Origin of the sequence: Aeromonas sp. S18(2024) (assembly GCF_041402525.1) — a bacterium.
GTDB lineage: Bacteria > Pseudomonadota > Gammaproteobacteria > Enterobacterales > Aeromonadaceae > Aeromonas > Aeromonas enteropelogenes.
Genome location: NZ_JBGLQV010000001.1, coordinates 402162 through 459832 on the forward strand (window position 1 = coordinate 402162; position 57671 = coordinate 459832).

At 57.5% G+C, this 57671-nt stretch carries 48 protein-coding genes (2 of these 48 cut by a window edge); 23 read left to right on the top strand and 25 right to left on the bottom strand.

Translation table 11 applies throughout. The annotated features are described in order from the left end of the window. Positions 1 to 599, top strand: partial view of a siderophore ferric iron reductase gene (locus ACB034_RS01770; RefSeq protein WP_371171920.1) — the 3' portion only. 214 nt of this gene lie to the left of the window's left edge; 599 of the gene's 813 nt are visible here — the last part of the coding sequence; its start codon lies off the left edge, out of view; it ends in the stop codon at positions 597 to 599. A 79-nt stretch (positions 600 to 678) separates the two neighbouring features. Here the strand turns inward: ACB034_RS01770 and ACB034_RS01775 are convergent, their stop codons facing one another. Beyond that, complete coding sequence (locus ACB034_RS01775) at positions 679 to 1593, bottom strand: LysR substrate-binding domain-containing protein (protein WP_371171921.1); 915 nt, start codon at positions 1591 to 1593, stop codon at positions 679 to 681. A gap of 184 nt (positions 1594 to 1777) precedes the next feature. Here ACB034_RS01775 and metE point away from each other — a divergent pair, with 184 nt between their 5' ends. Further along, a complete protein-coding gene (gene metE / locus ACB034_RS01780; protein ID WP_371171922.1) occupies positions 1778 to 4063 on the top strand; it encodes a 5-methyltetrahydropteroyltriglutamate--homocysteine S-methyltransferase in 2286 nt (761 codons plus the stop codon). A 133-nt stretch (positions 4064 to 4196) separates the two neighbouring features. Here metE and ACB034_RS01785 read toward each other — a convergent pair whose 3' ends face one another. Beyond that, positions 4197 to 5114 (bottom strand): LysR substrate-binding domain-containing protein, encoded by a 918-nt coding sequence (locus ACB034_RS01785; RefSeq protein ID WP_371171923.1) that lies wholly within the window; start codon positions 5112 to 5114, stop codon positions 4197 to 4199. 156 nt (positions 5115 to 5270) lie between these two features. On the opposite strand from ACB034_RS01785, the gene ACB034_RS01790 reads away from it, so the two are divergent. The 4 genes from ACB034_RS01790 to pflB all read left to right on the top strand — a co-directional run bounded on the left by ACB034_RS01790 (position 5271) and on the right by pflB (position 12222). Then, positions 5271 to 6704 (top strand): glycoside hydrolase family 1 protein, encoded by a 1434-nt coding sequence (locus tag ACB034_RS01790; protein ID WP_371171924.1) that lies wholly within the window; start codon positions 5271 to 5273, stop codon positions 6702 to 6704. 198 nt (positions 6705 to 6902) lie between these two features. Beyond that, complete coding sequence (ycaO, locus tag ACB034_RS01795; RefSeq protein ID WP_371171925.1) at positions 6903 to 8663, top strand: 30S ribosomal protein S12 methylthiotransferase accessory factor YcaO; 1761 nt, start codon at positions 6903 to 6905, stop codon at positions 8661 to 8663. 381 nt (positions 8664 to 9044) lie between these two features. After that, the gene (gene focA / locus ACB034_RS01800; protein ID WP_042028928.1) at positions 9045 to 9893 is read left to right on the top strand and encodes a formate transporter FocA; all 849 of its coding nucleotides are present in this window, start codon (positions 9045 to 9047) and stop codon (positions 9891 to 9893) included. Between the two features lie 46 nt (positions 9894 to 9939). Continuing rightward, entirely contained in the window at positions 9940 to 12222 is a 2283-nt protein-coding gene (gene pflB / locus ACB034_RS01805; protein WP_042028926.1) for a formate C-acetyltransferase, read from the top strand. Between the two features lie 293 nt (positions 12223 to 12515). Here the strand turns inward: pflB and ACB034_RS01810 are convergent, their stop codons facing one another. Both ACB034_RS01810 and ACB034_RS01815 read right to left on the bottom strand, forming a co-directional pair. Then, positions 12516 to 12950, bottom strand: coding sequence for a YcgN family cysteine cluster protein (locus ACB034_RS01810; protein WP_026456126.1), 435 nt, complete (start codon positions 12948 to 12950; stop codon positions 12516 to 12518). A 239-nt stretch (positions 12951 to 13189) separates the two neighbouring features. Further along, a complete protein-coding gene (locus tag ACB034_RS01815; protein ID WP_338610093.1) occupies positions 13190 to 13675 on the bottom strand; it encodes a cell division inhibitor in 486 nt (161 codons plus the stop codon). A gap of 230 nt (positions 13676 to 13905) precedes the next feature. Between ACB034_RS01815 and ACB034_RS01820 the strand changes: the two genes are divergently transcribed. Next, entirely contained in the window at positions 13906 to 14103 is a 198-nt protein-coding gene (locus ACB034_RS01820; RefSeq protein ID WP_026456128.1) for a DUF4250 domain-containing protein, read from the top strand. Between the two features lie 372 nt (positions 14104 to 14475). Further along, entirely contained in the window at positions 14476 to 16950 is a 2475-nt protein-coding gene (locus ACB034_RS01825; protein ID WP_371171926.1) for a glycogen/starch/alpha-glucan phosphorylase, read from the top strand. Positions 16951 to 17341: 391 nt separating this feature from the next. Here ACB034_RS01825 and ACB034_RS01830 read toward each other — a convergent pair whose 3' ends face one another. After that, entirely contained in the window at positions 17342 to 18727 is a 1386-nt protein-coding gene (locus tag ACB034_RS01830) for a DASS family sodium-coupled anion symporter (protein WP_338610088.1), read from the bottom strand. 160 nt (positions 18728 to 18887) lie between these two features. Continuing rightward, complete coding sequence (gene trxC / locus ACB034_RS01835) at positions 18888 to 19322, bottom strand: thioredoxin TrxC (RefSeq protein ID WP_026456130.1); 435 nt, start codon at positions 19320 to 19322, stop codon at positions 18888 to 18890. 149 nt (positions 19323 to 19471) lie between these two features. Here trxC and ACB034_RS01840 point away from each other — a divergent pair, with 149 nt between their 5' ends. The 3 genes from ACB034_RS01840 to ACB034_RS01850 all read left to right on the top strand — a co-directional run bounded on the left by ACB034_RS01840 (position 19472) and on the right by ACB034_RS01850 (position 25999). After that, positions 19472 to 22285, top strand: a complete 2814-nt coding sequence (locus tag ACB034_RS01840; protein ID WP_342012484.1) for a response regulator — start codon at positions 19472 to 19474, stop codon at positions 22283 to 22285. Positions 22286 to 22434: 149 nt separating this feature from the next. After that, the gene (locus ACB034_RS01845; RefSeq protein ID WP_371171927.1) at positions 22435 to 24171 is read left to right on the top strand and encodes an ABC transporter transmembrane domain-containing protein; all 1737 of its coding nucleotides are present in this window, start codon (positions 22435 to 22437) and stop codon (positions 24169 to 24171) included. Between the two features lie 76 nt (positions 24172 to 24247). Next, complete coding sequence (locus tag ACB034_RS01850) at positions 24248 to 25999, top strand: ABC transporter transmembrane domain-containing protein (protein WP_371171928.1); 1752 nt, start codon at positions 24248 to 24250, stop codon at positions 25997 to 25999. A 74-nt stretch (positions 26000 to 26073) separates the two neighbouring features. On the opposite strand, the gene ACB034_RS01855 is transcribed toward ACB034_RS01850, so the two are convergent. From ACB034_RS01855 to ACB034_RS01865, 3 genes are read right to left on the bottom strand one after another with little or no spacing between them, the layout of a single operon-like run. Beyond that, positions 26074 to 27552 (bottom strand): efflux transporter outer membrane subunit, encoded by a 1479-nt coding sequence (locus ACB034_RS01855; RefSeq protein ID WP_371171929.1) that lies wholly within the window; start codon positions 27550 to 27552, stop codon positions 26074 to 26076. After that, positions 27545 to 30631 (bottom strand): efflux RND transporter permease subunit, encoded by a 3087-nt coding sequence (locus ACB034_RS01860; protein ID WP_371171930.1) that lies wholly within the window; start codon positions 30629 to 30631, stop codon positions 27545 to 27547. Before ACB034_RS01860 ends, ACB034_RS01855 begins: the two co-directional genes overlap by 8 nt. Beyond that, positions 30628 to 31722: an efflux RND transporter periplasmic adaptor subunit gene (locus tag ACB034_RS01865; RefSeq protein ID WP_371171931.1), complete on the bottom strand. Its 1095-nt coding sequence runs from the start codon at positions 31720 to 31722 to the stop codon at positions 30628 to 30630. The genes ACB034_RS01860 and ACB034_RS01865 overlap by 4 nt, the downstream gene beginning before the upstream one ends. Before the next feature lie 163 nt (positions 31723 to 31885). Here ACB034_RS01865 and ACB034_RS01870 point away from each other — a divergent pair, with 163 nt between their 5' ends. Together ACB034_RS01870 and ACB034_RS01875 are read left to right on the top strand one after the other, a co-directional pair. Beyond that, on the top strand, positions 31886 to 32812 hold the full coding sequence (locus tag ACB034_RS01870; protein WP_201939890.1) for a LysR family transcriptional regulator: 927 nt from the start codon (positions 31886 to 31888) through the stop codon (positions 32810 to 32812). A gap of 81 nt (positions 32813 to 32893) precedes the next feature. Next, complete coding sequence (locus tag ACB034_RS01875; protein ID WP_185378247.1) at positions 32894 to 33367, top strand: DUF4442 domain-containing protein; 474 nt, start codon at positions 32894 to 32896, stop codon at positions 33365 to 33367. A gap of 39 nt (positions 33368 to 33406) precedes the next feature. Here ACB034_RS01875 and ybcJ read toward each other — a convergent pair whose 3' ends face one another. Beyond that, a complete protein-coding gene (ybcJ, locus tag ACB034_RS01880; protein WP_223377935.1) occupies positions 33407 to 33640 on the bottom strand; it encodes a ribosome-associated protein YbcJ in 234 nt (77 codons plus the stop codon). Positions 33641 to 33880: 240 nt separating this feature from the next. Here ybcJ and ACB034_RS01885 point away from each other — a divergent pair, with 240 nt between their 5' ends. The 3 genes from ACB034_RS01885 to pdxY all read left to right on the top strand — a co-directional run bounded on the left by ACB034_RS01885 (position 33881) and on the right by pdxY (position 36482). Beyond that, positions 33881 to 34447 carry a VC2662 family protein gene (locus ACB034_RS01885; RefSeq protein WP_216992481.1) on the top strand — a complete coding sequence of 189 codons (567 nt, stop codon included), beginning with the start codon at positions 33881 to 33883 and terminating at the stop codon, positions 34445 to 34447. Between the two features lie 80 nt (positions 34448 to 34527). Further along, positions 34528 to 35289, top strand: coding sequence for a DUF429 domain-containing protein (locus ACB034_RS01890; protein WP_371171932.1), 762 nt, complete (start codon positions 34528 to 34530; stop codon positions 35287 to 35289). 329 nt (positions 35290 to 35618) lie between these two features. Further along, positions 35619 to 36482 (top strand): pyridoxal kinase PdxY, encoded by an 864-nt coding sequence (gene pdxY, locus ACB034_RS01895; RefSeq protein WP_371171933.1) that lies wholly within the window; start codon positions 35619 to 35621, stop codon positions 36480 to 36482. A 227-nt stretch (positions 36483 to 36709) separates the two neighbouring features. On the opposite strand, the gene ACB034_RS01900 is transcribed toward pdxY, so the two are convergent. The 12 genes from ACB034_RS01900 to cyaB form a co-directional block, all read right to left on the bottom strand. Continuing rightward, positions 36710 to 37717 carry an OmpG porin family protein gene (locus tag ACB034_RS01900; RefSeq protein ID WP_371171934.1) on the bottom strand — a complete coding sequence of 336 codons (1008 nt, stop codon included), beginning with the start codon at positions 37715 to 37717 and terminating at the stop codon, positions 36710 to 36712. 156 nt (positions 37718 to 37873) lie between these two features. Continuing rightward, the gene (locus ACB034_RS01905; RefSeq protein ID WP_371171935.1) at positions 37874 to 39004 is read right to left on the bottom strand and encodes an ABC transporter ATP-binding protein; all 1131 of its coding nucleotides are present in this window, start codon (positions 39002 to 39004) and stop codon (positions 37874 to 37876) included. Between the two features lie 40 nt (positions 39005 to 39044). After that, positions 39045 to 39707 (bottom strand): beta-phosphoglucomutase, encoded by a 663-nt coding sequence (gene pgmB, locus ACB034_RS01910; protein ID WP_371171936.1) that lies wholly within the window; start codon positions 39705 to 39707, stop codon positions 39045 to 39047. Beyond that, the gene (locus ACB034_RS01915) at positions 39700 to 42030 is read right to left on the bottom strand and encodes a glycoside hydrolase family 65 protein (protein ID WP_371171937.1); all 2331 of its coding nucleotides are present in this window, start codon (positions 42028 to 42030) and stop codon (positions 39700 to 39702) included. Before ACB034_RS01915 ends, pgmB begins: the two co-directional genes overlap by 8 nt. A 17-nt stretch (positions 42031 to 42047) precedes the next feature. After that, complete coding sequence (locus ACB034_RS01920; protein ID WP_371171938.1) at positions 42048 to 43463, bottom strand: carbohydrate ABC transporter permease; 1416 nt, start codon at positions 43461 to 43463, stop codon at positions 42048 to 42050. Then, entirely contained in the window at positions 43456 to 44559 is a 1104-nt protein-coding gene (locus tag ACB034_RS01925; protein WP_371171939.1) for a carbohydrate ABC transporter permease, read from the bottom strand. Before ACB034_RS01925 ends, ACB034_RS01920 begins: the two co-directional genes overlap by 8 nt. After that, a complete protein-coding gene (locus ACB034_RS01930; RefSeq protein ID WP_371171940.1) occupies positions 44556 to 45806 on the bottom strand; it encodes an extracellular solute-binding protein in 1251 nt (416 codons plus the stop codon). The genes ACB034_RS01925 and ACB034_RS01930 overlap by 4 nt, the downstream gene beginning before the upstream one ends. A gap of 432 nt (positions 45807 to 46238) precedes the next feature. Further along, complete coding sequence (locus ACB034_RS01935; protein ID WP_371171941.1) at positions 46239 to 47213, bottom strand: LacI family DNA-binding transcriptional regulator; 975 nt, start codon at positions 47211 to 47213, stop codon at positions 46239 to 46241. Positions 47214 to 47251: 38 nt separating this feature from the next. After that, on the bottom strand, positions 47252 to 47428 hold the full coding sequence (locus tag ACB034_RS01940) for a hypothetical protein (protein ID WP_342018289.1): 177 nt from the start codon (positions 47426 to 47428) through the stop codon (positions 47252 to 47254). Positions 47429 to 47472: 44 nt separating this feature from the next. Continuing rightward, positions 47473 to 47979 (bottom strand): N-acetyltransferase family protein, encoded by a 507-nt coding sequence (locus ACB034_RS01945; protein ID WP_371171942.1) that lies wholly within the window; start codon positions 47977 to 47979, stop codon positions 47473 to 47475. Positions 47980 to 48139: 160 nt separating this feature from the next. Next, complete coding sequence (locus ACB034_RS01950; RefSeq protein ID WP_371171944.1) at positions 48140 to 48532, bottom strand: NUDIX domain-containing protein; 393 nt, start codon at positions 48530 to 48532, stop codon at positions 48140 to 48142. Then, positions 48529 to 49101 (bottom strand): class IV adenylate cyclase, encoded by a 573-nt coding sequence (cyaB, locus tag ACB034_RS01955; RefSeq protein WP_371171945.1) that lies wholly within the window; start codon positions 49099 to 49101, stop codon positions 48529 to 48531. Before cyaB ends, ACB034_RS01950 begins: the two co-directional genes overlap by 4 nt. A gap of 351 nt (positions 49102 to 49452) precedes the next feature. On the opposite strand from cyaB, the gene ACB034_RS01960 reads away from it, so the two are divergent. Both ACB034_RS01960 and ACB034_RS01965 read left to right on the top strand, forming a co-directional pair. Continuing rightward, positions 49453 to 50298 (top strand): DUF5718 family protein, encoded by an 846-nt coding sequence (locus ACB034_RS01960; RefSeq protein ID WP_371171946.1) that lies wholly within the window; start codon positions 49453 to 49455, stop codon positions 50296 to 50298. 100 nt (positions 50299 to 50398) lie between these two features. Next, positions 50399 to 50872 carry a GNAT family N-acetyltransferase gene (locus tag ACB034_RS01965; RefSeq protein WP_371171947.1) on the top strand — a complete coding sequence of 158 codons (474 nt, stop codon included), beginning with the start codon at positions 50399 to 50401 and terminating at the stop codon, positions 50870 to 50872. A gap of 93 nt (positions 50873 to 50965) precedes the next feature. Here ACB034_RS01965 and ACB034_RS01970 read toward each other — a convergent pair whose 3' ends face one another. From ACB034_RS01970 to ACB034_RS01980, 3 genes are all read right to left on the bottom strand, one after another. Beyond that, positions 50966 to 51292 carry a DUF4377 domain-containing protein gene (locus tag ACB034_RS01970; RefSeq protein ID WP_371171948.1) on the bottom strand — a complete coding sequence of 109 codons (327 nt, stop codon included), beginning with the start codon at positions 51290 to 51292 and terminating at the stop codon, positions 50966 to 50968. A gap of 92 nt (positions 51293 to 51384) precedes the next feature. Then, on the bottom strand, positions 51385 to 52671 hold the full coding sequence (locus ACB034_RS01975) for a citrate synthase (protein WP_026456527.1): 1287 nt from the start codon (positions 52669 to 52671) through the stop codon (positions 51385 to 51387). A 153-nt stretch (positions 52672 to 52824) separates the two neighbouring features. Then, entirely contained in the window at positions 52825 to 53040 is a 216-nt protein-coding gene (locus ACB034_RS01980) for a hypothetical protein (protein WP_124240398.1), read from the bottom strand. 64 nt (positions 53041 to 53104) lie between these two features. On the opposite strand from ACB034_RS01980, the gene sdhC reads away from it, so the two are divergent. From sdhC to sucA, 5 genes are all read left to right on the top strand, one after another. Next, positions 53105 to 53482 carry a succinate dehydrogenase cytochrome b556 subunit gene (sdhC, locus tag ACB034_RS01985; RefSeq protein ID WP_197064530.1) on the top strand — a complete coding sequence of 126 codons (378 nt, stop codon included), beginning with the start codon at positions 53105 to 53107 and terminating at the stop codon, positions 53480 to 53482. Then, positions 53476 to 53820 carry a succinate dehydrogenase, hydrophobic membrane anchor protein gene (gene sdhD / locus ACB034_RS01990; RefSeq protein WP_026456529.1) on the top strand — a complete coding sequence of 115 codons (345 nt, stop codon included), beginning with the start codon at positions 53476 to 53478 and terminating at the stop codon, positions 53818 to 53820. Before sdhC ends, sdhD begins: the two co-directional genes overlap by 7 nt. A 1-nt stretch (position 53821) precedes the next feature. Beyond that, positions 53822 to 55588, top strand: coding sequence for a succinate dehydrogenase flavoprotein subunit (gene sdhA, locus ACB034_RS01995; protein WP_201939878.1), 1767 nt, complete (start codon positions 53822 to 53824; stop codon positions 55586 to 55588). A gap of 17 nt (positions 55589 to 55605) precedes the next feature. Next, positions 55606 to 56322 carry a succinate dehydrogenase iron-sulfur subunit gene (locus tag ACB034_RS02000; protein ID WP_026456531.1) on the top strand — a complete coding sequence of 239 codons (717 nt, stop codon included), beginning with the start codon at positions 55606 to 55608 and terminating at the stop codon, positions 56320 to 56322. Positions 56323 to 56438: 116 nt separating this feature from the next. Beyond that, positions 56439 to 57671, top strand: the 5' end (the start) of a protein-coding gene (sucA, locus tag ACB034_RS02005) for a 2-oxoglutarate dehydrogenase E1 component (protein ID WP_042028891.1). 1575 nt of this gene lie beyond the right edge of the window; 1233 of the gene's 2808 nt are visible here — the first part of the coding sequence; it begins with the start codon at positions 56439 to 56441; its stop codon lies beyond the right edge, outside the window.

A 57671-nucleotide genomic window follows, 5' to 3' on the forward strand; every position in this document is an offset into this window, starting at 1 on the left:
CGGGGCCAGCTTACTGGCTGACCCGCAGCTGGAGCATGCTCAGCTGGCAGTCCATCTATCTGGCCATGGTGGCCGTCTATCGCCAGGGGGCCGTGCCTGCGCTGGATAAGCTGGAACTGGACTATCGGGAGGGACTGGTCAGTGGCATGACCCTGCCGGTGGCGCCCATGATCAAGGGGGAGACAGAGACCCTGATCGAGGCTGCGGGCGAACGGTTGCAGGTGCACTGGCAGGCACTGCTTGCGCTGCTGGGCGGAGTACAACGGTTGCGGCCCGGTTTCGTGCGCCCGCTCCTGGCCGATGATCTGCTGGCGGCACTGGTGCGGGTGCCGGACTTTTTTACCGAGGTGAGCCGCGAGACGGTGACGGCCCACGCACCGCTCTGGCTCGCCGCCTGCGCCCTGCCGGATAGCCATCTGGCGGGGTGGCGTCCGGCCTCGTTACCGCAGGATGATGCGTCCCCCGGCTATGTGCGTCAGCGCTGTTGCCTACATTACAAGCGCCGCGATGGCGCGCTCTGCGGCAACTGCCCGCGGCGCCAGCAGGACAAGAGTGTCTGTGCACATGCAGGGGATCAGACGGAGCAGACTGAGCCATAGCCGTCGCCGTTCGGCTCGCCTTGCCTCTGGCAAACACCTGTTTCCGATATAGGCCGCCATTATGGCGGCCTTGTTATGTCTATTTCTGATCGCCCATCTTGCTGCGAATGCGGGCAAACAGGCTCTGCAGACAGGCCTGATCCCGATCGGCGGCGCGCACCGCGCCATACATATGGCGGCGTACGCCATCCCCGAGTGGCCGTGTTTCGAGCAGCCCCTGGCGGACAAACTCGTCGCTGGCCCAGCGCGGCAGGGCGGCGACACCCAGCCCGGCGGCAGCCATCTGCAACATGACCGAGGTGTTGTCCACCGGCTTGCAGCGAGCGGGCTCCACTCCGGCCGGTTGCAGGAAGCGGCTGAACACATCCATCCGGGTGCGCTCCACCGGGTAGACCAGCAATACCTCCTGGCGAAGATCTTCTGGTGCGATGCGCGCTTGCCGACAGAGCGGGTGATCCGGTGCCATCACCAGGGTGAGATCGAAGGCAAACAGCGGTTCGAAATGAAGATCGCCGCGGGCCTGCACGTCCGAGGTGAGCAGCAGATCGAGTTGGCCGCCGAGCAGGGCAGCCAGGGCATCAAAGCCCGGCACCGACTCCACCTCCAGATCCACCCCTGGCCACTGGCGGCGAAAATCAGGCAACAGCGGCAGCAGCCACTGGATGCAGCTGTGGCAATCGAGCGCCAGGTGCAGGCGACCGGCGTCGCCGCTGTGCAGGGCCTGTAGCTGCTTCTCGGTCTGGGCCAGGGCAGGCAGCACCTGACGGGCCAGCGCCAGCAGCTGGTTGCCCGCCGCCGTCAGCACCAGGGGTCGGCTCTTTCGCAAAAACAGCTCCAGATTGAGGCGGGTCTCCAGCTCTTTGAGTTGGTGGGAGAGGGCCGACTGGGTGAGGTTGAGGGTGAGCGCCGCCCCGGCCAGCGACCCTTGCTCGGCCAGTGCCGTCACCGTCTTCAAGTGTTTGATCTCGATGCTTGAATTGCTTGGCACCGCCATGACATGGCTCCTTGTGGCATCGGCTGAAGATGCGCTTGCGTGTCAGTTGAGGATTTCTTGAGAAGCAGTTGAAAAGGATTCAATAGCCAACGCCACCTTATCTTGTCATTTTGGATGTGTAAACATCTGGATGGCCAAATCATCCAGTTTCCCATCAGATGAACGAGCATAAGGAATTGGAACTATGACCCGAGCACACACCCTGGGCTTCCCCCGTATCGGCGCCAAGCGCGAGCTGAAATTTGCCCTCGAATCCTACTGGCGTGGCGAAACCAGCCAGGCCGAGCTTATCGCCGTGGGCAAGAGCCTGCGTGAGCGTCACTGGCAGGCCCAGCGCAGCGCCGGGGTCAACCTGCTGCCGGTGGGCGATTTCGCCTGGTACGACCAAGTGCTCGGCACCAGCCTGCTGGTGGATGCGGTGCCCGCCCGTCACCGCCACGGCGACACCGATCTTGACACTCTGTTTCGGGTCGCCCGCGGCCGCGCGCCGACCGGCCCCGCCGCCGCCGCCGCCGCCGCCGAGATGACCAAGTGGTTCAACACCAACTACCACTACCTGGTGCCGGAATTTTACCGCGACCAGCGCTTCAAGCTGGGCTGGAGCCAGCTGTTTGACGAAGTGGAAGAGGCCAAGGCCCTGGGGCTGCCGGTCAAGGCGGTGCTGTTGGGCCCCGTCTCTTACCTGTGGCTTGGCAAGGAGAAGGAGAGCGGTTTCTCCCGCCTCGAGCTGCTGGATCGCCTGCTCATCGTCTACCAGGAAATTCTGGCCAAGCTGGCGTCCCAGGGCGTGGAGTGGGTACAGATCGACGAGCCGGCCCTGGCGCTGGACCTGCCGGACGAGTGGCGCCTGGCCTACCTCAAGGCGTATGAGCGCCTCGCCGGCCCCTGCAAGCTGCTGCTCACCACCTACTTCGGGTCTGTGGCCCATCAGCGCGACATCATCACCAGCCTGAAGGTGGACGGCCTGCACCTGGATCTGGTGGCGGCCCCCGAGCAGCTCGAGACGCTCGTTCCTCATCTGCCGGCCCAGTGGGTGCTCTCGGCTGGCGTCATTAACGGCCGCAACGTCTGGCGCGCCAACCTGGCCAAGCTGGCCCCGACCCTCAAGGCACTGAAAGAGAAGCTTGGCGAGCGCCTCTGGGTCGGCTCCTCCTGCTCCCTGTTGCACAGCCCGGTGGATCTCACTCTGGAGCAGGAGCTGGACCCCCAGACCCGCAGCTGGTTCGCCTTCGCCCTGCAAAAGTGCTACGAGCTGGGCCTGCTGGCTGCTTATTTGGATAACAAAGAGCCGGATGGCGGGGAGCTGGACAAGATCACGGCCTACAGCCAGCCCATCATCGCTCGGGAGTCCGACAGCCGGGTGCACAAGAAGGCGGTGCAGTCGCGCCTGGCCAGCCTCACCAACAGCGATTTTGATCGCCACAACCCCTATCCGGTGCGGGCAGAGGTTCAGCGCGCCGAGCTCAAGCTGCCGCTGCTGCCCACCACCACCATCGGCTCCTTCCCGCAGACCCCGGAGATCCGCGTGCTGCGTCAGGATTGGCGGGCCGGTCGCATCGACGATGGCGCCTACGAGGCGGGCATTCAGGCCCAGATCAAGGATGCCATCTTGCGCCAGGAGGCCATCGGGCTGGACGTGCTGGTGCACGGCGAGGCCGAGCGCAACGACATGGTGGAATACTTCGGCGAGCTGCTGGACGGCTTTGCCATCACCCGCTTCGGCTGGGTACAGAGCTATGGCTCCCGCTGCGTCAAGCCGCCGGTGATCACCCGTGACATCGACCGTCCGACCCCCATGACCCTGGAGTGGACCCAGTTTGCCCAGAGCCTGACCGAGAAACCGGTGAAGGGGATGTTGACCGGTCCCGTGACCATCCTCTGCTGGTCCTTCCCGCGGGAAGACGTGAGCCGCGAGCAGTCCGCCCTGCAGATCGGTCTGGCCATTCGTGACGAGGTGGCGGATCTGGAGGCCGCCGGCATCAAGATCATCCAGATCGACGAGCCGGCGATCCGCGAGGGGCTGCCCCTGCGCAAGCAGGATCATCAGGCCTACCTCGACTGGGCGGTGCGCGCCTTCCGCCTGAGCGCGAGCCCGGTGGTGGACAGCACCCAGATCCACACCCACATGTGCTACAGCGACTTCAACCTCATTATCGAGGCGGTGGCCGCGCTCGACGCGGACGTCATCACCATCGAGACCAGCCGCAGCCAGATGCAGCTGTTGGGGGCGTTCGAGCGCTTCAACTACCCCAACGAAATTGGCCCGGGGGTCTATGACATCCACTCGCCCAACGTGCCGAGCCAGGGCTGGATTGAGGATCTGATCCGCAAGGCCGCCAAGCAGATCCCGGCCGAGCGGCTCTGGGTCAACCCGGACTGCGGCCTCAAGACCCGCGGCTGGGAAGAGACCACCGCCGCCCTCAGCGTGATGGTGGAGGCGACCCGGGCGCTGCGGGCCGAGCTGGCCTGAGCCACAGTACCCTGTCGGCCAAACAACACACGCAGGCCGTCGGTCTGAATCGGCAGCACTGATAGCGACGCAAGAGAGAGGGAAGGCCGCGGCCTTCCCTCAGTTTTTTCCGCTATTTGGTTGTTGTGGGCAGTCAGGCTTGTGACAAGCCCTGATCTGACCCCGGCAGCGCGGACTGTGCAGCGCCGATTCCTGTGGTGAGGGTACAGACTGTCTGCCAGAAGGCCTCGATGAGGGGGCCCTTGCTGTGGGGCGGGCGAATAAGGCCTATGGTCCAGCAGGCTTCCCCTTCGGTCAGCGGCAGGGTCAGCACATCCGGGTGCTCTATGGTGGTGGAGGAGGGCACCAGGGTCCAGGCGATATCGGCGGCGGCGGTGGCGACGCCGGCGGCGAAGTCGTTGACGTACTGGATATCGCGAAAACGCAGCCCGCTCTGGGCCAGGTAGTGCATCAGGTGATCGTAAAACGAGGGGGCCTTGTCCCGGCGCAGGATGGCCAGCGGCTTGTCCACCAGATCAGCCAGCTTGCTCACGCCGGCGTAGCTGGCGGGCAGCACGGCGACAAAATGGGCCCGCACCACCGGCAGGCACGGCCACCCCTTGGGGGCGGGCAGGCGGCAGAAGCCGAGATCCAGCTTGCCTTCGCTCAGGGCCAGCAACTGATGGTGGGTGGAGAGATCGTTGAGCTCTATGGTCACCTGGGGGCGTTCGGCCCGAAATTGCGCAATGGCGGCGGGCACCAGCAGCTTGGTGGCAACGCCAAAGCCGATGCGCAGGGTGCCGCTGTTGCCGGCCAGCACGTCGCGGGCGCTGCGGCCGAGTTGCTCGCTGGCCGCCACCAGGGCGCGGGCATCCTCATAAAGGGCGCGCCCCAGCACGGTGAGACGGGTGGTGCTTGCATTGCGCTCGAACAGCTCGCCGCCCAATTCCTCTTCCAGCCGTTTTATCTGTTTGCTCAGCGCCGACTGGGTGACGTGCTGGCGCACCGCCGCCTGACCGAAGTGCAGTACCTCCCCCAGGGTGACGAAGGCCTTCAGATCCCGCAACTCCATGTCGGCTCCTATGATTCCTGTTTGGAATGTTGAATGGTTAAATTTGTCATTGGACGGAATTTTAGAACTGTTCGATGCTAATGCCAATTCCATTGGGCACCGCCAGTCGGTGCGATCAAGGTGGCCAGCCCACCGCCGCAGAAGGAGCAACCCCAGATGCATCACCACAAGTTCAACGACTTCCCGCAAGATTTTCTGTGGGGCGCCGCCTCCGCCGCCTATCAGGTGGAAGGGGGCTGGGACGCCGATGGCAAGGGGCCCTCGGTGTGGGATCTCTTCACCAAGCTGCCGGGCAAGACCTTTGAGGGGAGCAACGGCGACGTGGCGGTGGATCATTACCACCGCATGGAGGAGGACGTGGCGCTGATGGCCGAGATGGGGCTCAAGGCCTACCGCTTCTCGGTGAGCTGGCCGCGCATCTACCCGACCGGCCGTGGCGAGGTGAACGAGGCGGGGCTCGCCTTCTATGAAAAACTCATCGATACCCTCTTGGCCCACCAGATTGAGCCGGTGCTCACCCTCTATCACTGGGATTTGCCCCAGGCGCTGCAGGATGAATACGGCGGCTGGGAAGACAGACGGATCATCGCCGATTTCGAGCGCTACTGCGTGACCCTCTACCAGCGTTTTGCCGGCAAGGTGAAGTACTGGGTGTCGCTCAATGAACAGAACTACAACCTGACCAACGCCTATCAGCTCGGCACCCATCCGCCCGCAGTGCAAGACCGCAAGCGCTTCTTTGCTGCCAACCACATCGCGTTTCTGGCCAACGCCCGGGTCATCAAGGCGTTCCGCCAGCACGTGCCGGGGGGACTGATAGGCCCAAGCTTTGCCTATTCTCCCGCCTATCCGGCCTCGTGCGACCCCAAAGACATGCTGGCTTACGAGAATGCCGAGGAGTTCACCAACCTCTGGTGGCTGGATGCCTACTGCTTCGGCCGCTACCCCCAGGCAGCGCTCGCCTACCTGCGGGAGAACGGCGAGGCGCCGGAGATCCTGCCGGGCGATCTCGAGCTGTTGCGCGAGGGGACACCCGACTACATCGGCGTCAACTACTACTACACCCTGACCTATACCGACAACCCCCTCGGCGGCCAGACGATGCAGCGCATCAACACCACGGGCAAGAAGGGCACTACGCCGCCGAGCGGCATTCCCGGCCTCTACAAGACGGCCCCCAACCCGCACCTGGAGACCAGCAACTGGGACTGGGCCATCGACCCGACCGGGATGCGCATCGCCCTGCGCCGGCTCTCCTCCCGCTACGGTCTGCCGCTGATGATCACCGAGAACGGCCTCGGCGAGTTCGACAAGCTGGCAGAGGGAGATCGGGTGCACGACGACTACCGCATCGACTATCTGCGCAGCCACGTCAAGGCGTGCCAGGAGGCGCTGCAGGACGGGGTGGAGCTGCTGGGCTATTGCGCCTGGTCGTTCACCGACATCCTGAGCTGGCTCAACGGCTACCAGAAGCGCTACGGCTTCGTCTATGTTGAGCGAGACGAGCAGGGAGGCTCCCTGCGCCGCCTCAAGAAGGACAGCTTCTTCTGGTATCAGTCGGTCATCGCGAGCCAGGGCAAGCAGCTCTAACTCACCATCGCGGTGATCCCTCTTGCGCGGGATCGGGCGGCAGCCCGGTCCCGTTTGCCGATCAATGCGGCGACCCCATCGCCTCTCTCCTCTTTCTCCCTTCTGTTTGCGTCCGGCGCTGATTTTTGTCCTGCCAAAGCCGTTGACCCCTGCTATTATCTGCGGCCAAACATGAGCCAATAAAATCAGGACATTGTGATGACCGACCACACTTTTATTCCCGGCAAGGACGCGGCGCTGGAAGACTCCATCGAACGCTTCCAGACCAAGCTGCAAGCCCTGGGGTTTGATATCGAAGAGGCCTCCTGGCTCAACCCCGTGCCCAACGTCTGGTCCGTGCACATCCGTGACAAGGAGTGCTCCCTCTGCTTTACCAATGGCAAGGGCGCCAGCAAAAAGGCCGCACTGGCCTCGGCCCTCGGTGAGTACTTCGAGCGTCTCTCCACCAACTACTTCTTCGCCGACTTTTATCTGGGCGAGCAGGTAGCGAACGGTGATTTCGTCCACTACCCGAACGAGAAGTGGTTCCCCATCGAGGGGGATCAACTGCCTGCCGGTCTGCTCGACTCCTTCACCCGCAAGTTCTACAACCCGGATGGGGAAGTGACCGCCGACATGCTGGTGGATCTGCAGTCTGGCAACGAGGAGCGCGGCATCGTCGCCCTGCCGTTCGAGCGCCAGTCCGACCATCAGACCGTCTACATCCCGATGAACATCATCGGCAACCTCTATGTCTCCAACGGCATGAGTGCCGGCAACACCAAGACCGAGGCCCGCACCCAGGCGCTCTCCGAGGTGTTCGAGCGTCACGTGAAGAACAAGATCATCGCCGAGGCCATCAGCCTGCCGGAGATCCCTGCTGAGGTGATCGCCCGTTACCCAGGGATCCAGGCCTCCATCGCCGCCCTTGAGGCCGAAGGTTTCCCCATCTACAGCTTCGATGCGTCCCTGGGTGGCCGCTATCCGGTCATCTGCGTGGTGTTGCTCAACCCGAGCAACGGCACCTGCTTTGCCTCCTTCGGTGCCCACCCGCGCTTTGAAGTGGCGTTCGAGCGCACCGTCACCGAGCTGCTGCAGGGGCGTGGCCTCAAGGATCTGGACGTGTTCGTTCCGCCCTCGTTCGACAACGAGCAGGTAGCGGATCACCACAACCTGGAGACCCACTTCATCGACTCCTCCGGTCTCATCAGCTGGGATCTGTTCAAGCAGGATGCGGACTTCGAGTATGCCGACTGGGATTTTCGCGGCACGTCGCAAGAGGAGTTCGATCACCTGATCGGCATCTTCCACGAGCTGGAGCAGCCGGTCTATATCGCCGACTACGAGCACCTGGGCGTCTATGCCTGCCGCATCCTGGTGCCCGGCATGTCCGACATCTATCCGGCCGAGGATCTGTTGCTGGCCAACAACACCATGGGGGCTCACCTGCGGGAAACTATTCTGGCGCTGCCGGCGCTGGAGTGGGATGCAGAGCAATACATGGCGCTGTTTGACCAGCTGGATGAAGAGGGGCACGACGAGCGCACCCGGGTGCGAGAGCTGCTTGGCATCGCCGCCGCCAAGGGCACCGCTCTGCATACCCTGAGAGTCGGTGAGCTCAAGGCCATGCTGGCACTGGCCGCAGGCGAGCTGGAGACGGCGCTCGATCTCATCGACTGGACCATGGAATTCAACCAATCGGTGTTCCCGGCCGAACGGGCCAACTACTACCGCGCCCTGCGCGCCTGTGTCGAGCTCTTCCTGGACGAGGATCGCGATCCCGAGCAGTACCGCACCGTGTTTGCCCGCATGTTCGGCGAAGATACCTTGGCTGAAGCCTGGGCCCACGCCAGCGGCGAGGCGCGCTTCCACGGTCTGGAGGCGGCCGATCTGTCGCTTGAGCAGTTCCCGCTGCACCAGAAACTGCTGGCGGCTTACGAAAAGTTGCAGAAAGCCAAACGCACCCACCAGTGGGCGTAAGGCCATAACGTGTTAAAAAGGGGGCGTTCGGCCCCTTTTTTATGCAAAAGACAGAGTGTGATGCGTTATTCAAAGATGAAATAAAAAACAAAAAATACCCCTAAGGGGGTTGACGAAGGGGAGGGGAGAACAGGGTTGTCCCGCAAAGATATCTTGCCGATAATACTTTGAGGTGGATATCAATAAATTCTTTTAAATCATTGCATTAAAAAAAATGCGCTTCTGTTTCAGCTGAAACCTGGTGTAAACTTATGGCTCCGCAGCCTTAAAATCTTTGTAGTAAAATTACATTCGCACACTGATAAATTTGATCAATGTCAATTTTGGCCATTTGCCCCTTTGTTATGATTTCGGCAGGCAAAACGTTCAGGTACAAAATAATTGAAAACTGAATCTCCATTCGATTGTCTCAAACCCGAAGCCATCGCAGCACTGGCTGAAGACATCACTTATGCCAAGGCCACCAAGCCGGCATACAAGGTCATTCCACTGGCCATTACCGCAGGCGCTTTCATCGCCATCGCGTTTATCTTCTACATTACGGTGACCACAGGCTCCTCTTCCATGTCATGGGGCATGGCGAAGTTGGTCGGCGGTCTCTGCTTCTCCCTTGGTCTTATTCTTTGTGTGCTGCTCGGTGCCGAGCTGTTCACCTCCACCACCCTGACCCTGGTGGCCAAGGCAGCCAACCGCATCAGTTGGGCACAGCTGTTCAAAAACTGGGGCCTGGTCTACTTTGGCAACCTGATTGGTGGCCTGCTCATGGTGGGGCTTATCATCATGTCGGCGGAATACACTGCGGCAGATGGCCAGTGGGGCCTCAATGCCCTGAAAGTGGCTCAGCACAAGATCCACCATACTTTCTTTGAAGCGGTTGCCCTTGGCATCCTGTGCAACCTGATGGTCTGCCTTGCCGCCTGGATGGCATTTGGTGCCCGCAGTGCCACTGACAAGGTCGTGGTGATGTTGCTGCCGGTTGCCATGTTCGTTGCCTCCGGCTTCGAGCACAGCATCGCAAACATGTTTATGATTCCGGTTGGTATCGCGATTCACAGCGTGGCCAGCCCGGAATTCTGGCAGGCTATCGGACAGGATCCGGCAAGCTTCGCCGATCTGACCGTATCCAACTTTGTCCTACACAACCTCATCCCTGTCACCATTGGCAATATCATCGGTGGTGGCGTCATGGTTGGTTTGACTTACTGGTTTATCTTCCGTCGTCATCATTAAGGATGATTGCGGGATACTACATCAATACCGTGTGAGGTAATGAAAAATGGCAGAACTTAACGAACAGTTCCAAAAAGCATGGGAAGGCTTCGCGGCCGGTGAATGGCAGACTTCTGTCAACACCCGTGACTTCATCCAGAAGAACTACACCCCGTATGAAGGTGACGAGTCCTTCCTGGCTGGCGCGACCGAAGCGACCACCAAGCTGTGGGACAAGGTCATGGAAGGCATCAAGATCGAGAACCGCACTCACGCGCCGGTTGATTTTGATACCGACCTGCCCTCCACCATTACCGCACACGATGCCGGTTACATCGATCAGAGCCTGGAGCAGATCGTTGGCCTGCAGACTGACAAGCCGCTGAAGCGCGCCATCATCGCCAACGGCGGTATCAAGATGGTCAAGACTTCTTGCGAAGTGTACGGTCGTCAGCTGGACCCCATGGTCGAGAAGATCTTCACCGAGTACCGCAAGACTCACAACCAGGGCGTGTTTGACGTTTACACCAAAGACATCCTGAACTGCCGCAAGTCCGGCGTTATCACCGGTCTGCCGGATGCCTACGGCCGTGGCCGTATCATCGGTGACTACCGTCGTGTTGCCCTGTACGGTATCGACTTCCTGATGGCCGACAAACTGGCCCAGTTCAAGTCCCTGCAGGAAGATCTGGAAAACGGCGTCAACCTGGAAGCCACCATCCGTCTGCGCGAAGAGATCTCCGAGCAGCACCGTGCTCTGGCCCAGATGAAAGTCATGGCTGCCAAGTATGGTTGCGACATCTCCGTACCGGCAAAGAACGCCAAAGAAGCCGTACAGTGGACCTACTTCGCCTACCTGGCGGCAGTCAAGTCCCAGAACGGTGCAGCCATGTCCTTCGGTCGTACCTCCAGCTTCCTGGACATCTATATCGAACGTGACCTGCAGAAGGGTCTGATCACCGAACAGGAAGCCCAGGAGCTGATGGACCACATGGTCATGAAGCTGCGTATGGTTCGCTTCCTGCGTACTCCGGAATACGATTCACTGTTCTCCGGCGACCCGATGTGGGCCACCGAGACTCTGGCCGGTATGGGCGTTGATGGCCGTACCCTGGTCACCAAGAACAGCTTCCGTATGCTGAACACCCTGTACACCATGGGCCCGTCCCCTGAGCCGAACCTGACCATCCTGTGGTCCGAGAAGCTGCCGGTCGGTTTCAAGAAGTACTGTGCCAAGGTATCTATCGAGACCTCTTCCGTTCAGTACGAGAACGACGATCTGATGCGTCCGGACTTCAACAACGATGACTACGCCATCGCTTGCTGTGTGTCCCCGATGATCGTGGGCAAGCAAATGCAGTTCTTCGGTGCTCGTGCCAACCTGGCCAAGACTATGCTGTACGCCATCAATGGCGGTATGGACGAGAAGATGAAGCTGCAGGTCGGTCCGAAGACCGAGATGATCACCTCCGAGTACCTGAACTACGACGAAGTGATGGATCGTCTGGATCACTTCATGGACTGGCTGGCCAAGCAGTACGTAGCGGCCCTGAACATCATCCACTACATGCACGACAAGTACAGCTACGAAGCCTCTCTGATGGCGCTGCACGATCGTGACGTGTATCGCACCATGGCTTGCGGTATCGCCGGTCTGTCCGTTGCTGCCGACTCCCTGTCTGCCATCAAGTACGCCAAGGTCAAGCCGGTGCGTGATGAAGACGGCGTGGCCATCGACTTCGAAATCGAAGGCGAGTACCCGCAGTTCGGTAACAACGACGCTCGCGTCGATGACATCGCCTGCGACCTGGTTGAGCGCTTCATGAAGAAGATTCAGAAGCTGAACACCTACCGTGGCGCCGTGGCTACCCAGTCCGTGCTGACCATCACCTCTAACGTGGTGTACGGCAAGAAGACCGGTAACACCCCGGATGGTCGTCGCGCCGGTGCGCCGTTCGGCCCGGGTGCCAACCCGATGCACGGTCGTGACCAGAAGGGTGCGGTTGCCTCTCTGACTTCCGTTGCCAAGCTGCCGTTCGCTTACGCCAAAGATGGTATCTCCTATACCTTCTCCATCGTGCCGAACGCACTGGGTAAAGACATGGAAGCCCAGAAGGCCAACCTGGCTGGTCTGATGGACGGTTACTTCCACCACGAAGCCAACGTAGAAGGTGGTCAGCACCTGAACGTGAACGTGATGAACCGTGAAATGCTGCTGGACGCCATGGAAAACCCGGAGAAATATCCGCAGTTGACCATCCGTGTTTCCGGTTATGCCGTTCGCTTCAACTCTTTGACTAAAGAGCAACAGCAAGACGTCATCACCCGTACCTTCACCGCTTCTCTGTAATCGAGAACTCGTGATTAAAAACCGGCGCCAAGGCGCCGGTTTTTTTATGCTTGTCATTCAGAGGACGGGGTGATTTTCTGCCTCTGCCTCTGCCTCTGCCTCTGCCTCTGCCTCTGCCTCTGCCTCTGCCTCTTACCGTTACCGCTATCTCAGGCGCTGACAAAGGGATGGGTGAGAGTGGCAGGAAAGAAGGGGCGATTCAGAGGGTATGGTTGACGAAAAACGGGAGAGATCAAAAAGGGCTGCGTGGGCAGCCCTTGGTCTAGCTTGATGTATGGCGCTATGCCTTGGGCTCAGCTTGCCCAGGTGATGATATGGTCGGCCCACTCGCCGGCATCGACCTCATGGATGACTTTGCCCCGTACCGATTGTCCGGCCTGGTGCATGGCAGAGCGGTTGCCGGTGATAAGGGGATGCCAGGCCGGCAGGGGATTGCCTTCTGCCAGTAGACGATAGGCGCAGGTCGATGGCAGCCAGTCATACTCGGCGATTTTGTCATGAGTGATCTGCAGGCAGTCAGGCTCTTTTTTGAAGCGATTCAGGTAGTCAGAACACTGGCAGGTCTTGGTGTTGAGCAGGTTGCAAGCGACATTGGTGAATACCAGCTCTTCGGTGTCTTCATCGATAAGCTTGTTGAGGCAGCACTTGCCACAGCCGTCACAGAGGGATTCCCATTCTGACTCGGTCATCTGTTGCAGACTCTTGGTCTGCCAAAAAGGGGCTTGCATCATACTGCTCACTTAATACACCTGATAAAACGCGTGGTTATACCTCTTGTTACCTCACATTTCAAGGATGACGGCCCATTGCCAGTGGCATGTGTTTTCCAAGGGCAATGGCTGGCTCAAAATAACCTTGCTCTGATCCGCAAGTTGTTATCATCGGGCCCCATCTCCATCCTTACAGCTTCCATCATTTATGGCGATGACCTATCTCTTTGGCCGAGTCTCGCCATAGCCGGTTTTTGTCAGTGATTGAGGTAGATATCCTGTTCTGCATAGGCGACCTGTGGCTTGGCTGCTCTTGGCGTCACGTCGCCCAAATAACGGATGAATACGCCAGATTGCTGTTCCAGCCGTTGCAATTTGGCGTGATCAAGTTCGATCGTTTCGGGTAACCAGGTGAACACGGCAGCACAATGGCCCAGGCCGAGGCTGCGCTCCAGTGTCTGCTGCCAGTTCTTGATCTTGGTGCTGTGCACAATCAAGACCCTGGCTGGATCAAGTCCCTGTTCCTGCAGATGGAGAGCAGCAGGGCGGCCTGGGGGGGCGATCAGCAGGATCCATCCCTTGGTAGGAATTGACTGCGTACCCAGTTCTTTGTGCAGCGGTTCATCAGACAAGAAAGACGCGCGAGCGTGAGTCGGTCCCGCTTTGCAAGCCGTTCTGGTTGGCCAGGGATTGCTCATGGTACGGGTTATTCCATAGAGAGGTGAGTGCTGGGGCTGGTTCATCTACGTATCCTGTATAAAAACTCAAGCTGTATGTCTATACAGTAGTTCTGTCCTGTGACGCTGACAAGGCATTTTTGCCAAAAAATGTGATGCCCTTGGCAGGAGGGGAGAAAAAGATACTGATTTATCAGGAAAATATTTTTTAAAAACAGTGGTCGTTTTTTATTCGATGGACAAATGGAATGGAACCGCCCATGGTTATACAAGGTTAATGCAGGGGAGGTGACGTCATGGATATCAGTACTTTGCAGCGTCTGGATGCCAACATCTTGTTGGGCATCATCAATGAAAAGCTGAGACTGGAGTGTGACGGGCTGGAAGAGCTGCTGGCTTATTACGACATGAGTGAGGAGCAGCTGGCGAACAGGCTGGGCCAGATTGGGTATCACTATGATCCCTTGACCAACCAGTTCAAGGCTCATCCCTGAACAACGGGGGATATCGTGTTGGCTTCATATTACATTTTGGCGCATTGAAATCGCTTTCAATGCGCCATTTCATGGCTTATTTTCAAGGATTTTCAAGACTTGGCAACCTCTGAAAACCTATTCATATTTCATTATTTTTACGATTGCATTAACTTATTGATTTTTATGGTTTTGATTGGTTTTTAAAAGAATTTTAAGGAAAGGGTTTTCATACTTTTCTTGCGTTTCCCGTGGGGTAAAGTGTGACTTGCGTTAACTTTTAATTCAGCTGCTTTCGTTAGTATTCTCACGCCGGTAAATATTTGAGATAACAACAGCGCCGGACCCGTTAACCGGGATAACAATTTTATTTGTAACGAAGGAATATGGTTTATGGCTACCAAGAAGAAGACAGACCAGGATCTCCAACTGGATAAAGATCAGCTCAAGGCGAGTATCGTGCGTCACCTGCGTTCTACCTTGGGTACAAGCGAACAGAAAGCCTCTCCCGAAGCGTGGTGGAAAGCCACCGCTGCGGCCGTCAACGAACAGGTGTACGAGCGCCTGACCCGCACTCAGCAGACTCACTTCAAGAAAGACACTCGTGCGATTCACTATCTCTCTGCTGAATTTCTGATGGGGCGTTTGACCTCCAACAACCTGCATAACCTCTCCCTGTACAAGATCTGCGAAGAAGCGCTTGGCGAGCTGGGTCTGGAACTGACCGATCTCTGCGAGCAAGAGCCGGATATGGCCCTTGGCAACGGCGGCCTGGGTCGACTGGCGGCCTGCTTCATCGATTCGCTGGCGACCCTCAACTATCCGGCCGTTGGCTACGGCATTCACTACGAGCACGGCCTGTTCCGTCAGGAAATTCAGGATGGTCGCCAGATTGAGCGTCCGGACTCCTGGCGTGAATATGGCAACCCCTGGGAGATCTGCCGCCCGGAATCGGTGCAGGAGATCCCGCTCTACGGCTACGTGGAAACCGTGTTTGGTGACAAGGGCGGCCTGAAGAAGGTGTGGCACGCCGGTCGCAAGATCAAAGGGGTGCCCTGGGATATCCCGGTGGTTGGCTTCGGCGGCCACACCGTCAACATCCTGCGTTTGTGGGAGTCCCGTGCTTCCGAGTTCTTCGATTGGGACGTGTTCAACGCCGGTGGTTACATCGACTCTCAGGCCGAGAAAGCCCAGGCCGAGACCATCTCCAAGGTGCTCTATCCAAACGATGATACGGATGCAGGCAAGGAGCTGCGTCTGATCCAGCAGTACTTCTTCTGCGCCTGTTCCATCAAGGACATCATGCGCCGCTACAAGCGGGTACACGGTGCCGATTTCAGCAACTTTGCGGCACAGATCGCCATCCAGCTCAACGATACCCACCCGACCGTGGCGATCCCCGAGCTGATGCGGGTGCTGGTGGATGAAGAGGGGCTGACCTGGGAAGCGGCCTGGGCCATCAGCTACCAGGTGTTCTCCTACACCAACCACACTTTGCTGCCGGAGGCGCTGGAGAAGTGGTCTGTCAGCCTGTTTGAGAAGGTGCTGCCGCGCCATCTGGAGATCATCTATGAAATCAACGCCCGCTTCCTGAATGATCTGGTTGAGCCAAAGTGGCCGGGCAACGATGCCATCAAAGCCAAGCTTTCCATCATTGAAGAGGGGGCTGTGCGCAAGGTGCGCATGGGCAACCTGTGTGTCATCGGCTCCTCCAAGGTGAACGGCGTGGCCGAGATCCACTCCAAGCTGGTGAAGGAAGATCTCTTCCCCGAGTATGCCGAGCTGTGGCCAGAGAAAATGTGCAACGTCACCAACGGCGTGACTCCGCGTCGCTGGCTGCTGGCCTGCAACCCGGAACTGGCCGAGCTCTACAACGAGGTGGTTGGCAAAGAGTGGCCGCTGCAACTGGACAAGCTGCGCAGCGTCACCAAGTTTGCCGACGACAAGGCCTTCCAGAAGCAGTTCATGACCATCAAGCGTCACAACAAGGAGAAGCTGGTCAAGGTCATCAAGGCCGAAACCGGTATCGACGTCAGTGCCGAGGCGATCTTCGACGTCCAGATCAAACGTCTGCACGAATACAAGCGCCAGCAGCTGAACCTTATCCACATCATGGCACTCTACCGTCGTCTGCTGGCCAACCCGGACTACGACATGCACCCGCGGGTGTTCATCTTCGGCTCCAAGGCGGCGCCCGGTTACAAGCTGGCCAAGGACATCATCTACGCCATCAACAAGCTGGCGGAGCGGGTCAATAACGATGCCCGTATCCAGGGCAAGCTGAAAGTGGTGTTCATGCCGAACTACCGCGTGAGCCTGGCCGAGAAGCTGATCCCGGCGGCGGACGTCTCCGAGCAGATCTCCACCGCAGGTTACGAGGCATCCGGTACCGGCAACATGAAGATGGCACTGAACGGCGCCATTACCATAGGTACCCTGGACGGCGCCAACATCGAGATCGCCGAAGAGGCCGGTGCCGAAAACTGCGCCATCTTCGGTTTGAATGTGGACGAGGTGAAGTCCCTGAAGGGGCGTGGTTACAACCCCTATGACTTCTACTATGCCAACTCCGAACTCAAAGCCGTGCTGGACTGGTTCGATACCGATTACTTCACGCCGGGTCGCCCGGGGGAGCTCTCCTCCATCAAGCGTTCCCTGCTGGAAGGAGGCGACCCCTACCTGACCCTGGCAGATTTCGCCTCCTATTCGGAAGCGCACAAGCTGATCGATACCTGGTATCGGGAGCCGGCACTGTGGGCGAAGAAGGCGATCATCAACTCGGCTACCATGGGCAAGTTCAACTCCGACCGCTCCATCCAGGACTATGTGGATCGGATCTGGAAATTGAAGCCCTGCAATATCGGTTAACAACGACCCGAGACCAAGCCCCACCATGCGGGTAATGCAAGTCAGTTAAGAGAATTTGAGTCCCAACCCGCGGGGTATAAGGGCTAAAGAGTGAGGGAGGCATGATGCCTCCCTCTTTTTCTTGCATGCCAATCAGGGCAAGGGTTGGAGCCAAATTGACTCTTTAATCATGGAGTCGCTTGGATATTCAATATATCGAATACTTAGTCACAAAAATGCTTAACTGACTGGCATTACGCCATGCGGGGACTGTTTTATTCAAAGTGGTGCGGTTTTCTGGTTCGCATGAGCAGAGATACAAGGAGGGGGAGGTAGAGGTCTGACATTTTCGCGGGGAGAATGACAAATATGAAAAAGGCCCCGTCAGGGGCCTTGGCATACATGGGTTAACTCAATGGAGTATGTCGCCCATGAAGTAGGCAAGCATGGTCAGAATGACAGTGAAGACCAGGTTCAGCACCAGGCCTGCTCGCATCATTTCACGCTGCTGAATGTGGCCGCTGGCAAACACAATGGCGTTGGGCGGCGTGGCGACAGGCAACATGAAGGCACAAGAGGCACCGACGGCGATCAGCACGGAGACGACGATGGGCGACACCCCCAAGGCTTCCGCAACGCCGGCAAACAGGGGCACCAGCAGGGCGGCGGTGGCAGTGTTGGACACCAGCTCGGTCAGGAACACCACGAAGGCGGTCAGGCACAGCAGGATGACGAAGATTGGCATGGCGGCGAGACCGTTGGAGAGGTGCTCCGCCAGGAAGGCGTTGGCGCCGGTCTGCTTCAGGATGGCGCTCAGGGTCAGGCCACCACCGAACAGCATCAGCACACCCCAGTCGGTGTTCTGGTTGATGTCATCCCAGCTGGCCACCCGGCTGATGGCAATAGCCAGGATGGCGCCCATGGCGATCAGGGTGTCGAACTGGGGAATGCCTCCCAACGCCTTGGCGATGGGTTGTGAGCCAATCCACAGCAGGACTGTGGTCAGGAAGATGCACAGGGTCACCTTGCGCTGGCCGGTCCACTGGATGGTCACCCGTTCGGTGCTGACTTGGTGGGAGAGATTGGGGCGCGTCACCAGATAGAGCAGGCCGATGCCCACCGGCATGAAGATGATGACCACCGGGATGCCGAATCTCATCCAGTCGGTAAAGCCAAGACCCATCTGGGCTGCAGCGATGGCATTGGGGGGGCTGCCGACCAGGGTGCCGATCCCGCCGATACTGGCGCTGTAGGCGACGCCCAGCAGGACGAAGACCAGGGTGCGGCGATCCTTGTGAATGTCGAGGCCTTTTAGCATACCGAGGGCCAGCGGCATCATCATGGCGGCGGTGGCGGTGTTGCTGATCCACATGGAGAGGGCCGCCGTGATGGTGAAGAGTACCATGGAGGCCCAGCCCAGATGCCCCTTGGCGAGCTGCATCACCTTGGCGGCGATCTGGGTGTCCAGCCCCTGTTTGGAGAGGGCGGCTGCCAGGGCAAAACCCCCGAAGAAGAGGAACAGGACGGGGTTGGCGAAGTCCGTCAGGGACTTGCTCATGTCAAACACCCCGAGCAGGGTGGCGAGTACAGGAATGGACAAGGCCGTGATGGTGATATTCACCGCTTCGGTAAGCCAGAGGATGGCGATGAAGATCAGGATGGCGAGGCCCTTGTTGACCATGGGGTCAAACGGGAGCCAGGCCAGCATGGCACAAAGCAGCAGGACATCCAGGATCACGATCCCTGATTTGATGTCCAGCCAGCGTGATGGTACTGAGGGTACAGCAGATGTGTGCATAGCATTCTCTCGGTTAATTTATGGTTGTTGTTGTGTTGCCGAGATTACATTCATTCACCTGTTTGAAACAGTGGGGTGTGCTGGAAATCTGCCTCTATTCACAAATTATGGACATGAAAACAAAGTTTAAAACAAATAAAAAACCATATCGAAACACAAATTAAACATCTTGAAACTGTTCCAGCCACTGTTTGAACATGCTTTTTGGCAATGAGCCATTGATCTGGGCCAGAACCTTTCCTTGCCTGAATACCATCAGGGTGGGAATGCTGCGAATGGCGTAGCGTGCGGCCAGGGTAGCCTGTTGTTCGGTATCCACCTTGACGAACCGCAAGCCCGGTTCAAATTCGTGCGCCACATCGTGGAAGACGGGGGCAAATTGTTGGCAGGGGCCGCACCAGCTGGCCCAAAAATCGACAACCACCGGGATATCGGACTGGATCAGGGTATCAAACTGCGCCTCTTGTCCGATGCAGGGGGTCTGGCTGAACAGGGGAGACTTGCAGTGACCACAGTTGGCAGACAGGCTGAGCCGGTCTTGGGGCAGGCGGTTTCGTTTAAAGCAGTGACTACAATAAGTAGTGATAAATGACATAATAAGCTCCGGTGTGCTCGATGCTGCGCGAAATATTGTCACCAGTTCAGGGACATATAACGGTAACATGGTGACTGGCCGGTGTGGATCATTCACTTCGGGATAAAAGTGACAACGGCCGTATCTGCGACCTTGAAATGAGAGACGGGATGAATAAAGGATCACGGAAGAACCGTGTTGTGCTGGGGCTGATTGTTGCCTTGTTGCTCGCCTTTTCCGGCTACTGTTGGCAGTTGCTCAGCTGGCAGCAGCAGGCACAGGAGCTGAATACGGCGGCCGAGGTGGTACTCAACCGCATCAATTCGGATACCGTCTATCTGCTGGGGCGGGAAAAGGCCAACGATGAAAGTGTCCAACAGCGGCTTGGCCAGCTCTCTTTCACCCTCGATGGGTTTGCGCGCAAGGTGCGCAGCGATCCAGACAAGACCCACGCCCACCTCGCCAAGGCACTGTTGCAGGATATGGACTCCTATCTGATGCAACTGGCCCGATTGCATGCCATGGAGATGTCCATCAGGTACATGGCGCAGCCGTTTGAACGCCAGTTGCAAAAAGTGCGTGAGCTCGGTGCGACCGACAGCCTATTGCAGCGGGATGTGCATGAGCTTGCGCAATTGAACGGTTATCTGCAACACAGCTGGGATCAGAACGAGCAGCAACAACTGCTCGCTTTGCAGCAGCAGCTCGCCTCCCGCTATCACAACCGCCCCGAGGTCATGAATCTGCTCGAACTCAGTGAAGAGATGGCCCGTCAGGTGGTGGGCTATCACTCGCTGCGTTACCAGTTGATCGACATGCATGTGAGCGACAGCCTGGTGCGCTGGAAACAGGGCAAGCTGGAGCGGGCCTCTGCGCTGATGAGCCACTTTTATTTGATGGTGCTGTTGGGGGCGCTCATCTGCTTCGGACTGGTGGCTGCAACCTTGTGGCGCCGCAACCAGAAGCTGAGCGAGCTATCACGCCAGACCGGGTTACTGGCACAGGCCAAGAGCGATTTTCTGGCCAACATGAGCCATGAGATCCGCACCCCCATGAACGCCATCATCGGTTTCAGTTCGCTGGCATTGCAGACCGAGCTGGATCAGCAGCAGCGGGATTACCTTGGCAAGATAAAATCCTCCTCCGATACCCTGCTGCTCCTTATCAACGACATCCTCGATCTGACCAAGGTGGAGTCCGGCAAGCTGACGCTGGAGGAGATCGATTTCGACCTGAGCGAGCAGCTCGACTCGCTGGCGGGCATGTTTGCCGATCTGGCCGAACGCAAGCATATCGAGGTGATCATTCGCAAATCCCCCGAGGTACCGCTCTTCTTGCGTGGCGATCCCCTGCGTCTGGGCCAGGTGCTGGTCAATCTGGTCAACAACGCCATCAAGTTTACCGAACGTGGCGAGGTCGAAGTCTCCATCGAACTGGCCAACTTGCATCCGATGCGGATCCGTTTTAGCGTGCGGGATACTGGGATCGGCATCGCCGAAGAGAAACAGGGCCAGTTGTTCCAGGCCTTTACCCAGCTGGAGGCGGGCAATACCCGCAAATATGGTGGCTCGGGACTGGGTCTGAATATCTCCCAGCGACTGGTCGAGCTGATGGGGGGGCGGATCACGGTGCAGAGCAAACCGGGCGTGGGTTCCCTGTTCCAGTTCGAGATCCCCATGGCCCAGGCCATGTACGGCGTTGCCGGCCACAGAGTCTTCTTCGAGAACCAGCCGCTGGTGATGGTGATGGATGACAACGAGCTGGTGCTGGAGCTGGCCAGGGATATTCTGAGCCGCGCCGGCATGCGTGTGCTGGCGGTCAACACCCTTTCCCGTGCCCGCCAGGTATTGCGCGAAGAGGGACCGAGTCTGCGACTCGCCATCCTCGACTGGCGCATGGGGCAGGAGGATGGTCTGGATCTGGCGCTTGAGATGTCCCAGCATCCCCAGTGGCGTCAGATTCCCATCCTGATGATCAGTGCCTGGGCCAGGGAGGGACTGCATGCCCGAATGGAGGGGCTGGGGCTGACCCACTTCCTGGCCAAGCCGATGACCGAAAATGCCTTGCTGGCCAAGGTGGATGAGCTGCTCAACGGCAGTGCCTACGACCACCATATCCGTCAGGCCGAGGCGCAGGGGGAACAGCAGTACTTCAAATCCCTGCTGCAGGGGACCCGTGTCTTGCTGGCCGAGGACAACAGGGTCAACCAGCAACTCATCATCGAATATCTGCGCCGGGTCGAGGCCGTGGTGACCGTGGTCAACAATGGGCGGGAAGCGGTGGAACGGGTCTCCGAGCAACCTTTTGACGTCATCCTGATGGACTTGCAGATGCCGGTGCTCGACGGATTGGATGCGACCCGCCAGATCCGCAAAATGGTCGACAAGCATGACGTCCCCATCATAGCCCTGACCGCCAGTGCCATGCCCGGTGACAAGGAGCGTTGTCTCGGGGTCGGGATGAATGGTTATGTGACCAAGCCGGTCAGCAAGCTGGATCTTTACAACAACCTGCTGCAATGGGGGAAACGCCAGGGGAGCGAGCAGAGTGGCCTGCTCGAGGTCAAGCCGCCGGACATGATGGGGATCCTCGATCTGCAGGACGCCCTCAAGCGACTGGATCAGGACAAGGAGGCGTTGCAGATCCTGTTCAAGCTGTTCATGTCGGAACACAAGGACGACCTGTGGGAGATCCGCTCCGCCCTGCGTCGCCAGCAGCCCGAGATCGCCAGCAAGTTGCTGCACACACTCAAGGGAGTCTCTGCCAATATTTCGGCCTCTCGCTTGCAGATGGTGGCAGGAGAGCTGGAGTGGCGGCTGCGGCAAAACGAAGTGCTGGAGGATGTGGATCTGGAGCAATTGCAAGCTGTCTTTAGCCAGACGCGGGAAGAGGTATCCCACTTTCTGCTCACGGGCGAACAGCATGAAAATTCGTATGGTGCCTATACCCTGGCAGATGATCGCATGTCTCAGGGGATCAAATAGTAATAATTCTCAACCATTTCGGTTCGGGATATGATTAGCCTTCATTCGAGTCGCCTCCAGCCGTAGGCGACTGTTTCCTTTCTTCCTATTTCGAGGCATCCCCATCGCTGCCCAGACGGGCGGGCTGGTGGACGCCAAAGGTCGGTGGTGTGAGCGTATTTCTACGATTGGGCTGGTTTTTCAAGGAGCAGTGGCGGCGGTATCTGATCGCCATCACCCTGCTGATGATGGTCGCCATACTGACGGTGATCCCCCCCAAGGTGGTGGGCTGGGTCGTGGATGGTATCGCCAAGGGGGGGCTGGATAATGACACCCTGTTGCGTTACCTGGCCGGACTGTTTGGCCTTGGGTTGCTCATCTATCTGCTCCGTTACGTGTGGCGGGTGATGTTGTTTGGTGCCTCCTACCGGCTGGCCTATGTGCTGCGCAATCGCCTGTTTGGCCATTTCACCCGCATGAGCCCCGATTTTTACCAGCGTCACCGTACCGGTGATCTGATGGCCCACGCCACCAACGACATCCAGGCGGTGGAGATGACCGCCGGGGAGGGGGTGCTGACCCTGGTGGACTCCATGATCGTCGGTATCCTGGTGCTCTCCATCATGTGCAGCCAGTACTCCTGGCAACTGACCCTGCTCTCCCTGCTTCCATTGCCTGTGATGGCGTTTTTCATGAACCGTTTTGGCAAGCAGATCTACAAGGAGTTCAAGGCGGCGCAGGGGGCCTTCTCCCGACTCAACAACAAGACCCAGGAGGCCCTCTCGGGTGTTCGGGTGCTCAAATCCTATGCGGTGGAATCCCTGGAGGATCAAGGTTTTGCCGAGCTGACCCGCCAGGCGGGGGAGCGCAACATGGCGGTGGCACGCATCGACGCCAAATTCGATCCCGTCATCTATCTGTGTATCGGCTGCTCCTACTTCCTCGCGGTGGCGGGGGGCAGCGCCCTGGTGCTGCAGGGTGAACTGACCCTGGGGGAGCTCACCAGCTTCACCATGTATCTTGGCCAGCTGATTTGGCCCATGTTTGCCATCGCCTGGCTGTTCAACATCATAGAGCGGGGCAGCGCCGCCTATTCGCGTATCGAGAGTCTGCTTGCCGAGCGCAGTGACATTGAGGATCCCGAGCAACCGCAGGCGCTCACCAGTGCGTTTCCGCTCAGTGCAAGCGGGGTAGGCTACCGGTTGGAGCAGCGCGACCTGTTGCAAGATATCGATTTTACCTTGCAGCGGGGCGGCATGCTCGGCGTGGTGGGGCGCACCGGCGCGGGCAAGAGCTCGCTACTCAAACTCTTGATGCGCCTAGCCAACCCGAGCGCCGGGCAGCTCACTATGGGGAGCGTGCCTATCGAGCAGCTGGCCCTTGGCGAGCTGCGCCGCCAGTTTGCCTATGTGCCGCAGGAGCCATTCCTGTTTTCCACCACCATCGCCGCCAACATTGCCCTCGGCAGGCCCGATGCCAGCCAGGAGGAGATAGAGCGGGTGGCCCGTATCGCCTGTGTTCACGATGACATCGTCCGCTTCCCCAAGGGGTACGAAACCGAGGTGGGGGAGAAGGGGGTAACCCTCTCCGGCGGACAGAAGCAGCGGCTCGCCATTGCCCGGGCCCTCTTGCTGGAGGCGCCCATTCTGGTGCTGGATGATGCCTTGTCTGCGGTGGATGCCCATACCGAACAGCAGATCCTGCACGCCCTCAAGGCTCATCGCCGCACCCTGATCCTGGTCAGCCATCGCATGACGGCGGTGGAGCAGGCCGACGAAATCCTGGTGCTGGAGCAGGGACGTGTTAGCGAGCGGGGCCGCCACGGTGCCCTGATGGCCCACAATGGCTGGTATGCGGATATGGTCCGTTACCAGCGCCTCGAACAAGACGTGGAGGAGAGCCTGTGAACCCGGCTATTGGACGGTTACTGAATGACTTGTTGCGCCCGTCTTGCGCCCCTGAAACACGCAGTGGGGAGAGTCTGTGAATCCAACGATTAAACGCCTGCTGGCTTATTGCGCCCGTTATCCCGCCTGGCTGACCCAGGCCGGTATTTGCCTGCTGCTGGCCACCGGTGCCGAGGTGGCTGGCCCTCTGCTTATCAAGCTCTTTATCGACGACTATCTGGCGCCGCGCCGGCTGGAGTGGGGCATGATTGCCGCCATTGCGGCAGGCTATCTCGGCCTGCAGGTGGTGTCGGCTGCTGGTTTTTATCTGCAATCCCTGCGCTTCAACCGCATCGCCCAGGCGGTGGTACAGACTCTTCGTGAGCAGGTATTCGCCACCGCCATCCGCCTGCCTGCCAGCTACTTTGACAAGCATCGCTCCGGCTCGCTTATCTCCCGCATCACCAACGACACCGAGGCGATCATGAACCTCTATGTACAGGTGATTGGTCTCCTGGTGCAGAAGGTAGTGCTCCTGTGCGGCATCCTCATCTCCATGGCGCTGCTGGATCTGCGCCTGATGCTGGTGTGCGCCATGTTGCTGCCGGCGGTGGCCGGGGTGATGTGGCTCTATCAACGCTTGAGCGTGCCCGTGGTGCGGGCGACTCGCAGCCTGCTCTCCGATATCAACAGCCGCCTCAACGAATCCTTGCAAGGGATGCCGGTCATTCAGGCTATGGTGCAGGAGCAGCACTTCGCCAATGTCTTTGCCGGGGTCAACCAAGAACACTGGGCCGCCAGGCTCAAGAGCCTGAAGATCAACGGCATCCTGTTGCGCCCGCTCATCGATCTCTTCTACATGATGGTGCTGATCGGCCTGTTGGCGCTGTTTGCTCATGAAGGGTTGAGCGCGGGGGGCGCCATCCAGGTGGGGGTGCTCTACGCCTTTATCAGCTATCTGGGGCGGATGATCGAGCCCCTCATCGAGATGACTAACCAGCTCAACCAATTGCAACAGGCTATGGTGGCCGGGGAGCGGGTTTTTGCCCTGCTCGATGAAGAGCGCGAGAGCACGGCTGGTGATCCTGCGGCCTTGCAGGGACGGGTCAGTTTCGAACGAGTGAGCTTCTCCTACGACGGTGAGCAGCAGGTTCTGCACGAGGTGAACTTTGCCGCCCGTCCCGGCCAGATGCTGGCGCTGGTGGGCCACACCGGTAGCGGCAAGTCCACCATCATCAGCCTGCTGATGGGCTTCTACCCGCTGGATCAGGGCACCATTCGCTTCGATGATCACCCCATGGAGAGCCTGTCGCTCTCGGCGGTGCGTCGCAGTATAGGGCTGGTGCAGCAGGATCCCTTTATCTTCGTTGGGACTCTGGCAGAAAACCTGCGTCTGGGGCGTGACGGTATCGAGGATGGGCGGCTCTGGCAGGCGCTACGGGACGTGCAGCTCGCCGATTTTGTCAAGCGTCTGCCAGCAGGGCTTGAGACCCTGATGGAGGAGGGGGGCAAGAACCTCTCCGCCGGTCAGCGCCAGCTGCTTTCGTTTGCCCGTGCCCTGGTGGGGGATCCGCGCATCCTCATCCTGGACGAGGCGACTGCCAGCGTGGACTCCCAGACCGAGCTGGCGCTTTCCCAGGCGCTCTCGGCGGCGCGCCGTGGCCGCACCACCATCGCCATCGCCCACCGCCTCTCCACCATCGTCGATGCGGACGAGATCCTGCTGCTCTCTCGCGGTCAGGTGAGCGAACGGGGCACCCATGGCGAGTTGATGGCGCTCGGGGGGCACTATGCCCAGCTGTTCGAGATGCAGAGTCAGGGGGCCTGGCTCGAGGAGAAGCGGGCCTGAGCACGGGTCAATTGCAAGGAGTGAAAACGACATCACCGGCCATGGGCCGGTGATGTCGTTTCTGGGGTGTGCTCTTACCCCTGGCTCGGGGCAGGTTGGGGAACTTCCCAGTCTCCCCCCAGGGCCTTGTGCAGCAGGACCACGCTGGTGGCGCTGTTAAGCCGCGCCACGATTTCGGCATCCTGCACGCTGTTTTGCTGGCGCTCAGCGTCCAGCACCGAGAGGTGGTTGACCAGACCGGCCCGGTAGAGGGCCTTGGCCTTGGTGAGGGCGGTTTGCGCCTGTTGGTTCGCTTCGCCAAGATGTTTGCTGTATTGCAGGCTGTTGCCGTAGGCGACCAGGGTGGTTTCCACCTCGTTGAAGGCGCTATTGACCTGGTTCTGGTAGGCCAGCGCCGCCTCTTTCAGCCCCGCCTCCTGGATCTTGACCATGGCATCGCCGCGGCCGCCGTCGAACAGGTTCCACGACACACCGGCACCAAGGGCCCAGGTGGTCGAGCCAGACTCAAAGAGATTGCCTGTCTCGCCGGAGACCAGACCGGGGGCTCCGGTCAGGAACACCTTGGGATAGCGGTCGGCGATGGCCGCGCCCACTTCCTGATTCTTGGCGGCGATGGCCCGCTCGGCGATGGCGATGTCGGGTCGACGGGTCAAGAGCGACGCGGGCAAACCGGTCGGCACCAGCGCCTTCATGCTCGGCAGGGGGGCAGGCGAGAAACGGGCCCGGGTCTGGCTGACGGGCTCCCCCAGCAACACGGCGAGCCGGCTCAGGTGCACGCTCTTGGCAGTCTCCAGCATGGGGATGCTGGCCCTGGCGGCGGCAAGGCCGGCGCGGGCATTGGCCACATCAAGTTCCGAGCCGTAACCGGTGCGCTGCAATGACTCGACCATGGCCAGCGTCTCCTCTTGCTCGCGCATGTTCTTGGTGGCGATGGCGATGCGCTCCTCGGCGCCGCGATATTGCAGGTAGTTGCTGATCACATCGGCCGTCATGGCGGTGTTGAGCCCCTGGCGCATGATCTCGGCCTGCTCGGCGCGAATGGCGGCGGCCTGGCTCAGGCTGTCGATGCGACCGAACAGGTCCAGCTCCCAGGCGGCATTTATCCCGACAAAGGTCTCGGTGGGATCGCGGTCCATCAGCTTGGCCGTGCCTCCCCCGAGCGCCGGAGGCAGGGCGATGCCACTCACTGCCTGTCCCATCAGCGCTTCGTTTTCGCTCAGGCGGATGTCGGCATAGCCGGCTCCCAGGGTCAGGGTTGGTACCTTGAACGACGCCACGGCGCTCTGGTAGGCCTGGGCCGCCTGAATGCGCTGGCTTGCGATCTTCAGGGTGATGTTCTGGCGCTGTGCCCTCGCCACCAGCTCGTTGAGCTGGGGGTCGTGGAACTGGGCCCACCAGGTGTGGCCGGGTTCACCCTCGGTTGTGGTGCCCTGGGCTCCCTGATTGAGATAGACGCTGTTGAGGCGGCTCTCGGGGGGCTGGTAATCGGGGGCCATGGCGCAGCCCCCCAGCATGATCAGGGTCGCAATCGCGCCCATGCTGCGCTTATTCATGGCGGTTTTCCTCTTCGGTAATCTGTTTATGAGCTGTGGCTTCAGCTTGTTGCTCCGCCCGGAAGAAGAGCATGTAGAGCGCAGGCATGATGAACAGCGAGAGCGCGGAGGCCGCGACCAGACCGCCGATGATGGTGGCCGCCATCTGATCGAACAGGCTGTCGGTCAACAGCGGCACCATGCCGAGCACCGTGGTCAGTGCCGCCATGGAGATCGCCATGGTGCGGTTGAGGGTTGCCTCCTTGACCGCTTCGGCGATGGTGCGGCCACTACGCCGTTCCAGCTCAATCTGATCGAGCAGCACTATGCCGTTTTTGATGATCATGCCCGAGAGGCAGATCATGCCGACGATGGCCATGAAGCCGAATGGCTTGTCAGTGAGCAACAAGGCCCAAATGATGCCAATTGATGCCAGCGGCAGCGTGGTAAAGATGATGATGGGCTGACGATAGGCGTTGAACAGGGCCACCAGTATGATGAGCATCATCACCGCCGCCTTGGGGTTCTGCTCCATCAGATCGTCGATGGAGCGCTTCTCGTCGTAGTACTCGCCGCCCCAGTGCATCTCATAACCGGCAGGCAGTTTGATGGCCTCCAGCTGGGGGGCCAGCTCCTTGCGCACCTCGGAAGCAGTAGTCCCCCCCTTCACGTCGGCCTGCACCGTGATGGCCGGGAGCCGGTTGCGGCGCCAGATCATGCTCTCTTCCCCGGTGATCTCGATGCCGTCGATGACCTGGCCAAGCGGCACGCTGTGCTGGCCGAGGACGGATCGCACCGGCAGGCTCTCCAGGTTTTCCAGGGAACCGTTGGCGCTTCGCAGCTTGATGGGGATCATGTCATCCTGATGGCGCAGGGTGCCTATCTGTACTCCTTCGGTGGCGCGGCTGATGGCCAGGGCGATGTCGGTTCGGGTGACGCCCGCTTGGCGAGCGGCTGCCTGGTTGATGATGGGAGTCATCACCTTGCTCTCCTGACGCCAGTCATCACGGATGTACTTGGTGTCGGGATGGGCCTGCATGATGGCTTGCGCCTGTGCCGAGAGTTGTTTGAGCACCTTGGGATCCGGCCCTTCGAAGCGGGTCTCGATGCTGAACTTGTCCTTGGTGGCCAGCTTGAGCGGGCGGAATCTGGGTTCGGCATAGGGGAAGCGGCTTGCGAGCCAGGCATCGCCCCGGGCGACCAGCGGTGCTATGTCGTCAAACTGTCGGGTGTTGATCAGGATCTGGCCATAGCTCTGATCCAGCGGCTCCGGCTCTATGGTCACCGAGAAACGGGGGGCGCTTTCGCCCATGTAGCTGGAGATGCTCGCCACCTCGGGTTGCTGCAACAGCCACTGTTCGATCACCTTCATGTCCTGGGAGACGTTGTCGATGCGACCGCCGCTCGGCAGCCAGTAGTCGAGAAAGACGATGCTGCGATCCGAGCTCGGCATGAAGTTGACCTTGAGCAGGGGGGCGCTTAGCACGGTGAGCAGCAACAGGGGCAACACCAGGGCAAGGGCGCTCTTGGGGTTCTCCACCGTCCAGTTGACAGCCTGGTGATACAGGCGGGCCGCCTTGCTCTTGGGCGCGCAGCTCTCATCCTGGTCAGATGCCTTGATGAAGGCCCAGCACATCAAGGGGGTGACCACCATGGCGACCACCCAGGAGAGGAGCAGGGAGCTGCACAACACCTGGACGATGGAGAGGGAGAATTCCGCCGAGTCGGTCTGGGAGAGCAGCACGGGAGCGGTACCGAGGGAGGCGATCACAGTCGCCCCCAGGAGCGGCAACGCCATCTCCTGTACCGACTCCTTGACGGCGGTGGTGCGTTCTATCCCTTTGCGTAGCTTGGCGGCAAACAGATCCACGATGACGATGGCATTGTCGACCAGCATCCCGAGCGCCAGGATAAAGGAGCCGAGAGAGACGCGCTGCAGATCGACCCCGGTGAGGTTCATATAGACCAGGGTGAACAATATGGTCAGCAACAGGCTGGCCCCGACGATGGTGGCGCTGCGCCAGCCCATGAAGACCAGCAGCACCACCACCACGATGACGATGCTCTCGATCAGGTTGAGCACGAAGTTGTTGATGGACTTCATCACCTCGGTGGGTTGGTAGGCGATGACGCCAACCCCGGTGCCCAGCGGCTGCTCGGCCTCGAATTGCTGCAATACCCTGGTCAGTTCGTCGCCGATGCTGACTACGTTGATCCCGTCCTGGGGGCTGACGGCGAGGGTGATGGCCTGCTGGCCGTTGTAGCGACTCTCGGTCAGGGCCGGGCTCTGGTAGGAGAGATAGACATCGGCCACGTCCCCCAGGCGTAAGGTGCCTGTGCCAGCCCCGGGCTGCCCCGTGGTGAGCATCAGGTTGCGGATATCCTCCACGTTACGGTACTGGCCGCTCTGGGCGACGCGCAGGTTCTCGATGCCGAGGTGATAGTCGCCGGTCTGCACCGGGACGTTCTGACTGTTGAGCTGGGTGACCAGCTCAGCGAGGGAGATGTGGCTCTCGGCCAGGCGCTCATCGGAGACGTCGATGTTGACCACCTGCTCGTTGACCCCGTGCAGTTGCACCTTCTTGACCCCGGGCACCGCCTTGATCCTGCGCTGCAGTTCACGGGCCTGATCTTTCAGCTGGTGCATGGGAATGTCATCGCCATAGACGGCGAACAGCATGCCATACACCTCGGAGAACTCGTCCTGCACTATGCTGACCTGGGCCTGGACGGGCAGCTCCAGCTTGACGTCCTGGATCTTGCGGCGCAGCAAGTCCCACTGCTGGGGCAGCTGGTCGGTGCCGTATTTCTCCTGCAGATCGACGAAGATCATCGAGCTGCCGGGACGGGAGAGGGATCTGAGTTTCCACAGCGACCCCATCTCCTGGATCTTGGTCTCTATCTTGTCGGTGACCAGCTGTTCGACCTCCTGGGCGGTGGCGCCCGGATAGAGGGTGACGACGACGGCGCTCTTTACCGTGAAGGAGGGATCTTCCAGCTTGCCCAGATCGAAATAGGAGTAGACCCCTGCGATGGCGCAGAGGGTGGCAAAGAAGATGACGAAGGTCTTTTGCCGGATGGCGAACAATGAGAGATTCATGACTGGCCATCCACCTGGTTGATGACGGCGATGGCCTGACCCTCTTTGAGCAGGGCGCTGCCGGCGGTGACGATCTGATCGCCTGCGTTGAGTTCACCCTCCACACAAAGGGTGTCGTGGCGCTGGCTGACGATAGTGACGGGCACGTGGCTCGCCGCCGCGGCCTTGATGGCCACCACCTGGGGTTGCCCACCCAGGCTCTTGATGGCCGTGGCAGGCAGGCAGTAGATACGTTCGCTGGCGGGCAGGGCCAGCTCGACGTTGATGGATTTGCCGGGCACCAGCTCGGGCGAGTTATCCAGCAGTTTGAAAGTCACCTTGTAGGTGCGCTTGAGGGGATCCGGCAGGCTGGCGATTTCGGTGCTGACTGCCTTGACGCTGGCCTCCTGGCGATACCAGGTTACATTGGCCTGCATCCCGCTTCTCATCTGGCCAATCTGCTGCTCCGGCACGTCGACCACGGCATCGAGCGCGGTCGGCTGGTGCAGGGAGAAGACAGGCTGGCCCGGCGAGGTTTGTTCGTGCTCCTCGATAAAGCGCTGGCCGATGATCCCGTCAAACGGCGCTTTCAACTCGCTGTAGGCGAGAGCGTCTTCGGCTTGCTTGAGGGATTGCTGCAGCATCTGGACCCGGGCATTGGCCTGGTTCTGGGCGCTGGTGGCGCGCTCCAGGTTGATGCTGGCCATGGCCCTGTCCTGCACGGCCTGGCGGGTGCGGCTCAGTTCGACGACCGCCAGCTTATAGGCGGCTTTTGCCTCGCCAAGCTGGGCCTTGATGGCATCTCGCTGAACCCGGAAATCATGGGGGTCGAGGCGTGCTATTACCTGTCCTTCGCTGACCCTGTCCCCCTCCTTGACCAGGATCTGCTCCAGGGTGCCCGGTACACGAAACGCGAGGCTGGCACTCTGGTGCGACTTGATCTCGCCGCTGAACTTCAGGCTGTAGAGGCTCTTGCTGTCGGAGAGCTGCATGGCATTTACCGGCCGCGGCGCCTTGACCACTTCGGTGGCCGTGTCGGTGCCGCAGCCGGCGAGCAGGCCTCCCAGTATGAGTACCGAGAGGCAAGAAGGGGAAAACAGGGGGTATTGCATGGGGAAAATCCAGTTATTCAGGTGTGATGGATATATGTTATCGAATCCAATTGGTGAGATAATCAGGGCGAAATTGTCATCACTGTCTCAATTTTCGTGACAATGATGAGATAAGGGACGTAGCCGACGTGTTGCGGGGTTGGATGAAGAGGCGGGGACCGAGATGAAGATCGACGATCTCAAACTGTTTTTGTCAGTGGTGGAATTGGGGGGCTTTACCAGTGCCGCCGATGCGCTGAATATTCCGCGCTCCAACGTGAGCCGGCGGATAAAGGATCTCGAGGACGAGCTGAATGTGAAGCTGCTGACCCGAACAACCCGCCGGCTGACCATGACCTCGGTGGGGCTGGAGTATTACAACAGCCTGCAAAACATCATTCCCATGCTGGATCACACTCATGAGCAGATCCGGACCCAGAGTCACGAGCCCACCGGCAACATCAAGATTGGCCTGCTCAATGAATCCGACATCTTCATCCACGATCTGCTCAAGCGCTTTTTGGAGAAATACCCCAAGATCAACATAGAGCTGCACCTGAGCAGTGTTGGCTACCGGGATATCTTCAATTACGGCCTGGATGCCAGCATCCATATCGGTGTGGTGAACGATGGCAGCTTCGTCGCCAGGCCCATCATGCCCTTCACCCGCAAGCTCTATGCAACCCCCCACTATATAGAGCGGCACGGCAGACCTAAGTCCCTCGAGGATCTGCACCAGCACAATGTGTTGACCCTGCGTCTGCCGGATGGCCAGCTGGACAACCGGCTGATCTTCAATCGGGGCGAGGTGGTGATCCACAGCAGGGTGATCTCGAACAGCTCTTATTACATCCGTCATGCGGTCTTTCAGGGGGATGGCATCGGCATCTTGCCGGAGATCATCGTCAAGTCGTTCGTCGAGAGCGGCGAGCTCATCGATCTGCTGCCGGAATATGAAACCACCCTCGACAACATCTGGCTGGTCTATCCCGGCAAGAAGGGGCTCTCCTACGCGGCGCGCCTCTTCATCGACTACATTCTGGCGGAAATGGCGAGCCTGCTGCCCGAGCAGAAGCCGCGGCAGGTGGCGGTGAGAGCGCCCCGCGAATAGCAGGTGGCCGCTGCAGCCTTGAATCCGGCGAGCCATGCTGGCAACATGTTGTTTACATCAACTCATCGGATCAGTTTGCATATGGACTTGCAACGTTTGAAAGCCAACCTGTCGCTGCGGCTGTTTGCCTGGCGCTATATTCCCGTCATCGGATTTTGTGCCCCCGTCATCGAACAGATGGACGCGCGGGCGCTGCGCATCCGCATTCCGCTGGGTTGGCGTACCCGCAATCACCTCGGCAGCATGTATTTCGGGGCGCTGGCGACCGGTGCCGATCTGGTGGGTGGCCTGCTGGTGATGGAGAAAGGGCGGCAGCGGCGCAAGAAGGTGCATTTCGCCTTCAAGGATGTACAAGGGGAATTTTTGAAGCGGCCCGAGGGGGATGTGCAGTTTGACTGCGCAGCGGGGGAGGAGATCGACGCCATGATTGACGAGTCGCTGGCGAGTGGTCAGCGCATCAACCGCCCCATCCGGGTGGTGGCCACCTGCCCGTCGCTAAACGGGGATGAGGCGATGGCGCGCTTCGTGCTGACGCTCTCGATCAAGGCCAGCTGAATGCAAAAGGGCGCTTCGGCACCCTTATTCAAGCAGGGATCAGAGGATCTCGGGGCTGACGCCTTCTTTCACCACGACTTTCATGCCGTTGAAGTTGACCACCTGCTCGGCCACTATCTTGCAGCGCTTGCGGGTTTCAACCTGACCGTCCACTTCCACCAGACCTTCGGCGATCAGCGCCTTGGCGGCGCCGCCACAATCAGCCCAGCCCTGATGCTTGATCAGATCACACAAGGCAACGAAGGGGTGACCTTCGAGCAGAAACGTTTCCATGGGAAATCCTCTAAATGGATGAATGCCGAAACAGCAGGGCGGCCATTTTAGGCAGTTCAGGCAGGCAAGGAAAGGGAAGGGCGGTCTCACGATGGAAAAAGTGGCCTCAAATATGTGGTCCTGCTCATGGAAGCGCGCCTGATCGGACGCATGGTGACGCAACCCGTCAGACCCGGTATGCGCTGATTTGTGCTTGTTGTTAGGATCCTCACACTATTCAAATGACTCAAGGAACGTCCCATGACTTTTTCTTCCCGCGTGTTGCTCGCCTGTGGTGCACTGACCCTGTGTGGCGTGGCCCAGGCCAGTACGCCGGTGCAATTTTCCCTGCCCGGCGTCAATCTGCCTGCATCCCATCAGGTGGAAGGGGGGAGAGCCTCTCTTCTCTATGGCCGAACCGGGCAGGTGAAGGGGATCGACCTGCCGATCTTCGCCCTCTCCGACGTGGATCAGTTTACCGGTTTGCAGCTTGGGGTCTTTCTCGGGGCCGGGCGGGTACGCCACCAGTTTGGCGGGGTGGCCATCAACGCGGTCAACTGGCATGACGGGCAAGATACCGGCGTCAACCTGGGGTTCGTCAACCTGACCAACAATGTGAAAGGGCTAAACTGGGGGGGCGTCAACATAGCCCGGGGCAATGCGCTGGCCAACGTCGGCTTCATCAACTATGCCGAACGTACCACCTTCCAAATTGGCTTTGTCAATGCGACCAAGCATCTGGACGGGTTGCAGATCGGGTTGGCCAACTATGCCGAGAACGGCGTATTCCCCATTCTGCCGCTGGTGAATTTCCAGAAATCCTTCTGACGGCACAATCCGTTTTGCATTAAGGGCCGGTGCTGATTACCCTGTGCCCCTTGAACCCGCGACAGGTGAAAAGGTAACAGATGACGGCAGGGCAGATGAACGCAATCGGAATTGGCTGGGATGTGCGCGGTTGGCAGGGCAGCGCCCAGGCGGTCGCCGTGGTGGGATGGCAGTCGCAAAGCGACACCCTGCACTGGCTGGGGGTCTCGCCGCTGTTTCGCCTGAGCTCGCGGGTGGCGCCGGATCTTGCTTCCTTGCTGCGTCCGGCCCTGCAAAACGAGCTGACCCTGATGCAGGTGGAGGCCTGTTCGCACTTAGCCCTTGGCATCGATGCGCCGCTCGCCTTCCCGCGTACGCTGGGAGATCTGCTTGCCGGCAAGCCGCTCTCCTGCGCCGTGCCGGAGCGGGAAATAGACAACCCCTACGCCTATCGCGACTGCGAGCGCTGGCTGCACCAGCAGTATGGCAAGAAGCCCCTCTCGGCCACCTTCGACCGCCTGGGCAACAACGCGACCCTGGCCCTCTCCATGCTTCCCCACCTCGCGGATCTGCAACTGGTTCCCAAGGTGCAGGAGCGGGCCGAGCGCGCCGTGCTGGAAGTCTATCCGGCTCTGGCAAAACAGGGAGGAAAGGCCTCGGCAGCGCGCCCCGAACTGGCCGCCTTGCTGCCAGAGGGGGTGGTAGCAGGCACAGATCGTTACGACGCCGCCCTGTGCGCCCTGATGGCGCTGCAATATGCCGCTGCTGGCAGGGTGAGCCAATTGCCACCTCTGGTGATGCCACCCGCCGGGATGGCCCGCGACGAAGGCTGGGTCTATCACTTCAACGCGTCCTGCGCCTGATAGCGGGCAGGCTCTGATCCGCCCCGTTTTGGCGGGGCGGGCAAGTGCGCACCAGCTGGCATCATGCTGGTAGACAACGTTGACCGGATCGTTGAAATTCAGTGGCGATATTTTGCTCGTATATGCCATCAAACAAGAGATGACATTCCCCAACTCAATGCCTGTTAACACGAGGCAGCGTTACAGAATGTCGCTTGGCAAGCGCTAAATTGGTCAATTCGTCTGCAGTTGACGATTTTTCTTGTTGTTCGTGCCAGAGAGTGGTGGTGCGTCACTCTCTTCATCCGATATATTGCTTTTTCTCCTGACTCTTCTGTGTGGTGGTGCCGATGAAACGCATTCTCTCAATCCAGTCCCATGTGGTGTTTGGCTGTGCCGGCAACAGCGCCGCCGTGTTTCCCATGCGTCGTCTCGGCATGGAGGTGTGGCCCATCAACACGGTGCAATTTTCCAACCACACCCAATATGCCCAGGGGTGGCAGGGGATGGCGATGCCTGCCGGCCATATCAGCGCCCTGATCGAGGGGCTTGGCAATATCGAGGTGCTAAGCCGCTGCGACGCCGTGCTGAGCGGCTATCTGGGATCGGCCGAGCAGGGGGATGAGATCCTGACTGTGGTTCGGGCCGTCAAAGCCGCCAATCCAAATGCCATCTATTTCTGCGATCCCGTGATGGGCCATCCGGAGAAGGGATGTATTGTCGCCCCCGGTGTTACCCGTTTTCTCACCGAACAGGCATTGCCGGTCGCCGACATCATGGCCCCCAATCTGCTGGAGCTGGAGACCTTGTGCGACACCCATCTGACGGATCTGGCCCAGACCCGTGCCGCCGCCCATCGGTTGCTGGCCCGGGGCGTGAACATGGTGCTGGTCAAGCATCTTGGACGGGCAGCCCAAGACCCCGGCCGCTTCGAGATGCTGCTGGCCACTTCCGAGGGGGATTACCTCATCGCCCGTCCGCTCTATGAGTTTGCCCGCCAGCCGGTGGGGGTCGGGGATCTTATCAGTGCCCTGATGCTGGCCAATCTGCAGGCAGGGTTTGATGCGGTGAGTGCCTTTGAACGTACCAATGCGGCGGTGGATCGAGTGCTGCAGGAGACCTGGCGGGCCGATGCCTATGAGTTGCAACTCATTGCGGCGCAAAGCGCCTTTGCCGAACCGGTTATCCAGGCCCGTGCCGAACGACTGGCGTAAGGAAGAGTGTTGGGATGGCGGTGAGGCCTGTGTGAGCGCAGTGACCTGGGCTCGGATAATCAAGTCAATTAACTGGACAGGCATGTCGCCTTCTCAAGACAGTGCATCCCCCTGATGGGGCAAGCAGCTTTTTGGCGCGTAATAGATAGCGATACTCATCAGGCGAGAAGCTGGGGAAACTCGTCATTTGGATCAATCAGTCAATTTGTGCGGCTGCCAGCTTGAATTTAGAAGTTGTAATTGACCCCCATGATCAACAACGGGATATAACCACCGAAACGTCGGTTGTCACCATAATTATCAAAAGAGATATTCTTGTAGCTAAATTCACCAAATAAGCTCCAATTTCTATTTAACTTTAGATTAGTTGATAAACTATACTTGGCATATTTTTCACGCCATATTTTATTACCGTTTGTATTATTGTCCTTTTTAAATTCACCAAACTCTCCCCATAATGAAGCGCTCAATTCCCCCCAGTTATAAAATACACCTGGTTTAATAAACCACTCTGTTTCATTTTCCTGTTCCTGGTCACCAGCCTTTGGTGACCATAATCCCTCTTGATAGCGAAAATTAAGCCATATGCCACTGCGCTCTGATAGTTTATAGGCAAGGCCTGGTTCAATTTCCCAGTAAGAAAAGTCACCAGTATTTCGCTTATACTGAATTTGATAAAGTCCATAACCATTAAAAGTAAGATTGTCACTAATGTTATAACCACCGAAAATTTTAACCTCTGGCATTGTTCGTTTATCCAGACTCTCTTGTGCTAATTTCACTCCCCAGCCATAATATCCATCATCAGTGTTATAAGCACGATTAGCGTAAATTTCATTAATAGAATTAACACCACGGTTATAATCTGCATGTGTTAGGGGATCACTATATAACTCTTCTCGGCCAGAATAAAATCCTACATCCCAACCAGGCAGATCATCATGACGGAAATTACCTTGGGCTAACGTTATTTTGACTTTTCCTTCGGTAACGCCATCCTCTCGCTCTATATGTTCCACCTCAACGTTGGAGCCAAGCGAACCGTGGAAGCTGGAATCGGATTCTGGTTTTTCTCCCAAGGCAGACATTAACTCGGCAATGGAGTATTCACGTTTGAGCGCTTCTATTTGAGCTTTTAATTTGTTATCTCGTATAGTTTTATCAGCACCCGCTATCGCTTGGTTATAAAATAGTAAGCCAGTAATGCCAAAAATAGCATAAGCGAAATAATTCATCGATTTGCTCCTGAGTATCAAACTAGCCTGAACGACGTTTTTTAAGTATTAATTTTATTGGTGTGTCAATATGCAAGTTGTGGTAACAACAACGTGGCCTGTAATAATAGGTTATGCCATGTTATTTAATCTGGAGGATAACTGAATAACCAAGAATCAACTCATACTCGCCCCCGGCGTGATCGGCTGTGTCATGCTCAGGCATCTTTTAAATGCGATACCTTTATTATTGAATAAATGACATTTTTCTGCAGAGATTTGAATTTTCAGGTTCTGATTGACTGAATGTTGAACGGTACCAGGCACACGGATCAGCAGTTTATGACCACTCCTTTCCAAGCGGGTATAAATCAGTGACTCTGTTCCCAGTCGCTCTATACCTTCAATTATGGTAGTCACTCCGTGATCATCAATATGAATATCCTCCGGGCGAATTCCCAATGTCATCATGGCCCCTGTAGTAGCAGTGGATAATCCAAGGTCTACATCAACGTCGAATGAATGATTACCTACCACAACGCTAGCTTTACCGGGTCGGGTCGCTTTGAGAGTTGCGGGCAATAAATTCATTTTTGGTGAGCCGATAAACCCAGCCACAAATAACGTCTGTGGGAAATAGTAGATATCCAATGGTGAGCCGACTTGCTCAATCACTCCTTCATTCAGTACCACTATTCTATCTGCCAGTGTCATCGCCTCGACTTGGTCGTGGGTAACATAAATAATGGTTGAGTTCAGTTTTTTATGATATTCGGACAACTGTCGCCGCATCCGTACTCGCAGTGATGCATCAAGATTGGACAAAGGCTCATCTAATAAAAAGAGTCTGGGGTCCCGGGCAATTGCCCGACCAATGGCAACTCGCTGACGTTGTCCACCCGATAATTGGCTGGGCCGCTGTTTGAGCAAACTGCTGAGCTCCAGCATATCGGCAACACGCTTGACTCGGGTTTGAATCTGCTCACGGCTGCTCTTTGCCATTCTTAGACCAAAGGCAATATTTTCATAAACTGTCATGTGAGGGTAGAGCGCATAGGATTGGAATACCATGCCAATGCCACGAGCAGTGGGTGACAGATCATTGATTGTTGCTCCATCAAGGCTCATATGTCCGGAACTTATCTCCTCCAGCCCGGCAATCATGCGTAGCATGGTTGATTTGCCACAGCCGGAAGGACCAACAAATACCGTGAATTGACCCTCTTCGATAGTCAGATTTGCATCCTTGATGACATGGGTGCCGTCAGGATAAATCTTATTGATATTGCTTAGTTCCAGCTTGGCCATATCTTTATCCTTATGGTTATCGACTGCATGAACGGTTGAATTATCCCGGCATCATATTTGGCTCCGCGTTTTCGAGCACAGTGGTAAGGTCAAATGTTGCCGTGTCATTAAAATGCCAGTCGGCCTGGCCAACTCGCGCTCTCGGACCTATCCCCACAACCTGCATACCGGCAGCTCTGGCTGCATGAATACCAGCCTCGGCATCTTCCATAACAATGCAATCACAGGTATTGACTCTCAATTGTCCAGCCGCATAAATAAAAATGTCTGGCTCTGGTTTGCTGCGAACTACAGACCAACCGTCACAAATAGCATCGAATAGCGGAATGAGGTCCAACTGATATAGAACGTAGCGCGCATTCTTGCTCGCGGAAGCCACTGCGACTTTAATTCCTCGTGCGTTTAGTTCCAGCAATAACGAACGAATACCTGGTAAAATGTCTTTTTCAGAAAGACTTTCCAATTGCTCCAGGTAATATTTATTCTTGCGAGCCATCAACACGGTCGTCTGTATTTCAGAGAGTTTGGTACCAGCCAGAATAATGGATAGCGATGTCCGGCGAGAAACGCCCCGCAGTTGCTCATTGATCTTGCGATCGAAGTAATAACCCTCTTCATTTGCCATACGCAACCAAGCTTGAAAGTGCAATTCAGCCGTATCGGTGATAACGCCATCCAGATCAAAAATAAATGCCTTACACATGGAATATTACCTCAGTGCTGTCAATAGTGCGGTCTTGACCGGCTATTTCAATGGAGAGGGAATTGCCGGGTTGGCGGTGAATAGAGACAGTTTTATGATCCACGCTTATTTCCAAACGTTGACCTTTATAAAACAGCGGGAAGTTAATTTTTTGCCACTCTCTGGGTAAATTTGGTTTGATGCACAACTTGTCATCCAGAAAACGGACTCCGCCAAAGCCGAGTACTACGCATTGCCAGGTTCCCCCCATGGAAGCAGCATGAATACCGTGATCGGAACTTTTCATGTTTTGGCCAAGATCAATGGTGGCCGCCTGGCGAAACAGTTGGTAGGCGTATTCTGTGTGACCCATGTCGGCAGCCAGTACGCAATGGGTTGAGAGACTCAGGGAAGAGTCATGCAGGGTCTTTGGTTCATAATAATTCCAGTTGGCCAATTTGGTTTCCAGGTCAAACATGGATCCCTGCAGGAAAAACAGCATCATGATGTCGGCCTGCTTGGAAACTTGGATCTGGTTCACTTGATCCAGGTTATAGTCCTGAAAAAGGCCTCCGACAAATGGCTGTTGCTTGTATTTGGTCAGATCGATGATCGCTTTTTGCAGGTAGGTATCATCTTGCGCAATGACCTTGTCTTCCATTCGTGGTTGGGGAAGATAGATATTATCGACTCGTTTTCGCCAAAGAGTAGGGTCGAAAGTCAGATTGGCATTGAGCTTGGCCAGCAGCACCGGGTTATCCATTGACAGTGTATCGTAGCAGCGGATTGCCAATCGGATATTCTCTGCCGCCATATAATTGGTAAAAGCATTATTATCAACATGCTCTTTGTACTCATCCGGCCCGATGACGTTACAGATGCCCCACATATTGCGATCTTCTAGCCAGTCGAGGCGGCTGCACCAGAAAGTAGCTGTATCGAATATAATTTCATAACCCATCTCATCCATGAATAGCTGATCGCCGGAGAGCTGGTAATATTGCCACACGGCATTGGCGATATCACAGGTGATATGTTGTTCAATAAATTCCGACCATATTTTGGTGGATTGACCCGTTATTATGTCTACCGCCCCCCATATAGGGGTGACCTCCTCACCCGTCAGGGCTGATTCCCACGGGAACTGCACGCCCAGATAGCCATTGGCGCGGGCTTTTTTACGCCCCTCAGGCAGCGTTCGGTAGCGATACGTCAGTAGACCACGGGCAACGTCGGGCATGGTGTAGGTGAAAAATGGCAGCATAAACACTTCTGTATCCCAGAAAGTGTGCCCCTTGTATCCCTCACCAGAGAGTCCCTTGGCCCCTATGCTGAAACGGGTGTCATGCATCGGGCAGAAGATGTTTAGCTGATACAGGGCAAAACGTATCGCCAGTTGGTCAACATCAGGTCCGACAATGGTGATATCCATGTTGTTCCAGCGTTTTGCCCATTCGTTCGCACTGGTCTCGAGCAGGACATCGAAGCGCTGTTTCGCGCACGTTTTGAGATGGGCCAAGGTGTGATCGCGCAGGGCTTGCAGCTTATAACCTGGCGTATCGAACTCCTTGTCACGGGATGTATGCACGACCCCCAGCTTGTCGAGGCCAAAGGTGTCACCCGCCTTTAACTCGCATCTGATGCCGGTCCACACCTTGCGGCGTGCCATGACGAGTGTTGGAGTCAGCTCAAGCTCGCGACCGTTGAGTTCATAGCGATGGGTAGTGACAAATACAAAGTCGATGCCGCTTTCGGTGGTGCGTTGCAGCAGTTCGACATAGCGTTTGTCATGGAAGCGCTTTTCGCCTTCGTGGAAGTGTTGTGCCCCCGAGTTGGTGAGCTGGGCATCAATCCCTGAATGGATTTCCACCTCGGCGTCGCTATCGATGGCCCCAATGTGCACGGAGAATGCCATCAGATGCAGATCCGCCATGGAGATAAAGCGACGAAAGCACAGGTGAAAGCGCTTATTGCCCGGGCTGGTCCAGGTAAAGTCACGAATGAGTTCACCGTTTTTTACATTGAGGCGTCGGGAGTAATTAGCAACCTTGCCTTGTTCAAGATGAAAGCGCTCACCATCGATAAATATTTCGATGGCACTCATATCGGCGGCATTTGGCAGTTCGGTAACTTCTGCTTGGTCAAACTTGTTGAAGGTGCCTGCAACAAAGAAATTGCGCGTCTGGCCGACATACTTTTCTTCTGTGGCACTGCGTGCGCTCATATAGCCATTACCCTGGCTCATGACCACTTCGCATTTCCCCTGATAAGCGGGCTTGAACTGTGTCTCTTCAATAACCCAATTTTTCAGTTCTGCTTGCCCGGCATCGTAGCGCATGAACATGATGGAGAATCCTCATCCTAGCCTTTTACTGCGGAAGACATTGCGTTGCCGACGAAGTGACGCTGAAAAATGATAAATACGACCAATATGGGAATAGTTGAGAGGAATGCTCCCGCAAGAATGGATTCCCAATCACCCACTGCACCATAGGAGTTGCGCAGGCTGAGCAAGCCAACGGGAAGGGTAAAGGCTTCTGGCGGACTGTTAATCACGACCAGGGGCCAGAAGAAATCATTCCATGCCCCTTGGAATCCTAAAATGGTGACGGCCAATATGGCTGGTTTTGCGAGCGGGATAAAAATTTTCCACAAGATAATAAAGGGACTCGCACCATCAATAATTGCGGCCTCTTCAAGCTCTTTTGGAATACTTTCAAAAAACTGTTTCATTATCAGCACCTGCACAGATGCCACCACTGCCGTGATGACAGCCCATGGGGTGTTGAGCAAGCCTATATTGTTGTAAATCAAGTAGTTGGAAATGAAAGTAACCTGCCCAGGGAGCATGGTGCTCAATAGCATGAAGGCGAATATGGCACGCGCCCCGGTGAATTTGAGACGTGCCAGGGCATAACCCGCAGTGCAGGCAAAAAACAGGGTCAACAGCACTTTCCCGAACGCAATCAGGAATGAGTTGAGGGTCCAGCTCATAAACAGGCTCTTGCCGGTATCAAGGCTCACAGATTCAGTGATGACCCGCACATAAGAGCGAAATACATAGCCAATCACGCCGGGAGCCACATTATCCCAGACCGCGATCCGCCCGCGACGTTCCATGCGGCTCGGAGCCAGGGTGCTGTCGATCAACACCTGAGAAACTGGGGCTCTGATATTCAGGGGGAGGGTAGCTATCTCGGGACCATGACCCCGATATTTGATAGTAAACGCCCAAGTCTTGCTATTGCCCTCTGTACTGGTCTCTATTTGGCCTCGGCGCTGGATAAATTTGACTCGGCGTTGGGTGTCTATCAGTTGTGGCGAACTGACGATGGCATAGTCGGCGGCAAAATCTTTGGCGGTCACGGCAGCCATGCCGGCGCCAGGGCGGCGGCGTGGTACTTCGATTTGAGGTTCCGTTAACGGTGTCCCGATTTTGGCGGCATAGGTCACGGTGAACTTGATGTCGGCGCCAGGAGCAAAGCCACCAAAGAAGGGTGCCTGGGCCCCATCTCTTCCCAATTGATAAGCGGCCATCCAGTTAGCGGGCTGGACTTGGGCAAAGTTGAAGTGAAATGGCTGCTCCAGCGAATCATCTTTGAGGCTGGCGAGGAAGGCCACCACGAAGGTTCCCAACATCAAGGTCGCGACCATCAACAGGATCCCATAGACCCAAGCGACCTTGGCCCAACGACGTCGGGCATGAAATTGGGCAATCTGCGCCCTGTTGGCGGCATCGATTCTGTCGTTGTTTTGTGCCATATCCCAATCAGGCATTTACCTTCTCCTTTACACCGAAGGTCTTTTGCAAATAGACCACGACCAGTGTCAGCAGCGCCAATACCGTGGCAGCAGCGCTGGCCATGCCGATTTGCGGTGTCTCCCCTGGCGGAAAGGTATTGTGATAGACGTAATAGGCCATGGTGATCCGCGATTCGAGGGGGGCAATGGGGGCAGAGGTACCCATCAGTGCTACTTGATCAAACATCTGCAAGGTACCGATGATACTGAAGGTGATGACCACGAAAGTCACAGGTGCTATTTGTGGAATCGTGATGTACCAGTGCTGTTGAAATCTATTGGCACCATCGATATAGGCTGCTTCATATAATTCGTCAGGAATGCCTTGCAGCCCGGCAAGAAATAGCAACATGAAAGTGGGGATAGTCGTGTAGATATTTTGGATGACAATCGCCCACAAGGTCAGCGGCATTGGTCCGATTTTTTCATGAGTGTTCAGCCAATTTATTTCAATAATCTGTTTTGTTTCACTAATGAGGCCAAAGCCAGCGAGAGTTAATGTAACCATAGCCGCAATGAGGCAGGCTAAAAAAGCCCACGCAGGTTCACATATACCGGCGGGTAAGCCACATCTGCGATCACGCATTACCAGCATCAACTGAATAATGATCGCACAAAGGAGGAAGGTCACTATGTATGGGGCATAGCTGAAGATGTCACTGATAAGTCCGTTGAGAAAACCTTTCTTTTGATATATCCAGATGAAGATAATGGTGACAGCCGCGCTTGATAATACGCAGGGTAAATAGAAGGCGACCTTGAAAAATCTTTGTCCATGAACCTTGTTGTTCACCAAAATGGCAAGAGACAATGCAAGCACTGTTTGTACAACAGTAACAAATAATGAAAACCAGATTGTATTTGATAGCGCGGTTAAAAACAGATTATCACTCAATAGATTTTTGAAGTTGGCAAGTCCAACCAAGACCGCTTCATTGAATAAGTCATATTCGGTGAAACTGAAATAGAGAGTGCGAATGAGCGCGTATAAAAAGAAAATGACCAGTGTCAGCAAGAAAGGTCCTATCAGAAGCCATCCATAGATCTGTTGATTCCGTTTGAGCGAATTCACTTCATGCTCCTTTTTTCGGCCATCGTATCGTATTTTTGTTGGGCGATTTTAATCGCCTGCGCTGGCTCCATCGGACCCAACAGCACGGCCGTCAGCGCTTCATTGATGGGTGTTGACCACGCCAAACCATACTCATCGAAGGCGTAAGGCTCTATATAACCGCGACTGGCACCATCAAAGATTTTTTTGGCGAGTTGATTGGATGGGTCGGTTTTGGAGAAATAAGGCGAGTTGGCCAAATCTTGACGGCTTGGTAGGGCCAGACCTGAATCCAGGACCCACTCCTGGGCCTTTTTACTGGTCAGGATTTGCACCGCTTTTTCAGTTGCCGCCATGTTTTTGCTGTTGGCATTGAGCCCCCAGGCGACGCTAAAGAGCAGATTGCCACGCTGACCTGAGACCGGGTCTTTTGGCATCAGGGTGGTGCCATAGAGGAGGTTGTTCGCATTGTCACGGAGATAACCACTGATCCAGTTGCCTTCAAAGGTAATGGCCGTTTTTTCAGTAGCGAAACAGCCACCGCTCCAGATTTGCCCCAGGTCGGTTGATAAAATGCCAACCTTATCTTCGGTTACCAAACCAGTATAAAACGTAAAGGCCCGTTCGAAATTGGCATCCAGAATGGTTTTGCCGTTTTCATTGAAAGGTTTCCAACCTGTTGCCAGGGCAAAAGGGGCGAAGCGGTTGTAATCAGGAATAATACAGATGCCTGATACTTCTGTTCCTAGTGCGGCCTGGACGGCAAGTAATTTTTCACGTAACTGATCCCAATTATCGTCATCCGTGGGATAGGCTACTTTGGCATCATCAAAGACATCTTTGTTGTATAGCAAGGCAAGGGTGTTGAAGTCTTTGGCGATACCGTACAGTTTCCCTGCGCTGAAGGCCTGGTTCAAGTTTGGAATAATAGACTCGGACAGTATTTTGAGTGAGGGGCCGATTGCAGCGACCTTGCCAGAATTGATCAGTGGCGTGGCAAATACCGTATCAATATAAAATGCATCCGGTGCCGTATTGGCCGATAGTGAGTTGATAATATACTGAGAGAAGTCGCCTTCAATAGGCAGATATTTGACCGTGATACCTGCGCGTTTGAGTTCATCGACCATGACTTCACTGACTAATTTGTTGACAACCACGACATCGTTACCACCCCATCCGGCAATGGTCACCTCCGTGGTATTTGCCGCTATTGGCAAGGCGGTCCAGCATGATAGTAACAGCAACCCCAACGTTGACTTGTTCATTCTCACCGCCTCCCTGAGTTGAGAAATGGAGAAACATAGTCGAGAAACAGGTCATGACGTAAAAATCTCCTTTTATTACGTCAACGATGCCAGTAGGGAGATGGCTTTTACCTTGTCAGGATCCCATAAAATTTATTTTCGTTTTTTTACGCAAAAATATGCGACGCCAATCACTCTAAAATGCGATTCATGCCGTTTTCATCCCTGCCGATGAGGTTATGCATGGCAGTCTTGCTGGTGAGTGAGAGTTCACTCGGCCATCCAGAGAAATATGGCGGCAAGCCGGTAATAAGTCGGTAGGAAGAGGACGGGATGGCTCCAGTGATCCGTATCTGCAACGGATTGGATGAGCAAGGTGAATGGCGTGAAGCCAGCTTGCTTCAGATGCAGTAGAGATCAGAGCCGGGGGACGCGCTGGGCTCAGCCTGGTGACTAGCTGGTTTGTCCCTGTTTGAAGGTGACGGATACCAGGGCGCCAACCGGCGGTTCTCCTGCAATGGCCAAATCGATGAGTGCCGCCGTCCGCTCAGCCAGTTTGGTCATATCCTGCTCAATGGTCGTCAGTTCGTCAGCCAGTCCAGGTAAACCATCATAACCAACCACGGCAAACTGCTTTGGCACCTCATACCCGCGATCTTGCAAGGCGGTGAGCACGCCGATCGCAGTCTCATCGCAGACACAGACAAACCCCTGATATGTTTCCAATTGTGCGGTTGGCAGTTGCATGAAGTGGCGATAGGCCGCGATGTCCACGACAGGGAGTGCGCCAGTACACAACTCGCGGATCGGCAATTCATGGCCGGCCATCACGGAGAGGTAGCCCTGATATCGGAGTTGATAGCCGCCACCACAGGTTGTCGGTGTGACAAAGCCAATGTGCGTGAGACCTTTGCCTATGAGGTGCGAAGTGGCGGCGCGACTGCCATGAAAGTCATCGGGGGCCACCCAAAATGAGCCTTCTGACATGCCGATGCAGACGTAAGGCTGGTGATGTCGGCGGCAAGCCGAGATGCGAGGGTCACAAGGGGTGATACCGAGTAAGACCACCACATCCACTTCGGGAAGGTCTTCCCCCTCAAAGCTGATTGGTACCAGACGGTATTTGAGGTGATCGATGGCAGTGGCAAGTGCCGGCCAGAGCATTCCCAGATAGCGAGAGGACTTGGCCTCATGGGGACCAAGCGAGAGTGCAATGCTCATCAAGGGGATATTGGTTGGCGCCTTTTTTCTCGGCGGGTGCAATCCCAGCTCCCGGCATACCGCCAGTACCTTCTGGCGGTTTTCTGCGCTGATCCCGGGTTTGTTGTTCAGTGCCCGACTGATGGTTGCGATCGATACGCCAGCCACCTTGGCCACATCATGCAATGTGGTTTTTTTCGGCTTCACGTCATCGCTATGTTTGGCCAACGTTCCCCCCTCATCAGAAAGGTTTACTTGAGCGCCATTTAAAGCGAAAAATTTTCAATGGTAAACAACGGCAGACGGGCAAATTGCGGAGCGGCGATCTGCACATCCCCAGGCTTTTCTGAATATTTGCAGGGAAAGCCATCTTTTTGTTCCCTATTGAGATACAGCGCCATTGGCGCCATCAGGCCGATAAAGTGGGGGATATCCAATGGCAAATGCCCTTCACCGGTAGGGACATTTGCCATATCGGCAGGGAAGATCAGAGAGACTTGTAGAAAAAGAGGGTAGCCGCCAGGCTGCCGTCGGCACTGAGGGCAAAGTCCGGGATCTGGCCCACCTCCTGGTAGCCCAGTTGGCGATAGAGGCGGGATGCCACATCCCCGACCCGGGTATCGAGCACCAGCAGACTGCGCTTGGCCTCGCGGGCGCCTTGTTCCATGGTGTGCATCAGGGCGCGGCCGATGCCCTTGCCACGGGCATGGGTGTGCACCATCAGCTTTTCCACCTCGGCCCTGTGCCGGCCGTTCTCCTTGCTGCAAAGCGCCAGCTGGATGGCGCCGACCGGCTGGCCTTCCTCAAGGGCAACCCACAACTTGCGCTTGCCTGCCGCCAGCTCCTCCTCGACCCCTTGCCAATAGGCGTCTCCCTGCGCCTCGCTCAGGGGAGGCAGGAATCCCACCGAGGCGCCGCTGGCCACGCAATTTTGCAGCAAAGTGATGAGGGCTGGGGCAGATCCTGTCGTGCTGTCCAGTTCAACGATAATCATGTCACGTCCTTGTCAAAAGGGGCAAGCCTGCAGGCTCGCGTCGGGTCATATCCATGACAGGCGCCGTTTGGTATCAGCCATCGGTGCCATGCCCAAGTGCTATTTTCCGGGTCTGTGTCGCGTCGCCCATTCTCGGGTGTTGGTGCGCGGTAAAACGCTGTCAGCGGATCAAATGTTGCTCGGCCAGCCAGGAAAACAGCAGGCGGGAGACGGGGGAGACCTCATCGAGGTGGCGGCTGTCGAGCCAGCGCAGCTCGGCGATTTCGGCCGATGCCGTGGGGGTGCCCTTGGCCTCTCCCGTGTAGCAGCGCAGCCTGACTTCCACCCCGACCGGCTTGTCGTCGGCCTGGGCACTGAACTCGCTGGCAAAGCGCAATGTGTCCGGTTGCAGGGTGACGGCCAGCTCCTCTTCAATTTCGCGAACAAGCGCCGCTTCATCGCTCTCTCCCGGTTCGCGCTTGCCGCCCGGGATGTAGTAGATGGATTTGCCGTGGGAACGGGCGCAAAGCAGCTGACCCTCCTTAAAGGTCAACCAGGCGAGTTTGTCGATCATGGCAATGTGTTCTCCGGTTGAGTGGTGACTTGTTCGCACAATGTGCGATAGGAGCTGTGTTCCAGCTGGGCAGGGGAGAGGCCGAGTTGTGTCGCCAGCGCCTGCAGCTGCTGGCGATATTCGGGCAGTGCGGTCTCGTCATCGGTCATGATGGCCAGCTCGGCGAAGTCGCCGAGTCCTTCCAGATGATCCTGGGTGACGTGGAAGGGGCCGACAAAATAGATGCTGCGCCGTTTTTCAATGTTCAACACCTGCCGGTAGCCCAGGGTATGCAACATGCTGACGGCCTTGTCGGTGTCGGTGATGTTGACCGCCTCGCAGCGATCCGGCTCGGGCCCTTTCACTATCCAGAGGCGGATGCCGGAGGGCTGCATGGTACGGATCACCAGGCACTTGCCCTGTGCGGCCAGGGTGTGCTCTGGCGTATCGAAATAGCTGTCCCGCTCCCGGTTATCTTCCACCATCACCTGCGGGGTGAGGGCCGCCAGCGCCGCGCGAAAGGCGTCGCTATCTGCCAGTCGGTACTTGAACTCGACTTCAAAGCGGCCCTGAAAATGTGCCTGTGACATCAAGGGGTTCCTGCCGATTTGAACATGAATGACAGGCAGCCTAGCAAAGTTGGCCGACCGGCCCAAGGGGTTGGCGAATGGAATACAGAAACACTCTGTTTCCGGTGACGGAGCCTGTTTCGATGAGAGTATCCGGAGTTTTGTCAATGAAAGGGGATGGCGCGCTGGAGAGCCACTGCAGGCGCATCTCTTGGCAAAGGAGTGGATGCGGGCGTAAAAAGTCGCGCTGGCGCACAGGATGGGGCCGGCAGGCTGGGCGCAGGCGGAGCCCTGTGGTTTAATCCCTGCCACTTTGGCGGTAGCCGACCCGAGTGTGGCGGTGGTGCGGCGTTGACATATGCAGGTGAAAGAATGCAGATAACAGCACAGAACAACTTTATCGGATTGGGGGTGGCGGGCAACTTCGCCGGTCACCTGGAGCAGGCTGGTGAGGCCTCGGATTTCGTGGCCGTGGTGGTGCGCGACACCAGCGCACCCAAGGCGCTGTTCCCCTTCTATGTGCCGGGCCATCCGGGTCAGCTGGGGGTCTTCCCCTTGAGCGGCGATGCCATCTTCCTGCCACAGGCGGCGATCACCGGTGACGAGAAGGTGCAGATCGAGCCCGAAGTGGCGCTCTGGTGCGAGCTGGAGTACGCCGGAGATCAGGTGGTGGCGATCCATCCCCGTGCCTTTGGGGCCTACAACGACTGCTCCATTCGTCGCCCCAACGCCAAAAAGATCAGCGAGAAGAAGAACTGGGGAGCAGAGAGCAAGGGGCTGGCGGCCAGGCTGCTGCCCCTTTCCGGCTTTGCTGCCGGCTGCGAGCTCGATGACTACCGCATCGCCTGCTATCTGGAGCGGGACGGCGAGCTGCACGCTTATGGCGTCGACAGCGCGGCGGTGGATTACAGCTATTTCCACGGCCGGTTGCTGGAGTGGGCCATCGACAAGTTCAATCATCAGCAGGATGAGGGGCCGGCCGAGCATATCCAGGGGCTACTGGCTCAGGCGGGCCGCCCGTCCCATGCGCTCATCAGCATAGGAGCCACCCGCTATACGCCGTTTGGCGAGACCCACTTCCTTCAGCCCGGCGACACCGCCTGCGTACTGGTCTATCCGGGCAGCCGTTACGGCGAGGGCGATATTCGTGACGCGATCCGCACCCGCCAGTTTGCCCCCGACATGTCGGTATTGCTGCAGGCAGTCAGGAGCCGCTGATCCGGGCGACACCTTGTTGGTGCTCTCCCCTGTTACGCTTGCGCGGGCATGACGGGCGCTGTCTGACATGGCCTGTCGCTTATCGGAAAGGAGCTGGAGCATGGTGAACATCAGAGGCTGTACCACGGACGATCTGGCAGGCTTGCTGGATCTCTATCGGGAGCTGCGTCCCCACGATCCTCCCCTGAGTGGCGAAGGGGCACGCACGGCTCTTGAGGCGCTGTTGGCAGATCCCCGGGTACGGCTCATCGTGGCCGAGGTGGACGGGGAGCTGGCCGCCACTTGCCAGCTGGGGATGGTTCCGACGCTGACCAATGGGGCCAGGCCGTTTGGCATCATAGAGCATGTGATCACGGCGGCCCGCTTTCGCCGCCATGGCCTGAGCCAGCGGGTACTTGAACAGGCGCTGGCCATCGCCTGGGAGCAGGATTGCTACAAGGTGATGCTGCTGTCGGGGGAGGGGCGAGAAGGCGCTCACCGGCTCTACGAGAAGCTCGGCTTCAAGGCCGGGATCGAGCGGGGATTTGTCATCAAACAGGCGGATGTGGAGAAACAAGGCGCATTGCCCGGGTAAGGCTTGCTGACAGGTTTTGGAGACAAAAACGGGGAGGGGTTTGATACCCTCCCCGTTTTTTACACGGATGGTCGCCAGCGTTGCCGGCAATCCTTATTTGCTGGCTACCTTGCTGACCACCTCGATCAGCTGATAGCGCAGGGAAGGGGCATCGGCCGGCACATTGGTGAGCCGCTCCTTGCTGACGGTGAGCTGGTAGCGATAGCCCGGCTCGAACTGGAATCCTTCAATTTGCTGATAGGAGAGGGTCCAGGGTTGTTGCTCGTCGCTGCGCACCTGCATGCACTTCATCGGGCCGACCCCGACACAGTGCACCAGCTGGCTGTTGACGTAGAGTGTCTCGCCCCGGGAGGGAGCTGGGGCGCTCTGGCAGGCAGAGAGCAACAGGGCGGCAGTGGCACCGAGGAACAGGGGTTTCATGACGGACTCCTTCAAATCGAAAGGGGCATTAGAACGGCAAACAAAAAGGCGGTCAATGACCGCCTTTGTAACAAGCCGTGTCGACGGGCGCCTTAACGCTGGTCGATGGGGACGAATTCCCGCTGCGGATGACCGGTATAGAGCTGACGCGGGCGACCGATCTTCTGATCATCATCCGAGTGCATCTCGTTCCAGTGGGCAATCCAGCCGATGGTACGGGAGATGGCGAAGATCACGGTGAACATGCTCATCGGGATGCCGATCGCCTTCATGATGATGCCGGAGTAGAAGTCCACGTTCGGGTAGAGCTTCTTCTCGATGAAGTAGGGGTCGGACAGCGCGATGCGTTCCAGCTCCATGGCCACGTCCAGCAGCGGATCCTTGATCTGCAGCTCGGTCAGTACTTCGTGGCAGGTCTCGCGCATCACGGTGGCACGGGGGTCGTGGTTCTTGTAGACCCGGTGACCGAAGCCCATCAGACGGAACGGATCGTTCTTGTCTTTGGCGCGGCCAATGAACTCGGGGATGCGATCCACAGTTCCGATCTCTTCCAGCATGCGCAGGCAGGCCTCGTTGGCGCCACCGTGCGCCGGACCCCACAGGGAGGCGATACCGGCCGCGATACAAGCAAACGGGTTGGCACCGGAGGAACCAGCCAGACGAACGGTAGAGGTAGAGGCGTTCTGCTCGTGATCAGCGTGCAGGGTGAAGATGCGATCCATGGCGCGCTCGACCACGGGGTTGACCTTGTACTCCTCGGTTGGCACACCAAACATCATGTGCAGGAAGTTGCCGGCGTAGGAGAGGGCATTGCGCGGCTGCATGAACGGCTGGCCGATGGAGTACTTGTAGCACATGGCGGCCAGAGTCGGCATCTTGGAGAGCAGACGGAAGGCGCAGATCTCGCGGTGCTGCTCGTTGTTGATGTCGAGGGCATCGTGATAGAAGGAGGACAGGGCGCCGACCACACCGCACATGATGGCCATGGGGTGGGAGTCACGACGGAAGCCGCGGAAGAAGAAGGCGATCTGCTCGTGCACCATGGTATGGCGGGTCACGGTACGCTGGAAGTCGGCGAACTGGGCCTTGGTGGGCGCTTCGCCGTACAGCAGTATGTAGCAGACTTCGAGGTAGTTGGACTCTTTGGCCAACTGGGCAATGGGGAAACCACGGTGCAGCAAGACACCCTGATCCCCGTCAATGTAGGTAATGGCAGATTTGCAAGAACCGGTAGCCATAAAGCCGGGGTCAAAGGTGAAATACCCTTGAGCACCCAATTTTCTGACATCAATCACATCCGGACCGACTGTGCCGGAGAGGATCGGCAATTCGACCGGATCTTTTCCGGGCAGGTGTAGGGTGGCTATCTTATCAGCCATAGCACGTCTCCTTTGCTCTTTATAATTTGGTTCCAGTCCTACTCTATTACGACTTTCATGACGCTGGCAAAGGTTGTCACCCGTACCAAGGCCGGCTGGAGCGCCTTATTTGAAACAGAGTTCCCTATCAATGTCAATTTAGCTGAATGGCCATTACGGAATTGTTAAATTAAATATGCGATCCGGTTTGCGCTTTTGGTTTTCTTTGTAGCTATTTGATTGTCTTCGGTTAAGCCCATCGATATACTGCGCCACGTGGGTCATGGCTGCTGGTGTTTGAAACGCTTTGGCAAAGCCTGATGTGAAACCGAAAACACGATTTTTGGCTTTTTCAGAGTGTTTTGGTAACAAATAACCAACAATCACCATCCCGTGCCCTCAGGAGTGAGTTAAAACAATAACTAACGTGCTCAATGGAGCTGAGTGGGCAAGCGTGAAAAATAAACAGAGACCGGTCAACCTCGACCTACAGACGATCAGCTTTCCTGTCACTGCCATTGCATCCATCCTGCACCGTGTATCAGGGGTTATCACCTTTGTTGCACTGGGCATCTTGCTGTGGATGCTTGGTACTTCACTCGCCTCTCCCGAAGGGTTTGAAACAGTGGTTGCCATCACGGACAACTTCCTGGTCAAGCTCGTGCTGTGGGGGATCCTGACTGCGCTGGCATACCACATAGTGGGCGGCCTGCGTCACCTGGTCATGGATATGGGCTATTGGGAAGAGCTGGAATCCGGCAATCAGAGCGCCCGTGTGGCCTTCGTGATCACCGCGGTTTTGGCACTATTGGCGGGAGTACTGGTATGGTAACCAATTCTGCAACCTTCGGGCGCAGCGGCGTTCACGATTACATCCTGATCCGCGCCACCGCCCTCATCATGACCTGTTATGTCCTCTACCTGGTGGGCTTTGTCGCCTTCAATGACATTACCTACGAGGTGTGGACCGGCTTTTTCGCCAACACCTTCACCAAGGTTTTCACCCTGTTGACCCTGCTGTGTGTGCTGATCCATGCCTGGATCGGTCTGTGGCAGGTGCTGACTGACTATATCAAGCCAGTGGGGCTGCGCGGTGCGCTGCAATTCGTGCTGGTGGTGGTGCTGTTTGTCTATCTGATGACGGGTTTCGTCGTGCTGTGGGGTGTGTAAGGTGACTATTCCAACTCGTGAATTTGATGCGGTCGTGATTGGTGCCGGTGGTGCCGGCATGCGCGCCGCGCTGCAGATTGCCCAATCCGGCAAGAGCTGCGCTCTGTTATCCAAGGTTTTCCCGACCCGTTCCCACACCGTTTCCGCCCAGGGCGGGATCACGGTCGCTCTGGGCAATGCCCATGACGACAACTGGCAGTGGCACATGTATGACACCGTCAAGGGCTCCGACTATATCGGTGACCAGGAAGCGATCGAATACATGTGCAAGACCGGCCCGGAAGCCATCTATGAGCTGGAGAACATGGGTCTGCCCTTCTCCCGCTTCGACAACGGCCGCGTCTACCAGCGTCCGTTTGGTGGTCAGTCCAAGAATTTCGGGGGCGAGCAGGCCGCCCGTACCGCGGCGGCTGCCGACCGTACCGGCCACGCCCTGCTGCACACCCTGTACCAGCAAAACGTCAAGAACAAGACCACCGTCTTCTCCGAGTGGTATGCGCTGGATCTGGTGAAGAACCAGGACGGCCACGTGGTGGGTTGTACCGCCATCGACATGGAGAGCGGCGAGGTCGTCTACTTCAAGGCCAAGGCCACCGTGCTGGCCACCGGCGGCGCCGGTCGCATCTACCAGTCCACCACCAACGCCCATATCAATACCGGTGACGGCGTCGGCATGGCCCTGCGTGCCGGAGTCGGCGTGCAGGACATGGAGATGTGGCAGTTCCACCCCACCGGCATCGCCGGGGCAGGGGTACTGGTGACCGAAGGGTGCCGTGGTGAAGGCGGCTATCTGCTGAACAAGGACGGCGAGCGCTTCATGGAGCGTTATGCACCGAACGCCAAGGATCTGGCCGGTCGCGACGTGGTGGCCCGTTCCATCATGATCGAGATCCGCGAAGGCCGTGGCTGTGACGGTCCCTGGGGCCCGCACATCAAGCTCAAGCTGGATCACCTGGGCAAGGACGTGCTCGAATCCCGTCTGCCGGGCATCTGCGAGCTCTCCCGCACCTTCGCCCACGTGGATCCGGTCAAGGAGCCGATCCCCATCATCCCGACCTGTCACTACATGATGGGCGGCGTGCCGACCAACGTGAATGGCCAGTGCCTGACCCAGGACAAGAACGGCAACGATGTGCCAGTGGTCGGTCTGTTTGCGGTGGGCGAAATCGCCTGCGTCTCCGTACACGGTGCCAACCGTCTGGGCGGCAACTCATTGCTGGATCTGGTGGTGTTTGGTCGCGCCGCCGGCATGCACCTGGTCAACACCCTGGGCGAGATGGAGCACGGTCGCGAGGCGTCCGAGTCTGATCTCGACGCCGCCCTGGCTCGCTTCAACCGCTGGGAAAATACCCGCAGCGGCGAAGATCCGGTACAGATCCGCAAAGACCTGCAGCGCTGCATGCAGAACAACTTCTCCGTGTTCCGCGAAGGGGAGGCGATGGCCGAAGGCCTTGCCGAGCTGAAAGTGATCCGCGAGCGCCTCAAGTCAGCCCGTCTGGACGACACCTCCAAGGAGTTCAACACCCAGCGCATCGAGTGCCTGGAGCTGGACAACCTGATGGAGACGGCGTTTGCCACCGCGGTGGCGGCCAACTTCCGTACCGAGAGCCGTGGCGCCCACTGCCGCTTCGACTTCCCGGATCGCGACGATGAGAACTGGCTGTGCCACAGCCTCTATCATCCGGACACCGAGTCCATGACCCGTCGCGCTGTCAACATGTCTCCGAAAACCCGTGAGGCATTCCCACCCAAGGTGCGGACTTACTGATTGCGGAGCCAAACAAGATGAACGTCACTTTCTCTGTCTACAGATACAATCCGGATGTTGATAACGTCCCCCATATGAAGGAATATCGTCTTGATATTCCTGAAGGTTCCGACATGATGGTGCTCGATGCACTGATCCAGCTCAAGGAGCTGGATCCCACGCTCGCCTTCCGCCGCTCCTGCCGCGAAGGGGTCTGTGGATCTGATGGCATCAACATGAATGGCAAGAACGGTCTTGCCTGCATCACCCCGCTCTCCGATCTGCTGAAGAAGGGCAATACGGTGGTCATCCGCCCCTTGCCCGGCCTGCCGGTGATCCGTGATCTGGTGATCGACATGACCCAGTTCTACACCCAGTGGGAGAAGGTCAAACCCTTCCTCATCAACGATGACAAGTTGCCGCCCGTGCGTGAGCACCTGCAATCCCCCGAAGAGCGCGCCAAGCTGGACGGCCTGTACGAGTGCATACTCTGTGCCTGCTGCTCCACCTCTTGCCCCTCCTTCTGGTGGAATCCCGACAAGTTCATCGGTCCGGCCGGGTTGCTTGCAGCCTACCGCTGGCTGGCAGACAGCCGCGACACCGCGACCACCGAGCGACTGGGTAATCTGGACGACGCCTTCAGCGTGTTCCGCTGCCACGGCATCATGAACTGCGTGAACGTCTGTCCCAAAGGCTTGAATCCGACCAAGGCCATCGGTCAGATCAAGTCGATGTTGCTCAATCGGGCTGTTTAGTATCCGGGCCAGCCAAGCACTGGCCCGACTTCTGGATAGCCATCCTGACCGTGTAAGGGATGGCTATTTAAACCCTACAAGCTGCTGCGCAGTAACAAGAAGTACAAGGGATAGAAATGCATAACGGCGTGATGAAGGCCTGGTTGGAGTCATCTCACCTGGCTGGTGCGAATGCAAGCTATATTGAGGATTTGTACGAATCCTTCCTGGAAAACCCCGAATCCGTATCCGATGAGTGGCGCAGCCTGTTCCAGGACCTGCCGCAAGTCAATGGCCATGCGGTTGAACAACCCCACTCCCAGGTCCGCGATTATTTCCGTCGTCTGGCCAAGGACGCTTCCCGTTTCAGTGCCCCCGTCTCCGATCCCCAAGTGGATGCGAAGCAGGTGCGGGTGCTGCAACTGATCAACGCCTTCCGTTTCCGCGGCCACCAGAACGCCAACCTCGACCCCCTGGGTCTGTGGCAGCGCGAGCCCGTTGCCGAACTGGATCCGGCCTTCCACAACCTGCAGGGCGCAGACATGGAGGCCACCTTCAACGTGGGCTCCTACGCCATCGGTCCCGAGACCATGGTGCTCTCCGATCTCTACGCCTCGCTGAAGAAGACTTACTGCGGCAGCATAGGTGCCGACTACATGCACCTCACCTCGACCGAAGAGAAACGCTGGCTGCAACAGCGTCTCGAATCCATCGAAGGGACGGGGAGCTACACCCTCGAAGAGAAGACCCGCTTCCTCGAGAGTCTGACCGCCGCCGAAGGGCTGGAAAAATACCTGGGGGCCAAGTTCCCCGGTGCCAAGCGTTTCTCCCTGGAAGGGGGCGATGCCATGGTGCCCATGCTCAAAGAATTGATCCGCCGCGCCGGTGAGCAGGGCTGCAAAGAGGCCGTCATCGGTATGGCCCACCGTGGTCGCCTGAACGTACTCATCAACGTGCTGGGCAAACGTGCCCAGGAACTGTTCGACGAGTTTGCCGGCAAGCACGGTGAATCCTGGGGCACCGGGGACGTGAAGTACCACATGGGCTTCTCGTCCGACTTCGCTACCCCGGGCGGCAACGTCCACCTGGCGCTCGCCTTCAACCCGTCTCACCTCGAGATCGTCAACCCCGTGGTCATCGGCTCCGTGCGTGCTCGTATGGATCGCCGTGGTGACAAAGACGGCTCGACCGTGCTGCCCATCACCATCCACGGTGACTCCGCCATGGCCGGTCAGGGCGTGGTGGCCGAGACCTTCAACATGTCCCAGACCCGTGCCTATGGCGTGGGCGGGACAGTGCGCATCGTTATCAACAACCAGGTAGGCTTCACCACCTCCTATCACCGCGATCTGCGCTCCACCGAATATTGC

Bases quoted from the DNA above. Each gene is read 5' to 3' on its own strand.
- ycaO (WP_371171925.1), top strand. From the start codon at position 6,903: ATGACCGACCACACTTTTATTCCCGGCAAGGACGCGGCGCTGGAAGAC.
- pdxY (WP_371171933.1), top strand. From the start codon at position 35,619: ATGAAACGCATTCTCTCAATCCAGTCCCATGTGGTGTTTGGCTGTGCC.
- ACB034_RS01815 (WP_338610093.1), bottom strand. From the start codon at position 13,675: ATGAACCAGCCCCAGCACTCACCTCTCTATGGAATAACCCGTACCATG.
- trxC (WP_026456130.1), bottom strand. From the start codon at position 19,322: ATGTCATTTATCACTACTTATTGTAGTCACTGCTTTAAACGAAACCGC.
- ACB034_RS01820 (WP_026456128.1), top strand. From the start codon at position 13,906: ATGGATATCAGTACTTTGCAGCGTCTGGATGCCAACATCTTGTTGGGC.
- pgmB (WP_371171936.1), bottom strand. From the start codon at position 39,707: ATGTGTAAGGCATTTATTTTTGATCTGGATGGCGTTATCACCGATACG.
- ACB034_RS01930 (WP_371171940.1), bottom strand. From the start codon at position 45,806: ATGAACAAGTCAACGTTGGGGTTGCTGTTACTATCATGCTGGACCGCC.
- ACB034_RS01890 (WP_371171932.1), top strand. From the start codon at position 34,528: ATGACGGCAGGGCAGATGAACGCAATCGGAATTGGCTGGGATGTGCGC.
- ACB034_RS01875 (WP_185378247.1), top strand. From the start codon at position 32,894: ATGGACTTGCAACGTTTGAAAGCCAACCTGTCGCTGCGGCTGTTTGCC.
- ACB034_RS01915 (WP_371171937.1), bottom strand. From the start codon at position 42,030: ATGTTCATGCGCTACGATGCCGGGCAAGCAGAACTGAAAAATTGGGTT.
- ACB034_RS01810 (WP_026456126.1), bottom strand. From the start codon at position 12,950: ATGCAAGCCCCTTTTTGGCAGACCAAGAGTCTGCAACAGATGACCGAG.
- ybcJ (WP_223377935.1), bottom strand. From the start codon at position 33,640: ATGGAAACGTTTCTGCTCGAAGGTCACCCCTTCGTTGCCTTGTGTGAT.
- ACB034_RS01960 (WP_371171946.1), top strand. From the start codon at position 49,453: ATGCAGATAACAGCACAGAACAACTTTATCGGATTGGGGGTGGCGGGC.
- ACB034_RS01865 (WP_371171931.1), bottom strand. From the start codon at position 31,722: ATGCAATACCCCCTGTTTTCCCCTTCTTGCCTCTCGGTACTCATACTG.
- ACB034_RS01920 (WP_371171938.1), bottom strand. From the start codon at position 43,463: ATGCCTGATTGGGATATGGCACAAAACAACGACAGAATCGATGCCGCC.
- ACB034_RS01980 (WP_124240398.1), bottom strand. From the start codon at position 53,040: ATGGTGATTGTTGGTTATTTGTTACCAAAACACTCTGAAAAAGCCAAA.
- ACB034_RS01790 (WP_371171924.1), top strand. From the start codon at position 5,271: ATGCATCACCACAAGTTCAACGACTTCCCGCAAGATTTTCTGTGGGGC.
- ACB034_RS01970 (WP_371171948.1), bottom strand. From the start codon at position 51,292: ATGAAACCCCTGTTCCTCGGTGCCACTGCCGCCCTGTTGCTCTCTGCC.
- ACB034_RS01900 (WP_371171934.1), bottom strand. From the start codon at position 37,717: ATGAATTATTTCGCTTATGCTATTTTTGGCATTACTGGCTTACTATTT.
- ACB034_RS01965 (WP_371171947.1), top strand. From the start codon at position 50,399: ATGGTGAACATCAGAGGCTGTACCACGGACGATCTGGCAGGCTTGCTG.
- ACB034_RS01860 (WP_371171930.1), bottom strand. From the start codon at position 30,631: ATGAATCTCTCATTGTTCGCCATCCGGCAAAAGACCTTCGTCATCTTC.
- ACB034_RS01840 (WP_342012484.1), top strand. From the start codon at position 19,472: ATGAATAAAGGATCACGGAAGAACCGTGTTGTGCTGGGGCTGATTGTT.
- ACB034_RS01945 (WP_371171942.1), bottom strand. From the start codon at position 47,979: ATGATTATCGTTGAACTGGACAGCACGACAGGATCTGCCCCAGCCCTC.
- ACB034_RS01830 (WP_338610088.1), bottom strand. From the start codon at position 18,727: ATGCACACATCTGCTGTACCCTCAGTACCATCACGCTGGCTGGACATC.
- ACB034_RS01975 (WP_026456527.1), bottom strand. From the start codon at position 52,671: ATGGCTGATAAGATAGCCACCCTACACCTGCCCGGAAAAGATCCGGTC.
- ACB034_RS01775 (WP_371171921.1), bottom strand. From the start codon at position 1,593: ATGGCGGTGCCAAGCAATTCAAGCATCGAGATCAAACACTTGAAGACG.
- cyaB (WP_371171945.1), bottom strand. From the start codon at position 49,101: ATGTCACAGGCACATTTTCAGGGCCGCTTTGAAGTCGAGTTCAAGTAC.
- sdhD (WP_026456529.1), top strand. From the start codon at position 53,476: ATGGTAACCAATTCTGCAACCTTCGGGCGCAGCGGCGTTCACGATTAC.
- ACB034_RS01905 (WP_371171935.1), bottom strand. From the start codon at position 39,004: ATGGCCAAGCTGGAACTAAGCAATATCAATAAGATTTATCCTGACGGC.
- pflB (WP_042028926.1), top strand. From the start codon at position 9,940: ATGGCAGAACTTAACGAACAGTTCCAAAAAGCATGGGAAGGCTTCGCG.
- ACB034_RS01950 (WP_371171944.1), bottom strand. From the start codon at position 48,532: ATGATCGACAAACTCGCCTGGTTGACCTTTAAGGAGGGTCAGCTGCTT.
- ACB034_RS01825 (WP_371171926.1), top strand. From the start codon at position 14,476: ATGGCTACCAAGAAGAAGACAGACCAGGATCTCCAACTGGATAAAGAT.
- ACB034_RS01785 (WP_371171923.1), bottom strand. From the start codon at position 5,114: ATGGAGTTGCGGGATCTGAAGGCCTTCGTCACCCTGGGGGAGGTACTG.
- ACB034_RS02000 (WP_026456531.1), top strand. From the start codon at position 55,606: ATGAACGTCACTTTCTCTGTCTACAGATACAATCCGGATGTTGATAAC.
- ACB034_RS01885 (WP_216992481.1), top strand. From the start codon at position 33,881: ATGACTTTTTCTTCCCGCGTGTTGCTCGCCTGTGGTGCACTGACCCTG.
- ACB034_RS01870 (WP_201939890.1), top strand. From the start codon at position 31,886: ATGAAGATCGACGATCTCAAACTGTTTTTGTCAGTGGTGGAATTGGGG.
- ACB034_RS01855 (WP_371171929.1), bottom strand. From the start codon at position 27,552: ATGAATAAGCGCAGCATGGGCGCGATTGCGACCCTGATCATGCTGGGG.
- metE (WP_371171922.1), top strand. From the start codon at position 1,778: ATGACCCGAGCACACACCCTGGGCTTCCCCCGTATCGGCGCCAAGCGC.